44 protein-coding genes (2 of these 44 cut by a window edge) are annotated in these 57671 nt (G+C 45.3%); 30 read left to right on the top strand and 14 right to left on the bottom strand.

Translation table 11 applies throughout. From position 1 onward, the window contains the following. The 3 genes from DXD68_RS05425 to DXD68_RS05415 all read right to left on the bottom strand — a co-directional run. Positions 1–108 carry the beginning of a hypothetical protein gene (locus tag DXD68_RS05425; RefSeq protein WP_122360653.1) on the bottom strand. 612 nt of this gene lie to the left of the window's left edge, so the window shows 108 of its 720 coding nt (coding positions 1–108); its start codon is at positions 106–108; its stop codon lies beyond the left edge, outside the window. Positions 109–350: 242 nt separating this feature from the next. Further along, a complete protein-coding gene (locus DXD68_RS05420; protein ID WP_122360652.1) occupies positions 351–4757 on the bottom strand; it encodes a GLUG motif-containing protein in 4407 nt (1468 codons plus the stop codon). A 464-nt stretch (positions 4758–5221) separates the two neighbouring features. Beyond that, complete coding sequence (locus DXD68_RS05415) at positions 5222–5998, bottom strand: DUF4469 domain-containing protein (RefSeq protein ID WP_122360651.1); 777 nt, start codon at positions 5996–5998, stop codon at positions 5222–5224. Between the two features lie 264 nt (positions 5999–6262). On the opposite strand from DXD68_RS05415, the gene DXD68_RS24690 reads away from it, so the two are divergent. Further along, positions 6263–8458: a tetratricopeptide repeat protein gene (locus tag DXD68_RS24690; protein WP_147382977.1), complete on the top strand. Its 2196-nt coding sequence runs from the start codon at positions 6263–6265 to the stop codon at positions 8456–8458. Here DXD68_RS24690 and ald read toward each other — a convergent pair. The 7 genes from ald to DXD68_RS05375 all read right to left on the bottom strand — a co-directional run bounded on the left by ald (position 8440) and on the right by DXD68_RS05375 (position 18131). Next, a complete protein-coding gene (ald, locus tag DXD68_RS05405; protein WP_122360649.1) occupies positions 8440–9546 on the bottom strand; it encodes an alanine dehydrogenase in 1107 nt (368 codons plus the stop codon). The genes DXD68_RS24690 and ald overlap by 19 nt on opposite strands. A gap of 76 nt (positions 9547–9622) precedes the next feature. Beyond that, positions 9623–10783 carry a glycerate kinase gene (locus DXD68_RS05400; RefSeq protein WP_122360648.1) on the bottom strand — a complete coding sequence of 387 codons (1161 nt, stop codon included), beginning with the start codon at positions 10781–10783 and terminating at the stop codon, positions 9623–9625. 86 nt (positions 10784–10869) lie between these two features. Continuing rightward, entirely contained in the window at positions 10870–14256 is a 3387-nt protein-coding gene (gene secA / locus DXD68_RS05395; RefSeq protein WP_122360647.1) for a preprotein translocase subunit SecA, read from the bottom strand. A gap of 169 nt (positions 14257–14425) precedes the next feature. Beyond that, on the bottom strand, positions 14426–16015 hold the full coding sequence (locus DXD68_RS05390; protein WP_122360646.1) for an alkaline phosphatase family protein: 1590 nt from the start codon (positions 16013–16015) through the stop codon (positions 14426–14428). Between the two features lie 16 nt (positions 16016–16031). Beyond that, entirely contained in the window at positions 16032–17213 is a 1182-nt protein-coding gene (locus DXD68_RS05385; RefSeq protein ID WP_122360645.1) for a DUF4105 domain-containing protein, read from the bottom strand. A 30-nt stretch (positions 17214–17243) separates the two neighbouring features. After that, positions 17244–17483, bottom strand: coding sequence for a GlsB/YeaQ/YmgE family stress response membrane protein (locus tag DXD68_RS05380; RefSeq protein WP_122360644.1), 240 nt, complete (start codon positions 17481–17483; stop codon positions 17244–17246). Positions 17484–17540: 57 nt separating this feature from the next. Beyond that, positions 17541–18131 (bottom strand): HU family DNA-binding protein, encoded by a 591-nt coding sequence (locus DXD68_RS05375; RefSeq protein ID WP_158585858.1) that lies wholly within the window; start codon positions 18129–18131, stop codon positions 17541–17543. A 368-nt stretch (positions 18132–18499) separates the two neighbouring features. On the opposite strand from DXD68_RS05375, the gene DXD68_RS05370 reads away from it, so the two are divergent. The 21 genes from DXD68_RS05370 to DXD68_RS05270 all read left to right on the top strand — a co-directional run bounded on the left by DXD68_RS05370 (position 18500) and on the right by DXD68_RS05270 (position 44367). Further along, positions 18500–19654, top strand: coding sequence for a 6-bladed beta-propeller (locus tag DXD68_RS05370; protein WP_122360642.1), 1155 nt, complete (start codon positions 18500–18502; stop codon positions 19652–19654). Between the two features lie 101 nt (positions 19655–19755). Then, positions 19756–20484: a type III pantothenate kinase gene (locus tag DXD68_RS05365; protein ID WP_233577001.1), complete on the top strand. Its 729-nt coding sequence runs from the start codon at positions 19756–19758 to the stop codon at positions 20482–20484. Continuing rightward, positions 20471–21754 (top strand): hypothetical protein, encoded by a 1284-nt coding sequence (locus tag DXD68_RS05360; protein ID WP_122360640.1) that lies wholly within the window; start codon positions 20471–20473, stop codon positions 21752–21754. Before DXD68_RS05365 ends, DXD68_RS05360 begins: the two co-directional genes overlap by 14 nt. A gap of 30 nt (positions 21755–21784) precedes the next feature. Further along, positions 21785–23149 (top strand): tetratricopeptide repeat protein, encoded by a 1365-nt coding sequence (locus tag DXD68_RS05355; protein ID WP_122360639.1) that lies wholly within the window; start codon positions 21785–21787, stop codon positions 23147–23149. 2 nt (positions 23150–23151) lie between these two features. Then, positions 23152–23817 (top strand): LPS export ABC transporter periplasmic protein LptC, encoded by a 666-nt coding sequence (lptC, locus tag DXD68_RS05350; RefSeq protein WP_122360638.1) that lies wholly within the window; start codon positions 23152–23154, stop codon positions 23815–23817. 7 nt (positions 23818–23824) lie between these two features. Further along, positions 23825–25081 (top strand): hemolysin family protein, encoded by a 1257-nt coding sequence (locus DXD68_RS05345; protein ID WP_122360637.1) that lies wholly within the window; start codon positions 23825–23827, stop codon positions 25079–25081. A 97-nt stretch (positions 25082–25178) separates the two neighbouring features. Continuing rightward, positions 25179–27314, top strand: a complete 2136-nt coding sequence (locus DXD68_RS05340; protein ID WP_122360636.1) for a SurA N-terminal domain-containing protein — start codon at positions 25179–25181, stop codon at positions 27312–27314. A gap of 120 nt (positions 27315–27434) precedes the next feature. Continuing rightward, positions 27435–28466 (top strand): 23S rRNA (adenine(2503)-C(2))-methyltransferase RlmN, encoded by a 1032-nt coding sequence (gene rlmN / locus DXD68_RS05335; protein WP_122361071.1) that lies wholly within the window; start codon positions 27435–27437, stop codon positions 28464–28466. Positions 28467–28522: 56 nt separating this feature from the next. Next, entirely contained in the window at positions 28523–29560 is a 1038-nt protein-coding gene (locus tag DXD68_RS05330) for a DUF4837 family protein (RefSeq protein ID WP_122361070.1), read from the top strand. Between the two features lie 13 nt (positions 29561–29573). Beyond that, positions 29574–30689: a 4-hydroxythreonine-4-phosphate dehydrogenase PdxA gene (pdxA, locus tag DXD68_RS05325; protein ID WP_122360635.1), complete on the top strand. Its 1116-nt coding sequence runs from the start codon at positions 29574–29576 to the stop codon at positions 30687–30689. 178 nt (positions 30690–30867) lie between these two features. Beyond that, a complete protein-coding gene (locus DXD68_RS05320) occupies positions 30868–31335 on the top strand; it encodes an adenylyltransferase/cytidyltransferase family protein (RefSeq protein WP_122360634.1) in 468 nt (155 codons plus the stop codon). A gap of 9 nt (positions 31336–31344) precedes the next feature. Beyond that, a complete protein-coding gene (locus DXD68_RS05315) occupies positions 31345–32073 on the top strand; it encodes an SDR family NAD(P)-dependent oxidoreductase (RefSeq protein ID WP_122360633.1) in 729 nt (242 codons plus the stop codon). A 6-nt stretch (positions 32074–32079) separates the two neighbouring features. Further along, entirely contained in the window at positions 32080–32967 is an 888-nt protein-coding gene (locus DXD68_RS05310; protein ID WP_122360632.1) for a CDP-alcohol phosphatidyltransferase family protein, read from the top strand. Positions 32968–32974: 7 nt separating this feature from the next. Further along, entirely contained in the window at positions 32975–33802 is an 828-nt protein-coding gene (locus DXD68_RS05305; protein ID WP_122360631.1) for a lysophospholipid acyltransferase family protein, read from the top strand. Positions 33803–33902: 100 nt separating this feature from the next. Beyond that, positions 33903–35087: a sigma-54 interaction domain-containing protein gene (locus DXD68_RS05300; RefSeq protein ID WP_122361069.1), complete on the top strand. Its 1185-nt coding sequence runs from the start codon at positions 33903–33905 to the stop codon at positions 35085–35087. Position 35088: 1 nt separating this feature from the next. Continuing rightward, entirely contained in the window at positions 35089–35601 is a 513-nt protein-coding gene (locus DXD68_RS05295; RefSeq protein ID WP_122360630.1) for an LptE family protein, read from the top strand. Positions 35602–35605: 4 nt separating this feature from the next. After that, on the top strand, positions 35606–36376 hold the full coding sequence (locus DXD68_RS05290; RefSeq protein WP_122360629.1) for a hypothetical protein: 771 nt from the start codon (positions 35606–35608) through the stop codon (positions 36374–36376). A 7-nt stretch (positions 36377–36383) separates the two neighbouring features. Further along, positions 36384–36764, top strand: a complete 381-nt coding sequence (gene secG / locus DXD68_RS05285) for a preprotein translocase subunit SecG (RefSeq protein WP_122360628.1) — start codon at positions 36384–36386, stop codon at positions 36762–36764. A 1025-nt stretch (positions 36765–37789) separates the two neighbouring features. Beyond that, a complete protein-coding gene (locus DXD68_RS05280; RefSeq protein ID WP_122360627.1) occupies positions 37790–43579 on the top strand; it encodes an Ig-like domain-containing protein in 5790 nt (1929 codons plus the stop codon). 246 nt (positions 43580–43825) lie between these two features. Continuing rightward, a complete protein-coding gene (locus DXD68_RS05275; RefSeq protein WP_075556547.1) occupies positions 43826–44131 on the top strand; it encodes a DUF4491 family protein in 306 nt (101 codons plus the stop codon). A 35-nt stretch (positions 44132–44166) separates the two neighbouring features. Next, positions 44167–44367, top strand: coding sequence for a hypothetical protein (locus DXD68_RS05270; protein WP_122360626.1), 201 nt, complete (start codon positions 44167–44169; stop codon positions 44365–44367). A gap of 7 nt (positions 44368–44374) precedes the next feature. On the opposite strand, the gene DXD68_RS05265 is transcribed toward DXD68_RS05270, so the two are convergent. Further along, a complete protein-coding gene (locus DXD68_RS05265; protein ID WP_122360625.1) occupies positions 44375–45928 on the bottom strand; it encodes a M28 family metallopeptidase in 1554 nt (517 codons plus the stop codon). A 144-nt stretch (positions 45929–46072) separates the two neighbouring features. Here DXD68_RS05265 and DXD68_RS05260 point away from each other — a divergent pair, with 144 nt between their 5' ends. The 4 genes from DXD68_RS05260 to DXD68_RS05245 are packed head-to-tail and all read left to right on the top strand — an operon-like array spanning position 46073 to position 52001. Next, complete coding sequence (locus DXD68_RS05260; protein WP_122360624.1) at positions 46073–46426, top strand: hypothetical protein; 354 nt, start codon at positions 46073–46075, stop codon at positions 46424–46426. Positions 46427–46472: 46 nt separating this feature from the next. Next, a complete protein-coding gene (locus DXD68_RS05255) occupies positions 46473–47582 on the top strand; it encodes an efflux RND transporter periplasmic adaptor subunit (RefSeq protein ID WP_122360623.1) in 1110 nt (369 codons plus the stop codon). A 5-nt stretch (positions 47583–47587) separates the two neighbouring features. Then, positions 47588–50698 carry an efflux RND transporter permease subunit gene (locus DXD68_RS05250; protein ID WP_122360622.1) on the top strand — a complete coding sequence of 1037 codons (3111 nt, stop codon included), beginning with the start codon at positions 47588–47590 and terminating at the stop codon, positions 50696–50698. Positions 50699–50744: 46 nt separating this feature from the next. Beyond that, positions 50745–52001: a TolC family protein gene (locus DXD68_RS05245; RefSeq protein WP_122360621.1), complete on the top strand. Its 1257-nt coding sequence runs from the start codon at positions 50745–50747 to the stop codon at positions 51999–52001. Positions 52002–52053: 52 nt separating this feature from the next. On the opposite strand, the gene DXD68_RS24805 is transcribed toward DXD68_RS05245, so the two are convergent. Together DXD68_RS24805 and DXD68_RS05235 are read right to left on the bottom strand one after the other, a co-directional pair. Then, positions 52054–52365, bottom strand: a complete 312-nt coding sequence (locus DXD68_RS24805) for a type II toxin-antitoxin system RelE/ParE family toxin (RefSeq protein WP_122360620.1) — start codon at positions 52363–52365, stop codon at positions 52054–52056. Continuing rightward, positions 52362–52613, bottom strand: a complete 252-nt coding sequence (locus tag DXD68_RS05235; RefSeq protein WP_233577000.1) for a hypothetical protein — start codon at positions 52611–52613, stop codon at positions 52362–52364. The genes DXD68_RS24805 and DXD68_RS05235 overlap by 4 nt, the downstream gene beginning before the upstream one ends. Before the next feature lie 99 nt (positions 52614–52712). Between DXD68_RS05235 and DXD68_RS05230 the strand changes: the two genes are divergently transcribed. Genes DXD68_RS05230 through DXD68_RS05215 form a run of 4 tightly spaced genes read left to right on the top strand, consistent with a single transcriptional unit; the run spans position 52713 to position 56032 of the window. After that, a complete protein-coding gene (locus DXD68_RS05230) occupies positions 52713–53489 on the top strand; it encodes an EFR1 family ferrodoxin (protein WP_122360618.1) in 777 nt (258 codons plus the stop codon). An 11-nt stretch (positions 53490–53500) separates the two neighbouring features. Then, positions 53501–54484, top strand: coding sequence for a TlpA disulfide reductase family protein (locus tag DXD68_RS05225; protein ID WP_122360617.1), 984 nt, complete (start codon positions 53501–53503; stop codon positions 54482–54484). A 2-nt stretch (positions 54485–54486) separates the two neighbouring features. Next, positions 54487–55113: a hypothetical protein gene (locus tag DXD68_RS05220; protein ID WP_122360616.1), complete on the top strand. Its 627-nt coding sequence runs from the start codon at positions 54487–54489 to the stop codon at positions 55111–55113. Between the two features lie 49 nt (positions 55114–55162). Then, on the top strand, positions 55163–56032 hold the full coding sequence (locus DXD68_RS05215; RefSeq protein WP_233576999.1) for a TIGR01777 family oxidoreductase: 870 nt from the start codon (positions 55163–55165) through the stop codon (positions 56030–56032). 133 nt (positions 56033–56165) lie between these two features. Here the strand turns inward: DXD68_RS05215 and DXD68_RS05210 are convergent, their stop codons facing one another. Continuing rightward, positions 56166–57671, bottom strand: the end of a protein-coding gene (locus DXD68_RS05210) for a glycoside hydrolase family 2 TIM barrel-domain containing protein (RefSeq protein WP_122360615.1). It continues 1875 nt past the right edge of the window; 1506 of the gene's 3381 nt are visible here — the last part of the coding sequence; its start codon lies off the right edge, out of view; its stop codon occupies positions 56166–56168.

Here is a 57671-nt window from a genome sequence, read left to right as displayed (position 1 = left end):
TTTAGCTTTTAATGCTGCATCACCTTCATCACGCAGTTTATCAGCGTCTTGTGCAAATACATTTCCAATACTCAGGCAGAAAGCCAGTAACAAAACAATTTTCTTCATGGTTGTTAAACGATTTAATTTTTATTATTAGTTGCGCTAAGGTAGTAAGCTCCCTAAAAGTATCAAAGTGATTTTACATTTTTTTTGTATTATAAAGGAAAGGGGCGAAGTCATCACGACTTCACCCCTTTGTACTCTTTGACTTATATGGGCATCCGAAAAAGGTTTGGTAGCACTAGTAACGGATGCCCGTCAAGAGTTTTATATACTGTATAAGTTAGTTGGGCAATTAAAAAGGCCGGCTATCGACCTATTTTAAAGCTCTTGTCGGCTACGATGACGATGCAGGCGCCTTCGGGGGCGTCGATCAGATGCTTGCCGCCGGTGGTAAGGCGGTGCGCTGACAATAGCGTGCCGCTGAAGTTGTATATGCGGACGTCGGCGGGCGAGGGCGTCGTGATGCAGAGGCGGTTGCCGAGACGGCAGACGGCGGGGGCATCGGAGGCGGTTATCGCTTCGTTGGCGACGGCGGTGTTGGGGACGATGCCGTCGATGAGGATGGCGAGGTCGCTGCGGACGTACTTCACGATATAGGCACTGTCGCTCGTGCGGGGCTCGATCGTCTCGCCACGGTCGGTGGTGACGACGGGCGTCGACCGGTCGTAGGCGGCGTCGAGGGTGAGGTAGAAGCGGAAGCTATCCCACGATTCGACCTCGTAGGAGCCTGCCGCCGGGTCGGTCGTTGCGCCTTCCACAGCCGGAATGGTGACGGTGTAGTAGACCGGCGTCGGGGGAACAGGGTCGGGATCGTCGCCATCGTCGTCGTCACCGGAGCTGGCTTTCTCTGTGACTTTCTGGGAATTGGTGTAGAGGGCGGTGGTGACGGTGCGTGCGTCAGAACCCACTTTTACCGTTTCAGTGACTTGGCAACGGTATTCGCCGAGACCAGCATTGTATGTTTGACTGGTTGCACCCTGTATATCCACCCAGGTTCCTTCTTCATTCTTTTTCTCCCATTTATAAGTACTACTATTTTCTGTATAGCCGGGAAGCGATCTGGTAACTATAGCATTGACGGAAGAGGTCGCTATGGCGTTGACGGACGAGGTGGCTGTCAGCGTCGTTGTGCTGTTGGGGGCGACTTCCTCTTCTCCGTCGATCGCTACGCTGAGGGAAACATACTTATTACTGTTTTCGTTTGGAAGCATTGCGCTCCACAGAATTTGGACGGAGGGTATACTGCCTGTTTTATCGATGAAGGTACCGTTGTTCGTGATCGTGCCAATGGCATTGAGACTTGTATTCTCGATAGTCAGACTGCCGTTTTTCCGGATTTCGAAAGCCAAACAGCCATTGTCTGAGGCAGAGATATTACCGATGGTCGTTGTGCCATTGATATCGAGGGTAGGGGTACCACTCACTGTCAGATTGGTGATAGTAGAGACATTGTTCAAGAGTAACTTAGAATCATAGTCTTTTCCCATTTCCAGTGTAGTGATCTCTTTATTTGACAAGACGTTGTTGAAGGTGGATTCCGTGGAGGAAGTACCTGTTTGGTAGGTATTTGGACTTGTAAGGGTGATTTTATCCTGTTTATCCTCCTTCTTGTCATCCTCTTTCATTGCTACTCCGACGTAAATGTATTTATTTGATTTTGACTTATCACTCGAATAAGTGAACTCCTTTACTTCGTCGTTCGTGTTTTCCCGTATTCCGCTGTACTGATCTTCATCTGCGTAAAGGCTGTATGCATCGGGAGATGAAACATAGGCAGCGAAGCTTTTGGCTTTCTCAAGAGAATTATCGAAATCTTCTTTCAAGAAAGAGAAGACGGCCTTTCCATCTTTCTTTACGGTAATAGATTTTTCCGGAGAAGTAGCAAAATCCCACTGGAGTATGTGAGTACCCGTTGATGGCTGAGAGATATCCGATATCGAAGCGAAGGCATTCTCCTTTGTCGACGCCAGAAGCAGGAGACCACCTTCTTTGATTTCTAATTGGTTGGATATATTTGCGAGTGTATCCAGTCCGTGATGTTCTCCGTGAGCATATACTTTACCATTCTCGTTAATTGTAAGTTTACCTCCTTCTTTTCCGAGGTTGATGCCGCAAACATCATTAGGAGCTCGATCATCCGACTGGTGGGTAATATATAATTTTATCGTGCTATTGACGGTGGCGCTACCGATTTTGCCGACAGAGAGACCTGCATAGCCACTCGCTAAACTACTTTTTATTTCTTGCGGTGCATCAAATATCATATCGCCATTGGCAACGATTTGTTCGGCGTTTATGCTGCTTTCGATGTAGCACTTGTTATTCACCATGGGTTGCAGGAGACCTATCTTGTCAACATTCTGGAACTTCAGGTGGAAAGTAGTAACTTCGTCTTTATTCACTGACTCAATTATGACAGAAGGAGTGGCATTGTCAGTCTTATTTTTCAATATGTAATAGCCACCATCGGAAGAGGTAAGATAGATGCTTAGCCCGCTTATATTCTTGTATTTATTCTCCTGATCTTCGTTTTTAGCCAAGTTACTGAAATCGATAATATAGGGATTCGCTTGCGTACCTTTTGCGACGTCGCCTGACATGGCGGTGTAATAGATAAAGTTATTCCCGCTTTCTTCATCGAAATTGAAGACGCTAAGGGGATCGCTTGTAGTGCCGTTTTTCTTACCTTGCTGTGCTTCTTCGCCTATCTTGACAGTGACATCTTTGCCGGATGGGTTGGTGGCGAGTCGGGTGTAGGAGTCGGCGGAGGTAAATTCGGTACTGCCGCCATCCCAGGAGATGGTAATAGCTGAGTTGGGGGCAGCGTCCCATTGCCACTGCATCAGGCCTTTCAAAGTGCCGGAGGTGCCGTCGCCGCCGCCGTTGCTGTTGGTGGTGATGCCGCCGTAGATGTGGAAGCGGTTTGTCGGGTCGAAGGAGCAGGTGGTGCCGGCGGCAACGGAGAGGGCGTTTGAGGTATTCACGCCATTCGTTGCGCCGCCGCCTGTTGTGGCTGCTTTCGCTTTCACGGTTGCTGTGCCTTCGGAGACGAAGGAGATAGAGTTGGTTGCGCTGCTTTTGCTGACGGTGATGGCGGCGGCGTCGCTGCCGGATGTGATAGAAAATTTGTCGGCGAAAGTCAGGACGGCTTCGTAGTCGGCGCTAGAGGAGACGGTAAGGGTGGCAGCGGTGTTCGTGCCTTTGATGCGACCGCTAAAAGAGGTTGCCTCGCCTTCGCCTTGCTTATATTTCCAACCGTTAGCCGGAGTATCCGAAGTATTGGTCGTTGTGGGGGTGCCTTCGCTGGCATCGCTGCCCTCGCTGTAGGTGAGGGTGTAGGCGGTGGTAGTGCCGTTACCGGTGCTGGCGGTGGTGGCAATATCGAGCGGGGCGTCGAGATAGGCGGATTTATCGAGAAGGGGTTGAGGTTTGTCCCCGTTGTTGCTGTCTGAATTGAAACCTTTAAGTATGGGGAGCTTTCCTTCTTTGATTGTCCAGGCACCGTTGTTAGCGTCGGTCGGGAAAAGCGTGCTGAGGTCGAAATCGGTATCGATGTCGGGGCCGTCGATAACCTCTATATATTCTGCAATTCCAGCTCCTTTTACTTTGCCGTTGAGACGGATTTGGGTGGAGGCGTAGTAGTTTGTGGGCATCTGCTGATAGATATTTTTATTAGCAATACGAGCGATGCTGTATGTAGTTTTAGTATCAGCAGTTAAGCCATCTTTATTCAGGGCAACGATGTTGGTAACAGTTCCACTGTTATACTCTCCGATGATACCGCCGCAGTAGTTACTTTTACCTCCTGTCGCCTCTATCTTTCCGGTAGCGTAGACGTTGCTGACACTGCCAGCATTATATCCGATGATGCCGCCGGCACGATTATTATCTCCGCCTTTTGCCGAGACGTTTACAGTCGTATAACAGTTAGTAATGGTCCCGTCATTACGACCTACAAGACCACCAACATGGCAATAATAAAAATTAGATAGATGTTCATTATTACCCTTATCTGCTGTTATGCTTCTACCTTCTTCTCCTATCACAAAGCAGTTTTCTATTGTGCCGCTGTGATTGTAGCCTGCCAGACCGCCGACGTGGCTATCTCCCTTTGTGGAGTAGCCTTTCACTCCTTCTGCAGCTATTTGAATGCCGAGGTTGCGGATGCTGCCGCCGCTGCTGTCGATGTAGCCTCTCAGCTCCCCGAACAGACCGACGAAATGATCTTTTTTCCAATTCCCAGAACCCTTCGTTTTCGTCTCGTCCACCTTCAATCCTTTTACTATCTTGTGGTTGCCGTCGAAGGTTCCTTGGAAAGTTGGATTTTTCTCCTCTAAAGAACTACCTATCGGTGTCCAGTAATGCTCTTTGAGGTCGATGTCGTTATTCAGCGTCACCGTGCAGCCTTTGAAGCCGGCGGCGGAGGGGTAGTTGTCGCCGGCTTCGTCGTCACCTTTTTTCTTGCTGCTGTTCGTCACCATTGCGATCCAGGCGAGGCCTTTGGCGGTTTTGACGGTGTAGGTGGTGTCGGTGGCTTCGTCGGAGGTGATGCTGACATCGGTTTCATTGCCCGTGCTACCGACGGAGACGCCATCGAGCTGGCCTTTCCAGTAGGTCTTCTCGTCGTCATCCGCCCATATTTTCTGCGGGCAGAGGAGGAGGAGGGCGGGGAGGAGGAAAATGATTGTTTGTTTGAGTAGTTTTGCTGTCATAATGCTTGTTTATCTGTTTATGAGAGGCTGTGTAAAACAGGGTTCTGTCTGTTTACACAGCCTCTCGTGGGTTATTAATCGATTTTATGTCGTCCGTTGCCGGAATATTCACCTTTTATCAAAATTGAACCTATTCAGATCGTATTAGGGGACGCAGATGACGCAGAATACACAGACGCTCGCAGATTTTTTATTTTCTTTAAAACAATATATTATCTGCGTTTATCTGCGCTCGTCTGCGTCATCTGCGTTCCTTAATACAAACTGGATATATAACTCAAATCTTTCTAATTCCGATCACGAAGCCCAATAAAAAAAACTGCGGGTTCCGGAAGGAACGGGCAGGTTGGAAAGGATAGAAAGAGCGTTGCTGCGTGAGGGTGCATCACGTTACCGCGTGATACCTCGTCACGCGTACGCGTGATGTGTCGTCACCGCATAGCGTGATGCGCCCTCACGAACTTTCATTCGATAACGGGACGGTCGTCGTCGCCTCCGCCTCCGCTGTTTCCTACCGTTACGGGGTTGGGATACTGGAAGGAGCGGGGTGTTTTGACCATCGTGCCGCTGGAGCTGCCCTGCGTGGTCACCGTGATGCGCCAGTCGCCGTCGGTCACGGTGGCAGGCAGGGTGAACTGGAGGTTGCTCGGCGTGTTGGGGTAGACCTTCGCCGGGGCGATACTGACCGTCTTCGAAGGGTCGGCAGCCGAGGTGAAGAGGATACCTACCGAGGGATCGTCGCCTCTCAACGCCAGTCGCATGCCCTGGATGAGCGCCATCGCGCCGGCGTTGAGATGGTCGGCCTTCTTCTCGGTCGGGTCCATCACCGTCTGGATGACGGGGCCTGTGGCGCCGGCCTGCTCGAAGACGTAGACCGTGCTGCCGGCGATGGCTTTGCGGGGGCTTTCGCCGGGGGTGAGGTTGACCGATACGTTGAGGCGTTCGGCAGGGATGGGGTGGCCCAGGTCTTCACTGAAAACGACTCCCTGGATACCGAGGGAGGAATGGAAGAAGGGGGTGGTGATGTTGCCGCCTTCGGCGGAGATTTCGGAGCATTCGGCGAAGAAGTTGTTCAAGAAAGCCTTGCCGTCGACGTTCTTGGTGGCGATCTCTTTCTTCTTCATGCGTTCGATGACGCCGTCGGTGTCGTACACGCCGCTAACCTGTGGGGTTACGTAATAGTCGTTCGTTACCTCTTTCGTCAATTCGTTCAGGTGGGCGATTGCATTGATTTGTCCCATGATACTTATAGTTTAATGTTAATACTGTCAGCCGGGGTGAGAGGTGGCCTGCGGGACAGGCTGCGGCTCTCAGCGGAACCGTGGCAAATGTATCATTAAACGGGGGAACAGCCGCGAAAGGGCGTGGGACAATTCGTGGGACAAATGCAGGGAAACCCTGTGTTTAATGCTGTTTGTGCACTTGCCGGCGATCGTTTGCACGGAATAACACGGGTTATCTTTGCGGAAAGCTTTATATTTGCGCGAACCAATGAGATGTATGGTATGACAAATCTATCGATGCGGCTTGCCGCTTTTCTTTTACTCCTTGCCTGTCTGCCGGTTGCCGGAGGGTGCGGGCGGCAGACGGCTGACCGGCAGTTGTCCGTCGAAGAATGGATGCAGTCGGATCCCGACTCCTGCATGTGGTATTACACCGGGCTTTACGTCCCGCTGGCGGAACGGAAGCAATACGATTCGCTCGAAAACGTCTATGCCCGCATCCTGCGTGCCATGCCCGACCCTGTGCCGGGCGATCCGGATTCGCTGGCTTATATTGCGGGGTGGGTGGCTACATTCTATTATAATGCGCGGATGCTCCAGGACAAGCTGGAGGGCGGTTCGCGGTTGACCGACAGCCTGGCGGCGTCGGCGAACCCGTTTTATGCCCGCACGCTGCAGCCGGAGCTGATGGCGGTCACGGCTAAGTTTTACGTCGAAGAGGGGCGGATCGACCGGGTGGACAGTCTGGGGCGGCTGTTCGAACGGCTGCCTTATACGAGTGACCCGCGGCGCGACATACGGGCATGGCATTCGATGGCATGGGCGATCGAGTATTGCGACTTGAGTACGGCCCGCGCCATCGCCCTCCAGCAACACGCCGTCGATATTTTCCGGCAGGGGCGGGGCGGCAACGGCGACTGGGAGGTGCTCTCGCAGATGGGCCGGCTGTATGGGAAGAACGGCGATTTCGAACGGGCATCGGAACTGATACAGGAGGCGGTCGACCGGATGACCGCCCGCCCGGATACGCCGGGCGACTGCCTGCTGAATGCGTACAACGACCTGACGGATCTTTACGCGACCCTGGGGCTTTACGACAAGGCGCTGGAGGCGAACCGGCTGGCTGCCGCAGAATCGGTGCGGAAGGACGGCTGGCTGCTCGACGAGGTGTACCGCCGGCGGGCGGCTTGTTTCCTGGAGGCGGGGCGTGCCGACTCGGCCTTGCGGTGGGTGGCGGAAGCGCAACGGGTGTTGCCTGCCGATGGCGATGCGACGTTGCTTCCCGGCTTGCGGGCCGATCGGATGGCGTATTATATGGCGTTGCACCCCGATTCGGCGGGGCGCTGCCTGGAGGAATGCCGGCTGTTGCTGGCGGATACGGTGCGGATGGAGCCGGAATGGAAGCCGGAGGTGCTGGCGCTCTACGGTCGGGCGTTGTTGCAGACACCGGGACGGGCGGCTGAGGGGGTGGCTTGCCTGGAGCGGTCGTACCGCGATTTCAGGGCCGCAGGTCGACCTGCGGAAGCTGTTCGCTTAGCCGAACAGCTTGTTCGTGGCTATATCGGCAGGGGGATGGAGGGGCGGCTCGCCTCTTTTTATCCGGCGTATGCCGCCTTGCGCGACAGCTTGTGGGCGGAACGCAGCCGGCTGGCGGCTATCGGGGCGAATATCCGTTACGAGGCGGGGCGAAAGGAGCAGGAGAACCGGGCGCTGGCGGCGGAGGTGGAGCTGCAGGAACAGGTGTTGGCGAACGGCAGGCTGATGGCCCGGGCGATCATCGGGCTGCTGGCGTTGCTTGCGGGGGGCGCGGTGGTTTATATCCTGCTTTCGCGGAGGTATTACCGGATGAAGGGGAATATGCATCTGTTGCGTATCAACAGCTTGCTTGACGAGCAGCGGGTTTTGAAGGAGCGTAACGAGCGGTTGGCGGAGGATTTGCGGGAACGGGAGGATACAACCGGGTGGCAGGAACCGGCCGACCGGCAGCCGGCAACCGACCAGCAGGAAGCGACCACCCTGCTGCCGGCGACCGGGGGGCGTGAGGAAGAAGCCGGGCTGCCGGACATCGCCGGGGATCTGCTAGACGTCGCCGACGAACGGCTTTCTTTGGCTGCCGAGTTGCGCAGTAAGGAGGGTAGGTTGCGTGAGAGCTTGGGAAGCAAGGTGTTGAAGTCGGAGGAGCTGGTGAAGTTCCGCCGTTCGTTCATGGCGGTCTATCCCAATTATCTGGCAGACCTGCATCAGCGTTGTCCCGATCTGACGCGTACCGACGAACTGATCGCGATGTTGCTGCGCCTGGGTCTGTGCAACGACGACATCGCCCTTGCGCTGAGTGTCACCAAAGGCAGTGTAAACAAAGCCCGCACCCGTATGCGCCGCCGGTTGGGGCTGGTGGATACGGGGGTGGTGCTGGAAGAGTTCTTAAGAGGGATAGGGGAAAAGAAAAGCGATGCCCAGGGTCATAGTACTGCCGGATAGCAGGGCAACCCGAAGGCTTCGGCTACTGCCGGATAGACGATTTTCCCTTCTATGATATTCAGTCCGGGATAAAGGCTTTTGTCTTCCTGGCATGCCTCTTTCCATCCTTTATCAGTCAGTTCCAGTACATAAGGCAGCGTAGCGTTGGTTAGCGCCAATGTGGAGGTTTGAGGAACGGCACCCGGGATATTGGCTACGCAATAGTGAACGATGCCGTCGACGGTATAGACCGGGTCGGCATGTGTTGTCGGATGCGAAGTCTCGAAGCAACCTCCCTGGTCGATGGCAACGTCTACCAGGACACTGCCCGGCTTCATTCGTTGCAACATATCCTTTGTTATCAGATGAGGTGCTTTGGCACCGGGGATCAGAACGGCACCGATCACAAGATCGGTGTATGGAAGCTCTGCCTCGATGTTATGGGTTGAAGAATAAAGTGTTTTTACGTTGGCAGGCATGATCTGCTCCAGGTAACGCAGGCGAGGAAGTGAAATATCGGCTATTGTCACGTCAGCACCGAGACCGGCTGCCATCAATGCTGCACTGTGTCCGACTATACCGCCTCCTAAAACCAATACACGGGCAGGTTTTACACCCGGTACGCCCCCCAGGAGGATACCTTTTCCACCTTGGGGCTTCTCCAGGAAACGGGCACCTTCCTGTATAGACATGCGTCCGGCTACTTCACTCATGGGGATCAGGAGCGGAAGTGTGCCGTCCGGATTTTCCACTGTCTCATAAGCCAGGCAGATGGAGCCGCTGTCCATCATGGCAAGTGTCAGTTTTTCATCTGAGGCAAAATGGAAGTAGGTAAAGACCAGTTGCCCCTTTCGTACCAATGAGTATTCAGCGGCAATCGGCTCTTTTACTTTAACGATCATTTCAGCAATCTGGTAAACGTCGCTTATCGACGGGAGAATCTGTGCTCCGGCTTCTACATAGGCTGAATCAGGAAAACCGCTGTTTTCACCGGCTGTATGTTGTACATACACGGTGTGTCCTCTCTTCACCAATTCTTTAGCTCCGGCAGGCGTAAGCGCTACACGGTTCTCATTGTTTTTGATTTCTTTGGGAATTCCGATGATCATAATGTTAGTCTTTAATAGTTATTATGCTGCAATATACATATAAATCTGACATTATGCTGTAAATGAATGCTTTTTATTACTTATTGACAAAAGGATAGTGGCAAAGATGTAGCATATAACAGATTTGTTCTACTGTTCGGCGGATATTACGGTAGGCGTAGTCGGGCTGCATTGCCTTTTCCAGGGAAATAGGAGCAGGGTGTATAGGGAATATAGCAGACAGACCTGCTTCCCGCAATGCCTTGTCTGCTGTAGTATCCACTTGTCCGGTGATAGCAATGACAGGAATATGCCGTGAAGCTGCAGCGCGGGCAATACCGACCGGCACTTTCCCGAATAAGGTCTGCCGGTCCATTCTCCCTTCGCCGGTAATCAGGAGATCGGCTCCCTGTATAAGTTCGTCGAAACGAAGATAGTCCATGATAAGCTCGATACCGGAAGATATAGTGGCTTGCAGAAATGCAACGCATCCGCCTCCCATGCCGCCGCCGGCTCCTGATCCGGGGAGATAACTAATATCTTTCCCTGTTGTTTCGAAGATAAGTCCGGCAAGATGCTTCATCCCTCTGTCAAGTATCTTGATTTGTTCTTCATCTCCGCCTTTTTGCGGACCGAATATGCAGGCTGCTCCCTGCGGACCATAAAAAGGATTGGTTACGTCGGTTGCTATATGAAATGTACAATCCTGTAATTCCGGCAGTTGATTTTGTGTGTCGATATGGCGGATGGCAGAAAGACTTTTTCCTCCTTTTTCCACTTCTTTTCCCGTATCGTCTGTAAAGCGAACACCTAAAGCCTGCATCATCCCTGTTCCTGCGTCATTTGTGGCACTGCCGCCTACACCGATAATGAAGTTGCGACAGCCCCTCTTTATGGCATCGGCTATCATTTCTCCCGTTCCATAAGTCGTCGTATTCATGATATTTCCCGGTTTCAAGGGAATCAGATTCAGTCCGCTGGCAGCCGACATTTCAATGATGGCCGTTCGTCCGTCTCCCGTCATACCGTAACCGGTATGAATGGGTTGCATTAAAGGGTTGTGCACCGGCAGGGTTATTTTTTTCCCCTGTGTCGCATCTACCAGTGCTTCCACGGTCCCTTCACCGCCATCGGCTATAGGAACTTTGATCACTTCACATTCGGGCAACGTATTGAATATCCCTTCTTCCACTGCCTTTGCGATGGAAGAGGAGGAGAGGCATCCTTTAAAAGAATCGACGGCGATAACTATTTTCATTTTCTATCTGTTTGGATGGGGTAAAGATACAAAAAAGGGCAGCTTAACCAGTAAGCTACCCTTTCTATCTGTTACCTTGTCTGGTTTTATAAACCTTGTCCGTGACAGTTCTTGTATTTCTTGCCGCTTCCGCAAGGACAAAGATCGTTACGGCCTACGCGTTTTTCGGCGCGAATCGGTTCCTGGCGCGGTTGCTGCGGAGCACGTTCTTCCGGATCATTGTTTCCGCTGATATCGGTTTTCTCCGTACGGTAACGGCTCATGTCCTGGCGTTCTTCCGGACCAGCCTGTCTTACTTCGATACGACGGCGTTCTGCAGCGGCAGCTTGTTGAGCAGCCTGCTGTGCTGCTGCCTGGCGTTCTGCCATAGCCTGCTTTTCTTCTTCGGTCGGTTCTTCGCGTACCGGAATCTGTCCGCGCATCAATACGGCAGCAGTCTTACGGTTCATGGTGTCGACCATCGATTTGAACAGATTGTATGATTCCAGCTTGTAGATCAACAATGGATCTTTGTTTTCGTAACTTGCATTCTGAACGGAATGACGCAGTTCGTCCATTTCGCGCAGGTGTTCTTTCCATGCTTCGTCGATCGTATGCAGTACGATGGATTTCTGGAATGCTTTCGTGATCGCTTTACATTCTGTTTCGTATGCTTCTTTCAGATTACATGAAACGTTATACATACGTTTACCGTCCGTGATAGGGATCATGATATTTTCGTACATAGCCCCCTGGTGTTCGTAAACCTGTTTGATAACCGGGTTGGCTACCTGAGTCATGCGTTCCATACGGCGTTTGAACAACTGCAATGCTTCCTCAAACAGTCTGTCGCCCAGTTGAGCTGCTTTCATGTTCTTGAATTCTTCTTCTGTGAACGGACTTTCCATAGCGAACGTCTTGAACAGTTCCAGTTTGAAGCCTTCATAATCGAATCCGTCAGAGTGTTGATCGGCAATAGCGATAGATGTATCGTAGATTGTGTTCAATACATCCAGACCGATACGTTCTCCCATCAGGGCGTGACGGCGACGGGTGTAGATCACGTTACGTTGTGAGTTCATCACGTCGTCATATTCCAGCAAACGTTTACGGATACCGAAGTTGTTTTCTTCCACCTTCTTCTGTGCACGTTCTACTGATTTGCTCAGCATATTGTGTTCCAATACTTCACCTTCCTTGAAGCCCAGTTTGTCCATCAGCCCGGCAATCTTGTCGGAGGCGAACAGACGCATCAGGTTATCTTCCAGTGATACATAGAATACAGAAGAACCCGGGTCACCCTGACGTCCTGCACGACCACGTAACTGGCGGTCTACACGACGGCTCTCGTGGCGTTCCGTACCGATGATAGCCAAACCGCCTGCAGCTTTAACTTCAGCCGATAGCTTGATGTCGGTACCACGACCCGCCATGTTGGTGGCGATAGTCACTGTTCCGCTTTGACCTGCCAATGCTACGATCTCAGCTTCTTTTTGGTGTAACTTCGCATTCAATACGTTATGTTTGATCTTACGCAGGGTAAGCATACGGCTCAATAATTCGGAGATTTCGACTGAAGTCGTACCGACCAGTACCGGACGTCCGGCTTCGACCAAAGCGCTGATTTCTTCGATAACAGCAGCGTATTTTTCACGCTTGGTCTTGTAGATACGGTCGTTCATATCGTTACGGGCGATCGGACGGTTTGTCGGGATCACCACTACATCCAGTTTATAGATGTCCCAAAACTCGCCTGCTTCCGTTTCGGCTGTACCGGTCATACCCGACAGCTTGTGATACATACGGAAATAGTTCTGGAGAGTGATAGTTGCGAATGTCTGTGTGGCAGCTTCCACCTTTACACCTTCCTTGGCTTCGATAGCTTGGTGCAGACCGTCTGAGTAACGACGGCCGTCCATGATACGTCCGGTCTGTTCGTCGACGATCATCACCTTGTTGTCCATCACTACGTATTCATCGTCTTTTTCAAACAATGTGTAGGCTTTCAGCAACTGGTTGATAGTATGTACGCGTTCGCTTTTTACAGAGTAGTTGGCAAGGATCTCGTCTTTCTTTGCCTGCTTTTCTTCTTCTGAGCCCTTGAAGTTTTCCAGCTGTGACAGCTCGGAAGTGATATCCGGCAGAACGAAGAATGTAGGGTCGTCAGAACGGCCGGTCAACAGGTCGATACCTTTATCCGACAGCTCTACGCTGTTGTTCTTTTCGTCGATCACGAAGTACAGTTCATCGGTTGCTTCGTGCATGTGACGCATGTTTTCAGACATGAAGTATTCTTCTGTCTTCAACATCTGAGCTTTTACTCCCTGCTCACTCAGGAATTTGATCAGCGCTTTGTTACGCGGATATCCTTTGAATGAACGATATAATTGGATTGAACCTTCTTCTACTTCTTTCGGATCGCTGCTGGCCATCTTTTTCTTGGCTTCGATCAGCAATTTAGAGCACAGGTCTTTCTGTGCGTTAACCACCACTTCCACGTTCGGACGGAACTGTTCGAACAACTGTTCTTCACCACGGGGGATCGGACCGGAGATGATCAACGGCGTACGGGCATCATCGATCAATACGGAGTCGACCTCATCGACGATGGCATAATTGTGTTTGCGCTGTACCAGGTCGCTCGGGCTGATCGCCATATTGTCACGCAGGTAGTCGAAACCAAATTCGTTGTTTGTACCGAATGTGATGTCGGCGTTATAAGCAGCGCGGCGGGCATCCGAGTTCGGCTGGTGTTTGTCGATACAGTCTACGGAAAGTCCGTGGAACATATAAAGCGGTCCCATCCATTCCGAGTCACGTTTTGACAGGTAGTCGTTCACGGTAACAACATGTACACCGTTACGTGTCAGGGCGTTCAGGAATACCGGCAGGGTAGCGACCAAAGTTTTACCTTCACCGGTTGCCATTTCGGCGATCTTACCTTTATGCAGAACGACACCACCGAACAACTGAACGTCGTAATGTACCATATCCCAGGTAATTTCATTACCACCGGCTTTCCAGTGATTCAGGAAGATGGCTTTATCGTCTTCGATACGAACGAAATCATATTTGGTTGCCAGATTACGGTCGAAGTCATTAGCTGTCACTACAACTTCTTCGTTTTCAGTGAAGCGGCGGGCTGTCTCTTTCATAATAGAGAATGCTTCCGGAAGAGACTCTTCCAGGACCACCTCCATTTTGTCGGTGATCGCCTTTTCTATTTTATCTACTTCTGCCCAGATGGCTTCACGTTCTTCCAGCTCTTTATCGTCGATGCCTTTACGAAGCTCTTCTACCTGCGCCCGTTCAGCAGCTACATAATCCTGAATACGTTGTTTGATTTCATCTGTTTTTGCTCTCAGTTCATCATTCGAGAGCTTTTGGATTGACGGATATACGGCCTTGATCTTATCCACGTATGGAGTAATCTCTTTCAGGTCTCGCTGCGACTTGTTGCCGAACAGCTTCGTCATAATTTCATTAAATCCCATGATATATATTAATTTATTTATTTCGTAAAGTGATTATTTGTTGACGATCGAATTTAATTGATCACCGGAATGATATACTTCTATCAAACTTCGTGCCAAAATAAAAACCTGTCAATCTTTGTTTATTTTATGAGGGAGGTTAACAACAATACCTGTGACCGGCCGGGTCTTATTTTTTGGTCGTCAACTCCCAAAGAGGCAAACTTTGGGATGCATTAGGTGGCCGTATCCTCAGCACATGGGTTACCGTAGGGGCTACCTCTGTGGCTTTTACTTCGCGGTAAATATGTTCCGGCTTGATACCGTTACCAATAAATACAAGCGGAGTAATGACTGCGTTGTTGCGAATTATTTTAACTTTTTCTTTTGGATTGTCGTTGTTGATGATCCAGCCCGGTTGTAATTCAATGATCAGGTCACCACGTTTCAAGTGATGAGTTCCCTGACGGAATTTTACGGTTCCTTCATTCCATGCACCGGTTCTCAGGGCATCATCGGTTGTTACATGCTGAACTCCGCTAAATTCCATCAGGAACTCGGCGGATCTGTTCTGAATCTCCGACAAACTGAGTTTGGCATCTTCAATGGCCTTGCGGTTCAGATATATCTGGTTGTTATAAAATCCTTTAACCCAGCTGCTCTGTTGACCGTAGATGGCCATCAGGTACATGTTGAGCAATGCTACGCAACGTTTCGGGTGAAATTCACCGCCATTAATCAGTAATCCGTCCGCATATTCCTCTTCACTGGTATAATAGCCGGAACCGGTAAATACGACCAATGTGTTGGCGAGACCGACTTTCTTGTCGATGGCATCCAGCAACTGCTCGATATCCTTATCCAGCTGGTAATAGGTATCCTGAATTTCACGGGTATAATCCTTGCTCATGATACCCTTGTAATTACCCGCATAATAAGTAATCGCCAGCATGTCCGGACAACTTCGTGTACCGAATGCCCCGTATTCCAGGAACTGCAATGCCAGTCGGTTGATCTCCTTATTAATGAAAGGTGTTGTTTTCAGCTTCGGAAAACAATCCGTTGTCTTTTCGTTAAAGGTATATTTGAACGGAATTTCATCCAGCACATAAGGAAATGCATTATATTTATCCAGTGGGAGGGACGGTGTCCATACCATCTGATCCAGGCGGGCGGACAATGATTCGACCCCATTGTTATAGCGGTCTACATACCAGGGGATACCTTTATAATAGGTGGTTGTTGCCCATTTCCCATTCATGTCGTCCATCCAGAATGCACCGTTGGCTGCATGTCCTGCGGAAAGGATCGCACTTTCTGCATCGGGAGCGATCGCATAGACATCACTTCTTCCTTTGGATGCGATTTTCAGTTCATCTCCGATCGTGGAGCTGAACATCTTTTTGGGAGAATAGTTTTCACGCGTATAATTTCCCAGATAGTCTTTATCGTATAGGACGGAAACTTCTTTTTCGTTGTCGAAATCGTAAAACTTATCTCCGGTCACTCCGTGGAAACAAGGATTACTTCCGGTAAACAAGGTCGCAAAAGCACTTGCTTGGTTGACATCTGTGAATTCAAATTTGATATTGTTATATACCAACCCCTCGTTCATCAACCGTTTGAAACCGCGTTCACCGAATGTATTGTAGAAATATTCGATATAATCGCCCCTTAACTGATCGACGGTAATACAAACCACAAGTTTGGGAGTACGTTGTTGTGCCTCCAGGTTTGTGACTACCAGGATCGCGATAAGCGACGTTATTATTTTTCTCATTCGATTCTCCATCTGTTCAAATATGTGCCCGCCATCTGTATATACCGTATCCGGAACGTAGCCAAAGCGTGGCTACAAGCGGGATAAAGGCTATATTTAAGTGTTGTGGGATGAAATACCAACCCGCCAACAGCAGCGTAAGCGCCGCAAAGTTAATAAAATGATAATAATATGCAGCCTTTCTGAACTTTTTTACTGCAAACAAAATAACAGCTATCAGGTCGAAAGGTTGTAACCACACGATCGACCAGTTCGGTCGGACGCAGGGATGAGTCGATATGAAACAGAGGAAAAATAATACCGTACCGGCCACTCCTGCAAGGAAAAAGAGGATGCAGTCCACCAAGCGGAAATAGGTTTTTCTCTTCCATTCGACAAATGTGATCGACAGTACCAGCAGGAAAATAATCATGCTGCATAACATAGGGGTGAACCACTCTTTCGTCGTGTTAGTATCGTTGATCAGCTCTTCCGAAAGTCTGTTTGTCTGTTTTATCAGCTTCCGTTCGCTTCCGTCCGGATTGACAATGGTTGCTTTTTCGAATTCATCTTTCAGGTAAGCCGGTAGGAACATCATTTCATGTGGGGTGGCGATCCGGTCGGTCGGACTTCCCAATGCCAGGTCGCATCCGAATGTCAGCCATGAGTTATTTCGCGTACAATAATTGATAAGATCGCGGAATGTCTGCGGTTCGGGCGGATTGTTATATTTAACTTTCCCGTTTACCTGTTCTTCAACGATAGCGACCGGTCGGGTGGCACAATTGTCGAAAAAGAAATTGTACCGGTAAACGGCGTTCTCCGGCTGTGCATTGACGATCAGTGCATTCCATATCTTATTGATCTCTTCCGGGGTGAGGTTTAGTACCTGCTCGGTCACTTCGCTTCCCCGCATCTGATATTCTATTATATAATGTGAGAAATTGTACGCAGCCAGTTTATAATCCGTTTCCCCTTTCGTAAAACGATAGATGAAGTTCGGTTTCGAAAAGTCGAAAATGCCATAGTTGAATACAGTATCGAGCTTATATAAAGAATCTTTCACCCGTATGGCCGTATGTCCGTACAAGGTGTACACTTCATCATCGGATGGAGCTGCCGTCAATATGCTGATCTGCGCTTCGTCGCTTAATCTGTATTGCGCCTTTGCCGGGATCAGGCAAAGGAGCAGAAAAAGCAGAAGCAAGTTCTTTTTCATACGATAAATTTTTATCGCACAAAGGTAAAGCTATTTTTTAAATAGAGAAACGATCCATAATAAAACGATGGCACCGACGGTCGACATGACCAGGCTTCCGATGACTCCGTTCACGCTCAATCCCAGCAGTCCGAATAGCCATCCGCCCAATACACCGCCGATGATACCTACTATCAGGTTTACAATCAACCCGAATCCACTTCCCTTTAATATTTTCCCAGCCAGAAAGCCGGCAAGGATACCAATAATAATCGAACCTATAATTCCCATAATAACCTAATTTAGTGTTGTTATTAATAAACAAGGGATCGGGAACTTATGTTTAAATTATTTCTGACGAAATATGTTTTCATTTAACAAGTAAGAAACATGTGTACTGCCACCGATACGGATCAGTATCTTTTTTTCCAAATACGATTCCAAGTCGGCTTTCGCCCGGTAGTGGGAGCAAGCGTTCAGTTTTGCATAGGTGGGTGTTGTGATGGTTTCATGTTCTTTGAAATATTCCCGCATCCGTTCTTCCCGTTTTTGCAGTGGATAGGTTTGTGGTTGTGACTCTTTTTCAAGTTTTGCAGTGCGTAACTTTTGTTTCAGTTTTTCAGAACACCGGAAGTTTACGCCGTCTACTGTTACCATAAACTTTCCATCCGATTGTTTACGGGTGCGAAGCGCCGGTGAGAAATAACCTAACTCTTCCAGCTCCACGTGATCCCCGTATCTCAGGGAGAATTCGATATACCATACAAATGAATCCAAAACGGCTTTTACATCGGCCGACGAAATGGAGGAACGTTGACAGATAACTTTACAAATATCATCCATCTGCCGGGTCTGGCTGGCTGTCGTGCGGGCATGTATCAGCTTTTCTTCGTTGCCTTTCGGACGCGGTGTTTTGTGTTCTGTGAATCTTATAGCCATGTTTTTAAGTATTAGTTGCTGATGACTTTGTCGGGGCATCAGCATGTTATTCCGGTGATATTTCAAACCATTTGCCTTTCGATAGCTATGGTAAGGCTTTTTGATAGCTATCGTAAGATCTTTCCACAGCTATCGAAAGGCTTTACCATAGCTATCGAAAGGTAAACAGTTTCAGATACAAATATACAATGGATGAGAAGGAATTGTTCTCTGATAAGGATGTTTTTTATTTATATTGAATGGTTGGCGGTATTCTTGTTGTTCAAGTATGAAATGTTATATGGTTAAATATTTTTATCCTTTTATTTACGATATATTCGTAATATTATGTAACTTTCGGACGTTTAAAAGAAAACATTCCTACTTATATGAAGAATCAAAATTTAATTTTAGTTTTTATCCTGTTAGTAGTAGCAGGATGTGAAAAAAATAAACAACAGGCAGATGATCTCATCACTGTTGATGTCACAACAAGCTATCCTAAAAAAGAACTGGTTCTTCAGGATTTTATGGATGTGGAATATATTGCGCTGGAAACCACTGACCAGTTTCTTACGCAAGGTTTGGTACGAGATGTAGGAAAAGAGTACTTATTGGCGACAAATAGAAATAATGATGGGGATATTTTCCTTTTTGACCGAAAAAACGGTAAAGGAGTAAGGAAGATAAACCGGCAGGGGCAAGGAGCGGAAGAATATACAAGGATGAATGACGTTATTCTTGATGAAAGTAATGGGGAAATATTCGTAAAGTCACAGGGAAATAAAATTTTAGTGTATGATCTTTACGGAGGATTCAAGCGGTGTTTGAATCTAGGTCGGGAGGTTTCATCTGTTTTCGATTATGACAAAAATAATTTAATTTGCTATGATATGTCTGATTATCATAGTAAGGGAAAGGATAGAAGCAAATCATACCATATTATTATATCCAAACAAGATGGAAGTGTTACCCGGGAAATTTTTATTCCTTTCAAAACGATTAACACGCCGATTGTGGTTGATGGAGATAAATTTATAGCAAGCTATTCTTATCCAATACGTCTGAGCCACGACGCTTGGACACTGGTGGATACATCTGCCGATACATTGTATCACTATGCACCGGATGGTACATTAATCCCCTTTATTGTAAGAACCCCTTCTGCACATACCATGCAGCCTGAAGTTTTTCTTTATATGGGTATTTCTACCGACCGCTATCATTTTATGCAAACCCTTAAAAATGTATTTAACTTTGAAAAGGGAAACGGATTCTATACGGATGAACTGGTGTACGACAGGGAAGAAAAAGCAATGTTTCAAGTAGCCGTATGCAATGACGACTATGCTGAAAAAAGGACTGTCGCTATGACTGCTAAGTCGATTAATCGCGAAATCGAAAACGCCACTAGTTTAAATGCATCCCGGCTTGTTGAGATTTACAAGAAAGGCCAACTGAAAGATGGCAAATTGAAAGAAATTGTCTCGAAGTTGGATGAAGAAGACAATCCGGTGATTATGTTGGTAAAGCAAAAGAAATAGGAGTATCTGAAAGTTTTTTTGCTGATTATTTTGCAGGTTGTACCTTAGTTATGCCTGTTATTTCACCAATTTTGCTTTTCTTTGCGGAAAATTTCAGTCACGTGAATTTAATTATAGAACAAGGAAACACCTCTTCAAAAGTTGCGGTATACAGCGAGAAGCATATGGAAGCCTCTTTTGTGTACAAGAAATTCGATGTTGATGAATTGGAGTCTCTCTTTGGGAAATACGATTTTGAACATGGAATATTGTCGACTGTGATAGGCCGGAATGAAGAGCTGAATGATTACCTGCGGGGAAAACTTCAGCGGTTCATCTTTTTGGATGAAACGATCCGGTTGCCTATTTCGGTTCAATATGAAACGCCTGAAACTTTGGGAAAAGACCGGCTCGCTGCGGCAGTCGGGGCTAATTACCTGGAACCGGGAAAAGACCTGCTGGTCATCGACGCTGGCACAGCAATCACTTATGAACTGATCGAAGCTTCGGGTACTTATTTGGGAGGAAATATATCTCCGGGGATGACTACACGTTTCAAAGCTTTGAATTCTTATACCAAAAAACTACCTTTGGTGACGGAACAGGAGGAGATCCCTTTGTTGGGAACAAATACTGAGAGTGCTATTCAAGCAGGAGTAGTAAATGGAATAGTCTACGAGATGGATGGATACATCGAGAAGCTACGGATAAAATATCCTAATCTTTTGGTTTTTTTAACAGGCGGTCATTCGTTTTATTTTGAAAGACGGCTAAAAAACTCCATCTTTGCAGACATTAATTTAGTGTTGACAGGATTAAACAGAATCTTAGAGTATAATGTTGAAGATTAATAAGCTACTAATAGCAAGCATTCTTATATTGACACAGTTGTCGCTAGCGGCACAAAATAACACTAACTCGCCATATACCCGCTTCGGTTACGGTGAATTGGCTGATCGCTCATTTGGAGCAGGACGCGCAATGGGTGGCATCGGTTTCGGATTGAGATCGCCGAAACAGATCAACCCGATGAACCCTGCATCTTATAGCTGCATGGATTCGTTGACATTCCTTTTTGACTTTGGTGTTTCAGGGCAATTATCCTGGTTCGACGACGGAGTTAATAAGCAACATAATGTTAATGGAAATGTGGAATACATTGCGTTGCAGTTCCCTATCCATAAACGTATTGCCATGAGTGTGGGAATTTTACCTTATTCTTATGTCGGATATAGCTTTGGCGCTCCGAGAACGACTGAAGGCGGATTCAATTACGTAGAAACATTTAATGGTTCCGGCGGATTAAACGATTTGTATGCTGGTTTGTCTATAGATATATGGAAGAAGCGTCTTTCAGTTGGAGCAAATGTCGGATATCTTTTTGGCAACATCAAGCACGAGCAGACTTCTATTGTCGGTAGCAGTACGGAATACAATACGATCCGGAATCAGAATTTGGAAGTGCGGGATATAAAGCTTGATTTCGGTGTCCAGTATACTCACCCGATCAGCAAAAGAGAAGAGATTACATTGGGATTGGTATTTTCTCCTAAAAATCGTCTGAATTCGACGTATATTAATACAACGTATAAGTCTACCTCTTCCGGTTCAGCTGAAGTGGTTGCGTCGGATACAACGAAAAATATGGCATTTGATATACCGAATTCAATCGGTTTCGGTGCATCGTATGTGAAGAGAGATAAACTGACATTAGCGGCGGACGTACTGTACGAAACATGGGATAAAGCCTTTTATGCGGATGAAAAGAGTAGTTTCAAAAATCGTGTGCGGGTAGCTGCCGGTGGAGAAATTATTCCGAACTATCAGAATCGTAACTTTTTTAGTCGCATAAGATACCGTGCCGGTGCTCATTACAGTAATTCTTATCTGATGATAAATAATACGGATGATGCGGCCTATAAAGGTAATGGATATAATGAATATGGTGTGAGTGTTGGTATGGGATTGCCGTTGATTGATAACCGTTCGTTAGTAAATATATCTTTTGAATACACGAAGATTAATCCTAGTGGAAAAAACATGATTGATGAACAGTATTTCCGTTTTACTGTTAATTATACATTCAATGAAATGTGGTTCTGGAAGAAAAAAGTTGATTAATTTAAATTGCTAACTTAAATTAAAACAGATATGAAAATAAAGGTATTGTTAATTGCAGCTGCATGTTCCATGGGAGCATTCGGCGCGTATGCACAGAAAGGAGTAGATAATGGAACACAGTTTGGATCAGGTGAAGACAGTATCCGTTGTGTAACCAATATCAGCTTGTTCGTTCCTTATGCAAAGGCCGGGAACTTTAAAGATGCATATGATTTTTGGAAAATTGTTTATGACGAATGTCCTGCTGCTACAAAGGATATTTATCTGCATGGTGTAAAGATCATGGCATGGAAGATTGCCAATGAGAAAGATCCGGCTAAGAAGGCTGCTTTGATTGATGACCTGATGGCTGTGTATGACAAACGTGTGAAATACTTCGGTGATGATAAACGTTACGGTAAAGACTGGATCGTTTCTCGTAAAGCCCAGGATTATATCCAGCAGATGGGTGAAAAGGCCGACTACAATAAATTATATAGCTGGCTGGGTGATATCATCAACGAATATGGTGACAATACGGAAGCATTAGGTGTTTCTCTGTATATGTTTGCTTCTTATCAGAAGATGGCTGATGATCCTAATCACAAAGGACAGTATGTAGAAGATTATCTGAAAGCTTCTAAAATATTGGATACTCAGTTACAGGCTGCACAGGCTGCAAACAATGAAAAAGAAGTAAACAACCTGACTACGTTTAAAACAAGTGTGAATGGTGCGTTTGCCAATAGTGGTGCTGCCGACTGCGAAACATTGCAGAACTTGTATGCTCCTAAAGTGGAAGAAAGTAAAAGCGATTTAGCTGCTTTGAAAGAAATCGTTGCATTATTGAGACGTGTACGTTGTCAGGAAATCGATGCATTCTTTGCTGCTGCAGGTTATGCTTATCAGTTGGAACCGAGTGCTGATGCTGCTATCGGTATTGCCAAACAGGCTGTAAAGAACAAGGATTATGATAAGGCTATCAAATATTTTGAAGAAGCCGCCAATATGGAAACAGATCCTTCTTCAAAAGCTGAAGATTATTATATGATGGCTCTGTTGTCTTTCGACCAGAAAGGTTATTCAAAAGCCAGAGAATATGCAAAGAAAGCTATTTCTATCAACGGAAGCTATGGTGCTCCTTATATCCTGATCGGACAGATGTATGCTGCGACAGTTAAGAACGTATTCCCGAATGACGGCGTTTTGGCAAGAGCAGCTTATAACGTAGCGATCGACCAGTGGGAAAAGGCAAAACAGGTTGATGAAAGCTGTAAAGACGAGGCTAACAAGTTGATCGGTACTTACCGTGCTCATTTACCTTCTACAGAAGAAATCTTTATGCATCCGGATCTGGAAAAAGGTAAAGCGTTTACTGTAGGTGGTTGGATCGGTGAGACAACAAGAATCAGATAATTATGACTGAAACGCGTTTTCCTGGTAAAACGAACAAATACGGCATAACAACTATCCTCGCGGTAGTTGTTATGCTTCTTTTATTTATGGCTTCTTGTGGTAAGGAGAATAAAGAGGTGGTCGAGGTTGAGTTCGATCCGGAAAATACGTATACTATGAGAACGACCGACATGACCAGTCTGATCTCAGACTCCGGTATTACCCGTTACCGGGTGAATGCGAAAGAATGGTTGATGTTCGGTAAGGCTAAAGAGCCTTATAATTACTTGCCACAGGGTGTTTATGTGGAAAAGTTTGACTCTCTTTTTAATGTAGAGGCTAGTGTAAAAGCAGATACTGCTTATTATTGGGATAAGAAAGGATTGTATAAGCTGATAGGCCATGTGAGCGTATTGAGCCTGGAAGGAAAGAAACTGGATACTTCGATATTGTTTATTGACCAAAAAGAGGACAAGATTCATACGGATCAATATTTTGAGTTGCAGGAAGGAGAGAAGATCATCACCGGTATTGGTTTCGAGTCTAATCAAAATATGACAAAATATAAGATTTTCAATTCACAGGGTACTTTCCCCGTAAGCGAATCTCCCCGTGATTCGTCAAGAGTAAATGTGACTCCCACAGACTCGACTGTTGTGGATATAACAAAGACAGATTCAATAAAATAGAATTGATGTGAATGCATTAACGTACATATTGATTTCATTAGCTTTTTCCGCTTTTTTTTCAGGCATGGAGATCGCGTTTATTTCTTCCAATAAATTGCGGCATGAACTGGATAAAAAGAATAAAAATATAGCCGGTAAAATATTGGATATCTTTTACCGGAATCCCAACCAGTTTATTTCTACGATGCTGGTGGGTAATAATATCGCATTGGTCGTTTACGGTCTGCAAATGGCAATTATACTGGAACCGTTTATTGCCCGGTTCGTTTCGAATGAGGCTTTGATCGTTCTTATCCAATCGATTATCTCAACACTGTTGATTCTGTTTACAGGTGAGTTTATTCCGAAAACGATATTCAAGCTGAATCCGAATTTCTCCTTGAACTTATTTTCGGTTCCGTTGCTGATCATATACATTATATTATATCCGATATCGAAGTTTTCCGCTTTGATATCCTATCTGATCCTGAAACTGGTGGGAGTGAAGAATATCACCCAGTCGAGCAGGCGTACTTTGGGAAAAGTCGATCTGGACTTTTTTATTCAGCAAAGTATTGAAGATGCACCTTTGAATTCGGACATGGATACCGAAGTGAAAATATTCCAGAATGCGCTCGACTTCTCCAATGTACGTTTGCGTGACTGTATTGTTCCCCGTACGGAGATCGTTGCTTGTGATACGACTGCCGGTATCGACGAACTTCGTTCTAAATTTATCGAGACCGGATTGTCAAAGATTCTGATATATAATGAGAATATCGACGATATCATAGGATATATCCATTCATCGGAGCTCTTCAAGAATCCGGAAGACTGGACACAGAATATCAAGACTGTCTCGATCGTTCCCGAAACAATGGCTGCCAATAAACTGATGAAGGTGCTGATGCAGGAGAAAAAGAGCATGGCGGTTGTTGTGGATGAATTTGGCGGTACTGCCGGGATCGTGACATTGGAAGATTTGGTGGAAGAAATATTCGGAGAGATTGAGGATGAACATGATATGAAATCATATGTAGCCCGTAAGGTTTCGGAGGATGAATACCTCGTATCGGGTCGTATGGAGATCGACACCTTGAATGAGAAGTTTAATCTGGAGCTGCCGGAGTCGGACGATTATGTGACGATCGCCGGCTACATATTGCATTTCTACCAAAAATTTCCTAAATTGAATGAATCAATCGTAATTGATAAATATACTTTCAAAATAATAAAAGTAACGGCAACGAAAATAGAACTTGTGCGAATGAAAGTAGGCAATTGATGAAAAAAAATGGAATAAAAGATGTAACAAATCCTTTTTTTCGTATCTTCGTGCCCTTAAACTGTAAAATATAAACTTTAAAAATAAATAACGATAAATGGCTACGCTGGAAAAAATCAGAAGCAAAGCTGGACTGCTTGTACTCGTTGTGGGTTTGGCATTGTTCGCTTTTATCATTGGAGACTTTTTGAACTCCGGTTCTACTTATTTCAGACAAACTCAGGAGAGAGTTGCTAAGGTTGACGGGGAAGTAATTAAAATTCAGGATTATCAGGGACGTATTGATGAAATGACTGAGATGTATAAAATGCAGTCCGGTCAGAATAATCTTCCCGAGGAATACATGAATCAAATCCGTCAGTCGGTATTCGACGCTATGGTACAGGAAGTCGTACTAGACGAAGCAACAGCTAAATTAGGTATGGGGGTAAGCCCGGAAGAATTGTTCGACATGGTTCAGGGTGAAAACATTTCACCGATGATCCAGCAGATGCAGATGTTTGTTAATCCGCAGACAGGTGCATTCGACAAGACTGCTCTGTTGAACTTTCTTAAAACAATTGATGACGACAATATTGCCAGCTATCCGGCTGATCAGCAGGCACAATTGATTCAGGCTCGTAATTTCTGGTTGTTCTGGGAAAAGAACATCAAACGTCAGCGTTTGGAACAGAAATATACAACCTTGCTGAGCAAAGCAGTTTCAGCTAATGTATTGGATGCGAAAGAAGCATTTGATGCTGCAGCTGAAAATTCGGATATCGTTTATGCTATGCAGTCATATGCAAGTATTCCTGATTCAACGGTTGAAGTAAGCAAGAGCGAAATCGAAAAGCTGTACAACCAGCGTAAAGAGCTTTACAAGCAAAAAGAAGGTAAGGTTATCAAATATATCGCTGTAGACATTCGCCCGAGCCAGGAAGACTATGATAAGGCTAGTGCAGACATCGAATCTTTGAAAGAAGAATTTGCAACATCAGAAAAAGTCGCTGATATTGTGAATGAAAATTCAGAAGTACCTTATATGGATGCATTCTTTACAGAAAATGCATTCGATCCGGAAATGAAACAATTCGCAACAACATCTGAAGTGGGTGCCGTATATGGTCCGGTATTTGACAATGACAAATACAGAATGTTCAAGTTGGTAGACAAAAAGATGGCTCCAGACTCCGTGAAGGTAAGTCATATCATGTTGGCTAACGGTGACGAAGCACGTACAACAGCTTTGGCTGATAGTTTGATGAACGTTTTGAAGAATGGCGGAAACTTTGCTGAACTGGCAAAAGAATTCTCTGCTGACCAGGCTGCTGAAAATGGCGGTGAACTGGGATGGTTTACTGAAATTACAGCCCTGAGAGGTGTAAACGAAGATTTCAAGAACGCTGTATTCTCAACTCCGGTTAATGAAGTAGTGAAAGTTAAATCTTTATATGGAACTCACCTGGTAAAGGTTACAGAAAAAACAGCCAATGTGAACAAGTATAAAGTAGCTGACATTGACATGACTGTATCTCCCAGCTCCAAGACTTATAGCAATATTTATAACGAGTTGAATCAGTTCATTTCTAAAAATAACGATTTGGCAAAATTGGATGATGCTGCTAAAGAAGCGGGTTATAACCTGATCTCAGGTGTAACTGTTACTGCAGATAATCAGACTTTGGGAAGTATCAAGAACTCTCGTCCGGTTATCCGTTGGGCATTCCAGAATGATAAAGGCAAAATCTCTGAAATCTTCGAATGTGACGATAAATTTGTTATTGCAGGTATTGAAGGTACTTTGAAAGAAGGTTACCGTTCTCTTGCTTCTTTAACTCCTACTTTGAGAGCTGAAATTGCAGCTCAGAAGAAAGGTGAAAAGATATCTGCTGATCTGAAAGCAAAGAACCTGACATCTGTAGAGTCTTATGCTGATGCTATGGGATCAAGAGTAGATTCAGTTAAGTTTATCAACTTCGGAACTCGTCGTATCGCCGGTATCGGTGTAGAGCCTAAACTGAATGCAATGGTTTCTGTTGCTGAAGTAGGTCAGGTAAGCGAACCGGTTGCCGGAAACAATGGCGTATATGTATTCAAAGTATATGACAGAAACAAAGATGCTAAAGAATATAATGAAGCGGATGAGATCAAGACGTTAGATGCTTCAAATGCTTATCGTTTCGGATTCCAGGCTATCCAGTCATTGGTTAACAAGGCAGATGTAGAAGATAACCGTATTCGTTTCTTCTAAACAAATAAGATATAAAGGATATACTTGATCCTTTTCAATGAAAGCTGCCGGACTTATTCAAAAAAGTCCGGCAGCTTTTTTTATCTTTGTACTGAATTAATCGTTATAGAACAAAATACAATGCAAGAGAAAAGACGATTGTTAGGCATGACGCTGGACGAACTGAAAGAAGTCGCTGCACAGGTCGGCTTGCCCGGTTATGCAGCGAAGCAGATGGCAGATTGGCTGTATAAGAAGAAAGTGACTGCCATTAAGGAAATGACTAATATTGCCGTAGCCAAACGTACTCTTTTGGAGGAGTCCTTTGAGATAGGCGCGGTTCCTCCGGTCGATTGTATGAAATCGGTGGATGGAACGATCAAATATTTATTTGCCGCAGGTCCCGGCAATTTTGTCGAATCGGTCTATATTCCGACTAACGACCGGGCAACATTATGTGTTTCTTCGCAGGTAGGCTGTAAGATGAATTGTCTGTTCTGTATGACAGGCAAACAAGGATTCACAACCAATCTTACCTCCAATCAGATATTGAATCAGATTCAGTCTCTTCCGGAGTCGGATTCGTTGACCAATCTGGTCTTTATGGGGATGGGAGAACCTTTGGATAACGTTGACGAACTGTTCAAAGCACTTGAAATCCTCACGTCGTCTTATGGATATGGCTGGAGTCCCAAAAGGATAACCGTCTCCACTATTGGGGTTATAAAAGGACTGAAACGTTTTCTGGAAGAGAGTGATTGCCACCTGGCAGTCAGCCTGCATTCTCCTTTCCATGAGGAGCGCTTGTCTTTGATGCCTGTAGAAAAGGCGTATCCGGCGCAGGAAGTCATTGATCTGATTAAACAATATGACTTTTCCCATCAGCGTCGCGTTTCTTTTGAATATATAGTTTTTAAAAATTTAAATGATAGTCCGAAACATGCTAAGGCTTTGATTGGTTTATTAAAAGGAATGGAATGCCGGGTGAACCTGATACGTTTTCATGCTATACCCAATGTCCCGTTGGAAAGTTCGGATTTGGCGAAAATGGAAATATTCCGTGATACCCTGAATAATGCCGGGCTCGTTTGTACGATCCGGGCTTCAAGAGGAGAAGATATATTTGCCGCTTGTGGGATGCTGTCAACGGCAAAAAAGCAACAAAATGGATAGAAGGCAGATCATTTAATGGAAAAGAACTATATTTGTGTAATAAAAAACGAATGGGTATGAAAAAGATTTCTTTACTGATTAGCTTATGTATGTTTCTGGTATTGCTGGGATCATGTAGCTCAGGTCCGGTTGGAAAACGGGCCACTGGCCTCGCTTACGAGGTTGTTGTAGTAATGAAAAAAGCAAACTGGGATGGCCCTTCGGGAAAGGCTATTAAGCAAGAACTGACATCAGATGTCCCAGGTCTTCCTCAATCTGAACCTGCATTAAAAATAACTTATGTAGATCCTTCTCAATTTGACGGGTTGTTGACTTATGTCCGCAATATCCTGATCGTAAACATAGATCCTGCCATTTATACGAAGGCTTCGCTGAGCTATGAAAATGACCGCTGGGCAAAAGGCCAGGTGGTTGTTACCTTGAATGCTCCTTCTCCGGAAGCAATCATCGAATATGCACAGGCACATCCGAGAGCGCTTGTAGACTTCTTTGTAAAAGTCGAAATGAACCGGGCTGTAGCTCAGTTGGAAAAAGATTATAGTACGGTGGTTATGGAGAACCTGAAGGATAAGTACGACCTGATGCTGAATGCTCCGGCTAACATGACTTACTATCGGGATACGACAGACTTTTTCTGGGCATCCAATAATGCCAATACCGGACGTACGGATTTGATTGTATATACTTTCCCTTATACGGACCCGAATACGTTCACTGCCGATTATCTGGTGGCGAAACGTGACTCGGTGCTGAAAGCGAATCTGCCGGGTGCTTTTCCTGATTCATATATGACAACAGAATCCCGGTTTGGCGTTGAGTACACGCCGATCACGGTGAATGGAAAGTATTGCGGTGTGTTGCGTGGTTTGTGGAAGATGGTTGGCGATATGATGGGAGGACCGTTTGTCAGTCATGTCCGTCTCGATGAAAAGAACAACCGCGTAGTTGTTGCCGAAGGGTTTGTCTTTGCTCCTGAAACAGATAAACGTAACTTTATCCGCCGTGCCGAAGCTGCTTTATATACTCTTCGCCTGCCGGGTGAATTTGATAAATCAGTAGAAGAAAAGCTTGACATTCCGGAAAGTAAGAAATAAACAAACATAATACATGGAAGAACGATTGATAAAGGTGGGCATTACCCACGGGGATATAAATGGTATCGGATATGAAGTGATACTTAAAACATTTTCAGATGCCAGGGTTGCTGAACTTTGTACTCCGGTCATATACGGATCGTCGAAGATCGCAGCTTATCACCGGAAAGCGTTGGAGTTGCCTCCTGTGAATATGAATATCATCTCTCAGGCAGAAGATGCCGGAATTAACCGGGTGAATATCATTAACTGTGTGGATGATGAGACAAAAGTAGAATTATCGCAGTCGACATCGATAGCAGGAGAAGCTGCATTCCTGGCATTGGAAGCAGCCGTTACCGATTTGAAAAGGGGAGCGGTGGATGTTTTGCTGACAGCTCCGATCAATAAACATAATATTCAGAATGATCAGTTCCATTTTCCGGGACATACCGAATATCTGGAAGAACGTTTTGGCGGTGTAGGACGGAAAGCATTGATGATCCTGATGAAAGATGGTTTGCGTGTCGCTTTGGTGACCGGGCATATTCCACTTTCTGAAGTCCCTTCAAAAATAACCGTAGAGGATATTGTGTCGAAGCTGCGTATATTCAATCAATCGCTCAAACAGGATTTTGGGATTGTGAAACCTCGTATTGCCGTTCTTTCCTTGAATCCGCATGCAGGCGATGACGGTTTGTTGGGAAAAGAGGAGGAAACGATCATACTGCCGGCTATGGAAGAAGCTGAAAGAAGAGGTGTGATGTCTTTCGGGCCGTATGCGGCAGACGGATTTTTCGGTTCTCAAATGTATGATAAGTTCGACGGAGTACTGGCCATGTACCATGACCAGGGCCTGGCACCCTTCAAAACGCTGGCAATGGATGACGGTGTTAATTATACGGCCGGCCTGTCGATCGTACGAACTTCTCCGGCACATGGGACTGCCTATGACATCGCCGGACAGAATGTTGCATCTGAAGAATCGTTCCGCCAGGCTTTGTATGCTGCTCTCGATATTTACCGTAACCGGTTGATCTATCGTGAGGCGACGGCAAATCCGCTCCGAAAACAATATTTCGATAAGGGCGGCGACAATGAAAAACTGGATCTTACCAAAGATGATGATGCAGAGGTTTGTTCTCAATAAATAATAAAGAAATATCCCTCGGAAAACTCTGTTTCCGGGGGATATTTGTTATAAATAACGACTCTTTATACCTGTTGTTTTTTATAATAAAATGGTCAATATTGCGCTTTTTGACTTCAAACTTTTTTTGATAGGAAAAGTTTGCGTAAGTTTGTGGTTCAAAATTGCAACATGAATTATGTTTAAAGATAAAACGATCGTATATACTTCCGGAACATTCGATATGTTTCATTATAATCATCTCCGGATGATCAATTATGCCCGTAGCCTGGCTGATATCCTGATCGTAGGAGTAAGCACGGACGAACTGGTTTCTTCTTATAAAGCAAATCCTATTATCCCGTTCAACGAGCGTCTTCAGATCATTGAGGCGTTGAAAACTCCGGATATTGTCATACCGCAGCATACACTGGATCATACAGAGATTGTGAAGAAGCTGAATATCGATGCTTTCGTGGTTGGTGACGACTGGTACGGTAAATACGATTATCTGAAAGATTTAGGTGTACAGGTTTTTTATTTCCCATACGGAACCGGCGTTTCTTCATCTAATTTGAAGAAGACGATTCATGATTCTTACGAAGAGAACCTGAAATATCAACGACATGCTAAACCTGCTACTGTAAAGGGGAAAGGGGAGGAATAAAAAGAACTCATGGAAAAATGTGCTTTAATTACCGGTGGTACGAAGGGTATAGGTAAAGCGGTGGCTTTCTGTTTGGGAAAAGCCGGGTATGATCTTGTGCTTACATATGCTTCAGATTCGGAAAAGGCTGAACAGACATGTGATAGTTTGCAACAGCAATTCGGAATCAAAGTCTCTGTACTACAAGCTGATATTACTAAAAAGGAATCCATTGATAAAATAGATGCTTATTTGCGGGAAAAGAATTTACAGTTGGATGCTGTAGTCTTTAATGCGGGACTGACTTGTCGTGATTCGTTTGAGGATTTGTCACTCACGGATTGGGAACGGGTCTTTTTTGCAAATATACATTTCCCGGTATTCTTATTACAACGTGTTGTTCAATTGATCAATAAGGGGGGGAGTGTGGTCTTTACCGGCTCCTTGATGGGTATTCAGCCTCATTCGGTTTCCCTGGCTTATGGGGTGACGAAGAGTGCTGTGCATGCTCTTGTTAAGAATATGGTCAAATTCTTGACTCCTTATGAGTTGCGTGTGAACGCAGTCGCTCCTGGATTTGTCGATACCGAATGGCAGAAGGCCAAACCGGCTGAGATACGAAAAAGTATAGAGAACAAGGTTTCTTTAGGGCGCTTTTGTGATCCGGAAGAGTTGGCCGAAGTGTATAAGATGTTAATTGAAAATAGTTATTTTAATGGCGAAGTGGTCGTTGTAGACGGCGGATATTCGTATAAATAATAGATCATGAGTAATTTGGATAAAGAATACGAAGCATCACTAAAATCGATAGAAACAGAAAATGTAGTGGACCGGGCGTTTTACCGTCCGATCGGTTTTCGTATCGCTCGTATGCTGCGTGGCACGGGGATTACCCCGAATATGGTGACGGTTATTTCTATCTTTGTAGGAGCAGGTGCCGGCTACATGTTTTATCATGACAATCTAGTGTATAATATCTGTGGTATTTTATTATTGGTTTTTGCCAATATACTCGATTGCGTAGACGGCCAGCTGGCTCGTCTGACCGGTATCAAGTCGGCTATCGGACGAATACTTGACGGATTTGCCGGTGATATTTGGTTTGCCTCCATCTATGTCGGTTTTGCTCTCCGTTTATCCCATGAATATGGCACTTACTGGTTTTTCGCTTTAGCCGTTATCTCCGGCTTGTCTCATCTGGTGCAGGCGAATATAACCGATTATTATAAAACATTGCACCTTTATTTCATCAGTAAGGATAAAGGCGCAGAATTTCAGTCTCTGGAACAGGTAATAGCCCGTCATAAAGAGATGAAGCTGGGTATCAACAAAGCATTTTATTTTCTTTACAGAGGATATACTTTACTCCAGGTAAAAGCGACTCCCTCTTTGCAGCATATGTTGCAGAGCCTTCATGCTAAATACGGGGATGATATTCCGGAGAATGTACGGGTCGCTTTTCGTAAACAAAGTCGTGACCTGATGCGTTATATAGATCTGCTGACATTTAACGGGCGTACAATTGTCATGTTCGTTGTCGTGTTGGTAGGCGAAGTGTGGGTTTATTTCCTGTATGAAATAATCGTGTTGAATTTTGTATTGCTGATGTCGATGCGCAAGCACGAAAAAATGTGTGCATCGTTTATTGAATAAATAAAATATGAAAAAGAGCGTAGTAGACATTAATGATTTGCAGGAAGCTGCCCCGTTCTTCAGAAGCCGTGTAGGCACCTTCCTTGGCAAATTACTGATTAAATGGCTAAGTGTTGACAAAGTAAACAAAGTGCATGCCAATAATTGCCATTTGCGTGGAGCAGCGTTTACTACTGCCTTACTGAATGATCCTTTGATCGACATCAAGTATCATCTGCATAATGGGGAAATACTGGATCATTTGCCTGAAGGGGCATTTATAACAATATCCAATCATCCTATCGGTTCGGTCGATGGGATCATACTGATCGATATCATGGCAGCGCGCCGTCCGGACTTTAAGGTGATGGTGAACGAGATCCTGGTAAAGATCGGTGCCATGAAGGATAATTTTGTTTCAGTCTTGCCCGATTCTACCGGTAATGGTCCGAACCCGGCCAATATAAACGGTGTACGTTATTCATTGCAGCGCCTGAAAGAAGGGCATCCGATGGGCTTTTTCCCGGCAGGGGCGATTTCTTTCTACAATAAAGAAGACAAGGTGATCCGTGACCTGCCCTGGACGCACAGCGTGATCCGTCTGATCCGCAAAGGCAATGTTCCGATATATCCCGTTTATTTTGATTTTTTGAATTCCCGCTTCTTTTATTGGCTGGGTGGTATCAGTTGGAAGATACGTACTCTGCGTATTCCAGCCGAAGCTTTCAACAAACGGGGAAAGACAGTCGATGTATATGTCGGTGAGCCCATCTCGCCTGACGAAATAAAGAATTTTACGGATGATACGGCATTGGCAGAATTTTTATTCAACCGTACTTATGGTGCTAAAAAATAAGAAACCGCTGATAGAATCTGCTCTTGATAGCTGGAATTTGAATTAAGATTTGTAATTTTGGCAGACAAACTGAAATAATTACAGATATTCAATAGATATGATGATTAAGGTTGACGTCCAGCAAATAAAACAGCGTTTTGGAATTATAGGAAATAGCCCTGGCCTGAACAGGGCGATCGATGTCGCTCTTCAGGTGGCACCGACTGATTTGTCTGTGCTTATTACAGGAGAAAGTGGTGTCGGTAAAGAAACTTTTCCTCAGATCATACATCAGAACAGTCCGCGTAAACATGGTCAGTATATAGCCGTGAACTGTGGTGCTATCCCGGAAGGAACCATCGACTCCGAGTTGTTCGGACATGAAAAAGGCTCTTTTACAGGGGCATTGGCAGACCGGAAAGGTTATTTTGAAGTAGCCGACGGAGGAACTATTTTTTTGGACGAAGTCGGGGAATTGCCTACTCCGACACAAGCCCGTCTGTTGCGTGTTCTTGAGACCGGTGAATTTATTAAAGTCGGTTCATCAAAAGTACTGAAGACGAATGTGAGGATTGTTGCTGCGACTAATGTGAACCTGGTGCAGGCGGTGGCAGACGGAAAATTCCGTGAAGATCTGTACTATCGTTTGAATACAGTACCTATCCAGATACCTCCTTTGCGTGAACGTCCGGATGACATTATCCTGTTGTTCCGTAAATTTGCCGGAGACTGTGCCGAGAAATATCGTATGCCGCCGATCCGCCTGGATGAAGAAGCTCGCCAGTTGCTGACTTCTTACCGCTGGCCGGGAAACGTCCGCGAATTGAAGAATATTACGGAACGGATTTCAGTGATCGAGGAAGACCGGGATATCACCGCCAGCATACTGCGTTTGTATCTTCCGGATCTGAATGTGGAGAAATATCCGGTCCTGGTCAAACAGCAGGAAAACGACCAAAAATTTTTCAACAGTGAACGCGAGATACTTTACCAGGTCCTCTTCGATATGAAGAAAGATGTCAATGAACTGAAAAAGCTGGTTCATGATATCATGGGAGGGAAGATGCCTATGCCGGTAACCGATGAGACTGCTTATGCACATCCGATCCATCCGGTTCATTCGGCTCCTATCCAGGAAGCGGAAGCGGTGGAAGAAGAAGAGACACTTTCTTTGGAAGAGGTCGAAAAAGATATGATCCGTAAAGCATTGGAGAAACATAACGGACGCAGAAAGAATGCGGCTGCTGATCTGAAAATATCGGAACGTACTCTTTACAGAAAGATTAAAGAATATAATTTGGAATAATATGTTGAGAAAGAATGTGATCTGGCTCTGTCTGCTGATAGGGGTAATAGTTACGGCTTGTTCTATTTCCTATAAGTTCAACGGAGCTTCGATTGACTATACAAAAGTAAAAACAATTACTGTCAAGGATTTTCCGAACCAGGCTCCTTTGGTGTATCCTCCGTTATCGCAGGAGTTTACCGAAGCGTTGAAGGATATTTATATCCGTCAGACCCGTCTCCAGATGGTCAATAACAACGGAGACCTGGAGTTGGAAGGGGAAATTACCGGTTACGAACTGACACCGATGGCTGTCAAGGAAGATGCCTGGTCGTCCCAGACGAAGCTGACGATCACCGTCCGTGTCCGTTATTCCAACCGGACGAATCCGGATGAAGATTTCGAACAGAGTTTCTCTGCTTATCGTGAGTTCGATGCAAGCCGGATGTTGCAGGATGTGCAGGCAGAGTTGTGTACCGAGATCGTCGATGAGTTGACAGATCAGATTTATAATGCAACCGTAGCCAATTGGTAAAATTATGAAAGCTGCAGACTTATATCTATTGATGGAAGATCCCTCTCTGCTGACAAAGGAAACACTTTCCCCGTTACGTCAGATAGTGGATGAATATCCTTATTTTCATATAGCCCGAATGCTTTATCTGAAGAATCTGGCTGTATTGAACGATATACGTTTTGCCGCAGAGTTGAAAAGAATGGCAGTTTATATACCGGACAGAAGAAAATTATTTGCACTGATCGAGGGAGAGCGTTACGGTATGACGTTTAAGGCAGCTACAGGTGAGGAAGGTGCATCGGCAGCAGATTCTTTCTCCTTGATCGAAGCTTTCCTGGCTGATCGTGAGGGGGAAGGGGAGCAACAGGCGACCGATGAAAGTCTATTATTTCAGCCTTCCGTATCATCCGATTATATTTATTGGTCGTTATCCAAAGATGAGACACCGGCTGAAGAAGAACCGTCGGCCAGGCTTCAGCATCATGATCTGATCGATTCTTTCATTAAAAATGATGAACAACGTGCACCGGGTAGCGGTTTGTCGCTGACTTTGCAGCCGGATGCCCCATCTTCTCAGGCTCCGTTAAAAGAACAGGAGAGTGAGCACCCCCGTTCGTTGGACGATGATTCTTATTTTACCGAGACATTGGCTCATATTTATGTTAAACAGAAACGGTATGAGAAGGCATTGCAAATTATTAAAAACTTATATTTGAATTATCCAGAAAAAAATGCTTACTTTGCAGACCAAATTAGATTTTTGGAAAAATTGATTATTAACACTAAAAAATAAAACTAAAATGTACGTATTTATTTCTATTCTAATCCTGATCGCTTCAATACTTTTGATCCTGATAGTATTGATACAGAACTCAAAGGGGGGAGGTCTGGCTTCGGGATTCTCTTCATCTAACCAAATTATGGGTGTACGTAAAACCACAGACTTTTTGGAAAAAGCAACATGGGGCCTGGCTGGTTTTGTTATTGTATGTAGTATCGTTATTACAGCATTTATCCCTAGAGCAACAACTACTACACAATCTGAAATCAAAAAACAGGTAAATGAAGCTGTTACAATCGATCCGAATACGGTAGCTCCTAACTTCGGTACGGCTCAGCCATCGGCAAATGCTCCGGTTGAAGAAGAAACTCCGGCAGAAGAACCTGCACAAGCACAATAAGTTTGATTTTATCAGATATTTAAATGTATATAAAAAAGCATTCCGGAAGGGATGCTTTTTTTTATGGAAAAACACACTCTACAGCCAATATAAAGCGAGAGGCTTCACCTTTCACACTCCTGCAACTTGCTGTCAATCTGTATATTCCTGTGACACCAGACGTTTCACAACACCAAACGCCCAAATCTTAATAAATGTAACACGCAAAGCCGTGCTTTCAAAGCATATATCTTTTGCAATCAAAAGACCGGACTTTTGATTCTAAAACACTGGTCTTAACATTTCAAAACACTGGTCTTTTTCAACCGATCAAAAGACGTTTCACCGTATTATTTTGATACATAATAAGTTGAAAGCCGTGACAGGTGAAGGGTAAAATTGTTTTTATCGTATGCAGATGATGATCCGGTCGCTGCCGCACCTATATTAGATGGCTGCCGCACCTGTTTCAAATAGCTGCCGGAGTTATTTCAAATGGGTCGGCAGCTATTTTTGATGGGAGCCGACCCATTTGGGAATTGCTCCTTTCTTTTCAATGGATGTAGAAAATTGTTTCACTTTTGTTTGCATAACCGGATGCTTCTCTCTACTTTTGCTCCTGCACACTAGTATAGCGATACATGGTTGTGCATCTTATTGATTACGAGAAGCGTTTAAAGATATTATCCTTATAGTGAAACTTCGACACTTTCATAATTGCTGGATAATAGACAACTGAACGCTCACGTACCTTTCCTTGTTATGTACACTCATGCCAGTCATGCGTATAGACAAGATAAAAGGGCGTGGGCTGTTGTTTATATCAGCAATTAGGGCAGTCGAAGGCCTCACTATAAGATATATTCAACAGTTCCTACGCCTTCTTTTATTTTTATAACCATCCACTCCGGGAATTGATGGAGCTCAAGTTGTATTGCCTATGAAATAAGAAGAAACGAAAGAGAAGAACCCTGTTTTATGTAACCTTATTGATTACAACTCAAACGAGTATAGAAAATTTATATTTATTATTAAGATACAAGCAAATGAATAAAATATTACTAACAGTATTTGCCGTTATTCTAAGTGTAACGACAAATAGCGGATGGGCGCAAACATCTCCTATCTATCAATCCTGTACATTAGGAAGTTGGGAAAATGATCGGACAGAACCTCTAAGCTGGGATATCTCAGGCGACTGGATCACATTCTCTACGAAAACTGAACCCCATGACAACTGGTTTTCATGGCATGGAAAGACAGCACAAACCAATATGACCATGACCGACAACTGGGTTGTCGAAACACAGTTGAAGTTAACCGACGAGTTATTAAAACGAAATGGTGTAAGAACATCTTTATGGCTAAATGTCTTCAATGAAAAGGGGGTGAACGCTGATTGGTCGATCCTGCAATTTAATATCGACAACAATACCCATACAAAAGGATGGCAGTACTGGATATCGACAGGTGACGGGGAGTGGAAAGATATCTCTGCCGATAAAAACATACCTGTTGTTGCCGGTACTTATACGATAAAAATAAGCTATCAGGACGGAAAGATCATACAATATATTAATAATGTAGAAGTTAACAGCTATGATGTACCGGACTGCAAAATGTCTTATGTAAAAGGAATTATCTTCAATTCATTCAGCTTTGGAGATAGTTACGCAACTACATGGAAAGTGCCTTCGGCTAAGTTTGTTGCCGGAAAAAGTATGGTATCGACAGACGAGGAATTGAAGAAAGCAGTTGCAGACGAGAGCGTTTCTTCCATCACCCTGGCAAAGGGAAACTATACCGCAGACCTGACTATCGACAGAGCGATCGACATTGTTGGAGCAGGAAGCGGGGAAAATGGAACAACAATTACCGGTGTTATGAATATAACAGCAACCAATGGAGCAAAAGTAAATCTGTCGGAATTGCATCTAACCCCTAATAATATCAACAATAAAGCAATAACGGTGGGTACTGCATCTGGAACAGAAACTCCAGTTGTTACTGCAACAAATTGTGTGATAGACAAGGCTCAAAGAGGATTTAATATATTAAGCGTTGGTGCGCAAGTCTATGCAAAGAGTACAAATATAGATGTAACTTACTATGCAATCAGTCTTTGTAATGAAAAACAAAAGATAAGTATTGAGGGTGGTACTATACAGGGATGGGCGGCCATTATGACAACAGCTAACGGAGGGTTAAGTAGCCCAAAAGGGGACATTGCCTCTACTGGAACAGAAATAGTTGTTAATAATGCTACATTGATAAGTAAGATACTTTCTAATGAAAACTATGGAGTAATAGTTTTGCAGGAAAAATACAATGGCATTAGTGCTACAATTACAAACAGTACGCTAACAGCGATTGGTGACAATCAAATTAACCCTCAATATTCAGCAATATTGGATATCCGTTCCTATAATAACGTAGTAACCGTCACCAATTCGGAACTCAATTGTACAAATGGAGCGAACGAAGCAGGAGGAGCAGTAGTTTCTTTAGGATGGAGCCATGCTGATTTTGGTAGAGAGTATGAGGAAAGTGTACATTTCTCTCAGGTAAAAGACTATTCCATACCGACTACTAATACGGTCACTATCGGTAATGATTGTCGGATTGCGATGAAAGAAGGAGAAAAACTTGTTGTAACTTCCAGAACAACTCCAAATCAAGAGAAGGACAAATTGACAATCAAAGGTGAAATATATACCGTATCTAAAGGGAATGTATATCGTCAATATCAGGAAGGATACGTCGGTAGTAAGTGGGTGACAGTCGATGACGAAGGATCGCCTATGGCAACCGATGCCGAATCGCTGAAAGAACAGATAGAAAAAGCCACTCCCAATGCGACAATCAATTTATTGCCGGTTACATACAAATTAGAATCACCTTTGCAGATAACAAAAGCGATTAAGTTGACTTCTGTCAATGCCAATCAAAAGGCTACTCTCAAAGGTAACATTACAATTGAAGCAGATGGCGTAATACTGAATAACTTAAATATTGAAACCGAAAGTACCGGTACCAAATACTGGCAAAAGAATGCAATCAGTGTAATCTCCCAAAAGGTAACTATCACAAACTGTGACTTCAAAGGTAGCGTTCAAGCCGGACATGGTAACGAGTGGGTAGTAAATGGTATTGTCTTGTTCCCTACTAGTGCAAGTCCTACATATACTGTTTCCGGTAATACTTTCACGATGTTCAAAGGGACAACATCGGATAAGAAATGGACTGCTACAGCTATTATCATGGCTGACGGGTATACATTAGATAAAAAAGAAAATGGTCAAGTTGTTCTACCTGTTGTTAGCAACTTTAACGAAACGGCTATTGCTAACGCAAACACTTATACCGACTGCTTTGCCGATTATATCCATATGACGAACAGTAAATATGTATATAGCCGTACCCAAAGTGCCGATGGTGTTGCCGATGCATGGCTTTCGATGGATAAAGGGACGATCGAGGCTCCGGCTGTAACCAATAGCGATGTATTGACAGCTCTTAATAATACAACTAAACCGGCCCTTACCGATAAAGCAATTGCGATCAGATGTAGCGATGCCTGGTTGGTGACTAATGAAAGCCTGGCAGGAAACGACCTTCCGGTATTGATTATCACAAAGTCAGAGGATACTTATGAAGTTGTAAAAAAGACGGTAGCTCCGACAATCGAGAACTCTACCTTGAAAGCTTCTACCATCGAAGCCGGACAGACGCTTTCTGCTTCTGTTCTGAGCGGAGGTAAGGCAATGGTGGATGGAAAAGAGATTGCCGGTACTTTTGCCTGGGAAGATCCGAAGACTGTTGTTGCCGAAGGTGAGCAAACTTATCCAGTGGTCTTTACTCCTAATGACTTGTCTACTTATAGTGCAGCAAAGACTACACATACTTTCTCCGGGAATAATGCAATTAAGCAGTATTATACAGTTACTGCCGGCAAATGTGAGAACGGCCGTGTGGAAATAAAAGAGGCGAATGCTGCCAACCGCTATCTAAAAGGTAGTACGCTGACTCTTCTGTATCATCCGGATGCTAATTATAAAACGAAAGCCGGTGCTGAAACAACCCTGAGTGTAACTGAAGATAAAGTGGTTACTACTACTTTTGATGCAATTATGCATACGGTTACGATTGTGGCCGGTGAAAACGGTAGTGTATCGGTAAACGGGAAAACGTATACCGGAAACTCGAATACTATTTCCATGCAACAAGGTTCCGAACTGGGCGTACAGGCAATACCGGCTACCGATTATGTCGGTTCGCTGACTTGCTCTGATAGCAAAGTGATAAGCAATGGAGTTGTTACGGTAGACAAACCTTTTACAATCAATGCTTCATTTACGGCAAAGCCTAAAGATCAGTTTGTTGTATCGGTTCCTGCTGTTCAGAATGGTAAGATACTATTGTATGATAAGGACGGTAATGCGATCGATGCTGGTTCATCGGTTGTTTCCGGTACGGTAGTCAGTGTGTTGGCTGTTCCGGATCTGGGGTATGAGCTGACAGAAGGTAGTTTAAAGAATAATGATACTTCAATTAGCGGTGGTAAAATAACAGTAACTGCTGCTGCTTCTATTACGGCTACTTTCAAAAAAGAAACATTTGCTGTGACAAAGACAGAACAGAATGCAACTATCACAATCACAGGTTATGAAAATTTGAAGCAGGTACCGTATGGTACAGAACTTACAGCCAACGTTACGCCTAAGGATAATTACAAGCTACTTTCTTTAGTCGTAAACGGCAAGGAGATTGCTAATGGTGGAACCTTTACTGTAACAGCTATTACAGAAGTTAAAGCCGTTATGCGTAAATTGGCAACGATCGTTATCGATAATACACCGCAGACGTTTGTTTATGATGGAAATAAGAAAGAATTTGTCGTAAAGACAATTCCGGCAGGTATCGGTGGATTTACTGTGAAATATGAAGGTACTCCTCAAGAGGTAGACAACCATATCCAAAAGGCTTATAAAGTTATCATTACCCGTCCGGCTGATGATGTATATGCGGAAGTAACAGCAGAACAGGGTACAATCGAAAATGGCCTTGTTATCCTGGCTGCTGAAATGAAAGGGGTTGCTATACCGACGGCCTCTGGAGGTAGCTTAAATACTAATCCAAATGCGGATTTAGGGAGTTATGCCTGGGAAGGTGGAAGTGTAGGAGATCAGGAACCCATCCACGATGCTATCTTTACCCCGACAAGCGGAAACTACAAAAAGGCAACATTCTCCATTCTTACCGGCAAAGGTACGACTCCGAAAGTAGTAACTCTTGACTGGAATGGTTTGCAAACCCGCAGTACAACTCCGAATGTAACATTCTCAGTAAACGGCGGTTCATTAATAGCCCTGAATGGTAGCGCCTCGCTTTCTTCCGGTAGTACTTTGTATGCAGGACAAAAGATCCGTTTGGTAGCTACCCCGGATGCTACACATGCTGCTAAAGTAAGCTGGTCTGTCACTGGTGGTACGCTTAGCGACAAAACTGCTACGGAAGCAACACTGACTTTGGCTGAGAATACTGTTGTTACTGCTACTTTTGCTACTAAGTCTTCTCCGGTATTTCCAGGATTGGAGGGTTTAGACAAGGTTGTTTACGACGGAACGATTTACGGAACAGGAACACCTGGTATAAAAAGTGGTAATGATGCGGTAACAGATAACTGGTCAATAACCTTCAAACAAGGCAGTGTTGCCACTTCTACTCCGATCAATGCCGGCACATACGATATTTATGTAAGCCGTCCGGCAGATGTAATTTATAGTGCAGTGATCGATCAAAAGGTCGGTTCCTTCACGATTGCTCAAAAACAGGTTACAGCCAGTGTTACTGCTGCAACTTCAGTCTTGAAAGGACAATCTTTAGCACAGTCCGTTCTTTCCGGAACGGCTGATGTAGACGGTTCGTTCGTATGGATCGACCCGACTGTTCTGATGACAAAAACAGGTGATCAGAAAGCTAAATTTGTTCCAGCCAATGCCAATTATAAGGAAAGCGGAGAGTTGACAGCGAATGTAACAGTCAACGAAGCTACCGGTGTAACCTTACGTACCTTGAATGTCACTATAACAAATCCGGAAAAGGGTACTGTTACTATGACGTTGAACGGCAGAGAGGTTGTAGCTGGTGCCAGTGTTACTAAAGATGATAAGCTGATTGTTACTTATACAGCGACAGCAGCTAATTATAAGGCATCGGCAACCATTGGCGGAAGTGATTACAAGAGCGGGGCAGAATATATAGTACCTGAAAGTGGTAATGTGGAAGTTGCAGTTTCCTTTACCTGGAATAATCCGGGTACCGGCACTGATCCTGAGCCAGGTACTCCCACAGTAGATGTAACAGGAATTACCTTGGAGCCGACTAGCCAAACATTGAGCGTAAATGAAACGTTAGCCCTGAAAGCAACTGTTGCCCCTGTTGATGCAACAGACAAGGGTATTAGCTGGAGCAGCAGTGCCCCGGATATTGTTTCCGTAGATACAAAAGGAAATCTAAAAGCACTGAAAGCCGGAACTGCAACGATTACGGCAACAACTAATGACGGTGGCTTTACTGCTACCTGCAAAATTACCGTATCTGTTCCGACAGGAATCGAAGATATCCTGAGCGGAACCCGCGTCTATGCACAGGATGGTTCTATCGTTCTGGAACCAGCGATAACTGTACAGGTACTTGTTTCTGATATGACCGGCCGTGTGATCTGGCAAGGTAAACTGTCTGAAAAGAAACAGATGGCTGTTTCGGCAGGTGTTTATATTGTCAGATTAAGTAACGTTAACGGAGTACAAACACAAAAGGTTATCGTTCAGTAACGGTTTTTTGCTCCTTCCGAAAGGAAGCTGACTAATACGAAAGGCTGTATCAAAAGGACTTTGGTTCCGGCTGATCCAGCCTTTTTCTTGATATTTAGTTCTTTTGTGATGCGGTAATCTGTTAGCTGATCTTTTTGTATCTGTATGTTTTATGTCCGGATAGATATATTTTATGAGGAATCACGGTTGATTTTTGTATCTTTGTTGGGACAGATCAAACTGTTTTATATTAAATAATACAATAGTATGGATATGATAAATTTCGACGGTCTATTAATCGGGATCGCTACTTTTCTAATAATCGGGTTGTTCCACCCGGTAGTTGTGAAGGCTGAATATTATTGGGGGACTAAGTGTTGGTGGATCTTCCTCGTTTTGGGGATTGTCGGAACGGTTGCTTCCTTACTGATCGAGAGTGTTTTTGTCTCTGCTATCTGTGGAGTTTTCGCTTTCTCTTCGTTTTGGACGATCAAAGAAGTATTCGAACAGGAAGAGCGTGTACTGAAAGGTTGGTTTCCGAAAAATCCGAAAAGACAATATCCGGAAAAATAATTGTACCTTTGTGGCTGTAATTAAATAGTACAGCTATGAAGAAGAAAAAGAAAGTCTCTCCGTTGGACGAGTACATCAAGGCGAACCGTAAAGGGAGCCGTGAAGCGGAACTGGAGAATCACGGACGTCCGGTAAGTCATAACCGGGTGCATGTATCGAAAAAAGTTTACAACCGTAAAAGAGATAAGGCAGATGCCCAGGGGCGTCTGCCTTACTTGATTAACAGGGTTGCTTGATTTTCTTTTATTCTTCTTTTATATATAATCCTTCGCGTGACAATTGATGGTCGAGGTTAGCTACTCCCAGTCCGACGATAGCCATAACGGTCGCAGCATGTTCCTGGTATTCAGGAATACTTTTAGTGTATAAGTCACGTTCCGTATGCCATATTTCGTCGTAACTGAAGTTATATCCTTTGATATCCTTTTCCATAAAGCCAATGGTCGGAACACCTTCGATGGCGAAGACTGAAGCATCCGTACCACCTGGTGTTTTCGGCTGTTTGCGGGGAGCTGCTTCTTTGACTTCGAACGGATATTCCGGATCGATTTTTTGGATAGGTTCGCATATCTTTACAAAATCATCGTACATTGCTTTAGGTACACTGATCCCGACCGGAGGAGTAGGACCGCCATCACGGTTGAAAAGGTTGGATATCTTTTCCAGTTTCTTCGGATTCCCTTTCACCCAGGCTGTAGCACCCAGCAGACCAAATTCTTCACCGGCAAAGGCACAGAATAGCATGGTACGTTTGGGTTTGGCTCCGGATGTTGCGATCAGGCGGGCTGCTTCCATAACGGGGGTAACGCCTGAACCGTCATCCACACCACCTGTTCCTACATCGAAAGAGTCGAGATGGCCGCTTAACATGACATATTCTCCGGGATATTTGTTCCCTTTGATGGAACCTATTACATTGTAATATTTTACCGGTCCTAGACGGAAATGGTTACGTATATCGAATTCGAGCATGAAAGAACGGCGTTCTTCTACCATCTGCTTAATGGTGGCATATTGATGTTCATCCAGCTTAATATCGGGAACTGTCGGGAGTTTTTCTATTGTCATTTCCTGATCGAATACGACGTTCTTATCATAAAGTGCACGAAGTGGAACAGGGGCCGATTGAATAAAGCCTAAGACACCAGCTTCGCACATCTCCTTGTAGAACAATGCCGGTACATCTTCTTTAAGAGGCAGCAACGGGGTATTCTTCTTATTTACCCAGTTGTCGGTCATTATTTCACGGTTCTTTTTGGCTATTTCATTATTCTCGGCGATAATCGCGGCGCGGCTGGAATCGGCCGAAGCAGAGTGGGCTATCGGCCATCCGACATTCGTCCCGTTGACTAATATCCACGCTCCTTTCAGCTGATCTCTCATCCGGTCGAACTCATCCTGTGTAAGCGGTTCGAGCAGCACGTGTCCCCGTTGAAGACCTTTTGTGCCGGAGGTATAAGAAGGGGTAACGAAATGGAGGTCCATACCGTTTTCACCGAGCAGTTTGCCGAACCACGGTCCTCGGTTGAATCCGACCGGTAATGTGCCAGCTTCCTGTAGTTCGACTTCTAGTCCCCATTCTTTAAATTTGGAGGCGACCCATTCGGTGGCATTATCATAGGCATCGGAACCGATCGGGCGTCCGCCGAAACGGTTGGTCAGAATATCCAGATGGCTCATGACCCGGTTGTCCGTTCGTCCGGTTTCTATGATTTTGTTTACTGCAGCCTCCTGCGCCGGGAGGAATGAAATGGTCATGCAGGCCATGGTTGCAAAGAGAAGAATAGTCCTTTTCATATCAGTGTTTGTTTAAGTATTGCAAATTAATGGATAAAATCAACGTGTACCAAATGAAATACGGGAAATAATGACAGAATCGTTACTGTTTTGTAAAAGTATTACCAAAATAAATAAATACCTTTGTTGCCAAATCGGGAGCATGTGAAATCTATCTGTAGTGCCATAGCGAAATACTTGTTGGTCGTACTCTTTATAAGTTATTATGTAGGGGGCACTGCGTTTACTCATACCCATTATTTCCCGACCTATTCGATCACCCATTCCCATCCTTTCCTGCCGGGAGCAGACGGTTTGCCTCATCATACGCATAGCTCGACCGCTTTCAATACGATTCAGGAACTGGATGATATTATGCTGGAAGCTGCAGCCCTCTGTTTTGTTTTGGCGGCAGCTTGGGTACTCCTTTCCGTGTTTATTCAACAACACAAGTATATAACTCCTGTACGTCTTGTACGTAACACCAGTCTCCGTGCTCCGCCTTTCCGTATTAAATAATTTATCAGCAACGAAAAACAGAATTATTTAATACAAGAAAATCAATATGAAACAATTACTATTACTATTGCTTCCGGCAATGGTATTATGTTCCTGTAACCATAATAAACAGGACGATGAGGTTGCTATTGCTGTAACTTTGCATGGCGACACGATACAAATAGGGGATAAATCACCTATCTTATCCCGGTTGAAAACCGATGTTGTAAAGAAAGAATCTTACCGCCTGGAGTTTACCACTTCCGGTGTCGTGAAGGCTATTCCGTCCAATTATGCGGAGATCGCTTCTCCTTTTGCCGGACGTATATCCAAATCATTCGTACGCCTGGGACAGAAAGTAATACCCGGAAGTCCGGTTTTTGAGATAAGTTCGCCGGATTTCTTTGAAACAGGGAAGGTATATTACCAGGCCAAGCAAGAGATGGAACTGGCTCTGAAAAGCCTGAAACGTGAAAAGGACCTGTTGCAGAACAAAGTCGGCGTACAGAAAGAATTGGAAGAGGCGGAAGTCAATTACGAACTGAAGAAGAAAGATTATGAGAATGCGGTAGCCGCCCTGAAGGTATTCCAAATAGAGCCGGACGAACTGGTGCTGGGACAACCTCTGATCGTTCGTTCACCGATAGCTGGTGAGATCGTGACCGATCGTATCGTGATCGGCCAGTATATCAAGGAAGATGCCGAACCGGTGGCGGTGATAACTAACCTGAGTAAAGTATGGGTCGCTGCCCATGTGAAAGAAAAGGATATGGGGATGATACAGGCACTCGACAGTGTTGAAGTCCGTTTGCTGGCTATGCCTGACCAGCCGTTTTCAGGAAAGATCTATCATGTCAGTGAAATGTTGGATGAAGACACCCGTTCGGTAGAGGTTTTGATCGAATGTGATAACAGTTCGCGTCTGATGAAACCGGCTATGTATGGAACGGTCAAATTGTGCGACCGCAGTACGGAGGTAATCCGTATCCCGACTTCGGCTATTCTGCAGGAAGAGGAGAGTGCTTATGTTTTGCTTGCTTTGGGTAATAATTGTTACCGGAAGCAGAAAGTTTCTACTTCTGTTACGGAAGACGGCAAGACGGTGATTCTTTCCGGACTGACACCCGGAGATACGATTGTAAGTACGGGAGCTTTTTATTTACTTGACGCCCGGTAGATCCTATGAAAAAGATAATTTATATGGCGATACATCGGCGAGGGCTGATGTTCGTACTATTCCTGTTTCTTGCCGTTGTAGGATATTACTCATGGACGAACCTGGCGATCGACGCCTATCCGGATATTGCCGATACTACCGTACAAGTTGTAACACAGGTTCCCGGACTGGCTGCCGAAGAGATCGAGCAACAGATCAGTATCCCTATCGAAAGGGCAATGAACGGTATGCCGGGCCTGAATGTGATGCGAAGTAAGAATACCTTCGGACTGTCTACTGTCGTGCTGGTGTTCGACGACGGTATCGACGATTACTGGGCACGCCAGCGTGTGCAGGAACGTCTGGTCGATGTGGAACTGCCTTACGATGCGGTTCCGGGATTGAACCCGCTGACTTCACCTACCGGTGAGATTTTCCGGTATGTACTGGAAAGCGACCGGCTGGACTTGCGTGAGCTGACCGACCTGCATAAGTGGGTGATCATTCCCCGTCTGAAACAAGTGACGGGGGTTGCCGATGTCAGTAACTACGGCGGTATTACTACACAGTACCAGATAGAGGTGAATCCGCATAAGATGGAACAATATAATGTGACATTGGGCGATATCACCGAGAAGATCGAAAAGAATAACGTAAATGCCGGCGGCAGCATGTTGAGCCGGGGTGACCTAAGTTACGTGATCCGTGGTATCGGTTTGGTAAAAGACTTGACAGACCTGGGGCGTATTGTTATCAAAACCGAGAATGGTATACCTGTCTATCTCGACGATCTGGGAACATTGAAGTACGGGAGTCTGGAACGCAAGGGCGTATTAGGTTTCTTCGATGGTGTGCGTGATCATTCGGATGGTGTGGAAGGTATTGTTCAGATGCTTCGCGGCGAGAATCCGTCTAAGGTGCTGGAAGGTGTGCATCTGGCTGTGGACGAACTGAATAATGAGGCCCTACCTGAAGGAACCCGCCTGCATGTCTTTATGGATCGTACGAATTTGGTTGATATGACCTTGCATACCGTATCCCATACACTATTTGAGGGAATGGTGCTGGTGGTGTTGGTTCTGATCCTGTTTTTAGGGAATTGGCGTGGCGCTTTATTGGTAGCACTTACCATTCCGTTATCTTTGTTGATCGCCTTTATCCTGATGCACCTGACGGATATTCCTGCCAACTTGCTTTCGTTGGGTGCTATCGATTTCGGTATTTTGGTGGACGGAGCGATCGTGATGATGGAAACTATCCTGAAGAAGCGCGAACGGCATCCGGACGAGATACTGACTGAAGATTCCATCCTGCGCCGTACGACAGAAGTTGCCCGTCCGATCTTTTTCTCTACATTAATTATCATAACGGCTTATCTTCCCCTGTTTGCTTTCGAACATATCGAAAAGAAACTGTTTACGCCGATGGCTTACACCGTAGGATATGCTTTGTTGGGTGCTCTGGCTGTCGCTTTGTTCCTGATACCGGGACTGGCTTTTTATGCTTATCGCAAACCGCGTAAGATATATCATAACCGCTGGCTGGAGAAGTTGGGAGAGATCTATCACAGACAGATCGTCGCTTTGCTGGATAAACCTAAGCGGGTATTACTGCCGTTATTGGTTATACTGGTTGCTGCCGGTGTCTTGAGTTATACGGTTGGAAAAGACTTCCTGCCGCCGCTTGACGAAGGAGCTATCTGGATTCAAGTGCAGTTACCTCCGGGTATTTCGATCGAGAAGTCGAAAGAGATGGGAGCGGAGTTGCGTAAAGCGGTGAAACAGTTTGATGAAGTCTCTTATGTAATGACCCAGGTAGGTCGTGATGATGAGGGAGCAGAGGCTTTCTCTCTGTCTCATATCGAATGCGGAGTAGGTCTGAAACCCTACGACACCTGGAAGTTCGGCAAGACAAAGGCAGACCTGATCGAGGAAATGTCGGAGACGTTGTCGACCATGCCCGGCTATACCGTCAGCTTCTCGCAACCGATCATCGACATGGTAATGGACCAGATAGCCGGTGCCCATAGCGACCTGGCAATCAAAGTCTATGGCGATGATATCACTGATACCCGCCATATAGCCGACAAAGTGGTAAATGTACTGCGTGCGATTCCCGGAGCTGCCGACGTAGCTATCGATCAGGAACCGCCGTTACCTCAGTTGCAAATAGTCGCCGACCGTGACCGTATCGCGCAATACGGACTGAACTTTTCCGATGTAGCCGATATGATCGAGCTGGCGATCGGAGGAAAGGCTATCTCACAGATATTTGTCGGAAGCAAAAGTTACGACGTGATCTGCCGTTTCGACGATGCCAGTCGTGATACGCCCGAAAGTATCGGTAATCTGTTGCTTACTAACGGGGCAGGAGCGAAGATACCGCTTTCGCAGGTGGCAGAGGTGAAAATGACAACCGGTGCCAGTACCATTTCCCGTGAAATGAACAAACGCCATCTGACTATCCATATCAACCTGCGTGGCGTTGACCTGACCGAGTTTCTGAATAAGGCGAACCGGCTGATCGATAAGGAGGTTGCCTATAACCATGATACCGTTCATCTGCAATGGGCAGGGCAGTTCGAGAATCAGAACCGTGCCTATAAACGTCTGGCGGCAGTCGTGCCTCTGGCTTTGGGTATCATGCTGTTGCTGTTGTTTGCCGCCTGTGGAAAGTTCCGTCAGGCAGCTTTGATGATGTGCGTGGTTCCTTTGGCTCTTTTCGGCGGCATGTTGGCGTTGAATGTGCGGGGGATGACGCTGAATGTGTCTTCTGCCGTCGGTTTTATTGCGTTGATCGGTGTGGCGATTCAGAATGGTGTGATTATGATCTCCCATATCAATAACCTGCGTAGCCGCGACCGGGGTTTCAAGCAGTCCATTATTACCGGGGCGAAACACCGTTTCCGTCCGATCCTGATGACGGCAACGGTAGCTGTATTGGGATTGTTGCCGGCTTCCTTGAGTACGGGGATCGGTTCGGATGTGCAACGTCCGTTGGCAACGGTGATTGTCTATGGGCTGCTGTTTGCGACCGTTATTACGCTTTATGTACTTCCTGCTTTGTATTATCTGGTGGAAAAGCACTATTTGGATGAAGATACGCCACCTGTTAAACCGGAGGATACGACTGTTTAGGCAGGGAGGAAAGAATTAGAAAGTACAGATAAAAAGAATAAAAGATATGCGACAATATATTACTATGTGCCTGCTTGCCGGAAGTTTGGCAGGGAGTGCCCAGCAGATGGTTCCCCTCTCTTACCGCAATTATATGGAGAAGGTGACGGAAGGGAACCTGGAGTATGCAGCCGAACGTCTGAATATGGATGTTTCCGAAGCGGAGGTCGTTGCTTCGAAAGTCTTCAATGACCCGAACCTTTCCGTATCGTATTTCAATAACGAAAACGGAAGCTTGCAGATGGGAGAAGGAGTAGAGGTAGAACTGAGCAAAACGTTTTCTTTCGGGAAACGGGGAGCGAATATAGCCCTTGCCCGGAGTGAAAGTGAATTGACGAAGGCGCTCCTTGCCGATTACTTCCGCAACCTGCGTGCCGATGCTACGGTCTCTTACCTGGAGGCGTTGAAACAATATGACTTGTATAAGGTGAAACAGAATGCTTATGAGAATATCCGCCAGTTGGCGGAAAGTGACAGTGTTCGTTTCACTTTAGGGAAGATTATGGAGATCGATGCTACGCAAAGCCGTCTGGAGGCCGGTATCCTGAAGAATGAATTATTGCAGGCGGAAACAGATTTGCATAACGCTTTCTCTAATCTGAACCTGCTGACCGGTTCGGTTGCCCGGGATACCTTATATATTCCGGAGGCTTCGCTGCATCTGTCATCCCGCGATTTTGTGCTTGCCGACCTGATCTCTACTGCTTCCATCAACCGTGCCGATCTGGTGGCTGCTCTGAAGAATAAGGAAGTAGCTGCCCGTGCTCTGAAAGTGACACGGCGGGAACGGAATACGGATGTAGACCTTTCCATCGCTGTAAGCAAGAATGCCCGGGTACATAATGAAGAAGCTCCGGCTCCTCCCTTTACGGGGGTGACGGCGGGGATCGCTATTCCCCTGAAGTTTTCCAACTTTAATAAAGGGGCGGTGCGTGCAGCCCGTTTCCGTGAACAGCAGGCGGAAACGCAGTATCAGCAGGCTTTATTACAGGTACAGACGGAAGTGATGCAGGCTTACCGCAGTTATCAGTCATTGACGGTGCAGGTCAGCCATTATGAGAATGGCATGCTTCATGCGGCCCAGGAAGTGATCGACGGGAAGATCTATAGCTATAACCGGGGAGAAGTCTCCCTGCTGGAGGTCCTGGATGCCCAACGGACGTATGATGATGTGCAGGCACAATATATAGAGACTTTGTTCAATTATTGTACAGCGCTTGTGGAGTTAGAGAAGAGTGCCGGGGTTTGGGATGTGGAGATGTAATAGGAAAAGCACAGTAAATAATCTGTATAAAGGATGTTTACTGTGCTTCTATCTATAAGGCTTGGGACAGTTTATCCGGATTTTGTCTGCAATCGAATATGGCAGCAATTCTGATATAATTATCCTTTTCCAGGCAATATACGATTTTATAATTACCTTCAATAAGCGAACGATATCCATGAGGATTAGTAAGTAATAAAGGTTCCTTAAATCCTAACAGGGGTTGTTCTTTCAGTCTTTTACTGCTTAGTCTGATTGCATCAGAAATTTTTTTTGCAGTACGTACTCCGTATCGCGTCTTATAAAAGTTGAATATTTCTGTGATTTGTTCTTTTGCGATAGGGTCCCATCTAAGCTTTTTCATTTAAGCGAATCCAAGTAGTTATCCATATCCTCTTCTTCGATAAACTTCCCGTGGCGGTAGTTCTCTTCAGATTCAGCAACAATCGATCTCATTTCATCAAGAGTCGGTGCCCAAGGGTACGGTTTACTTTTAGATGTAAGCTTCCTTTGCTGTAAAGTTTTTGCATAATTCTCCAACTCTGTAAACTCCTCTTCACTCATCGAGAGGATGAACTCGGTGAAACATTGTTTCCGTAAATTTAATTCCATTGTAGTCATAATATTTCTTATTTGGTTTACTAGCATGACAAATATAAGGTATTAATTCTGAATTATATTTACATTTGTGACCAAATAAGAAATACACGTATGATATTTTACTTTTCAGGAACCGGGAACTCCCGTTGGGTTGCGAATGCTTTGGGCATCGCTTTGGGAGAGCCTGTTGTTTCGATAGCAGAGGAGTTAAAAACAGGTAAAAAGGAATTTGTCTGTCCGCTCAGGGAAGACGAGAAAGTGCTGTTCGTTTACCCGGTGCATTCCTGGGGACCAGCTGTTCCTGTAACTCGCTTTATCTCTGGTTTGAAGCTGACCGGATACGATAAACAACCGGTTTATTCTATCTCAACCTGTGGCGACGAATGTGGCTATACGGATGATATAATGCGGAAAGTACTGAAAAAGAAAGGTCTTATACTGACCGATAGTTACTCTGTCATTATGCCGAACAATTATATCCTGTTACCGGGTTTCGATGTCGATAGCAAAGAGGTGGAACAAGAGAAACTGAAAGACGCCCCTTCGACTGTCGATACTATTGTAGCCGCTATTCGGGATGGTAAAAACGTTAATTTATACAAGAAAGGAAGCCTGCCGGGGCTGAAAAGCTACTGGATATATCCTCTTTTTACTAACTTTGCCATAGGGAAGAATTCTTTTCGGGTGACGGATGACTGTATCTCATGCGGCCTGTGTGAGCGGGTTTGTCCGACCGAAACGATTACGCTGACCGGCGGGAGACCTGTCTGGTCTGATACCTGTATACAATGTGTCGCTTGTATCCATCGTTGTCCGGTTCGTGCCATCGAATATGGTAAGATAACCCTGAAGAAAGGAAGATATCATCATCCCGATACTAAACAATAAACAAAGCAAAAATGAAACAATTTGTAATGATGGCTATGGCGTTGTTCCTGTTGGCAAGCTGTCAGGAAACGCCCAAAGGTTATGTAATAAACGGAGTAGTGGAGAATATGCCTGACGGCAAGATCTATCTGAAATCTTTCCGCAATAAAATGTTCTTTGACGTGGATACCGCCGAGATTAAGGATGGGAAATTTACGTTCAAAGGTGAAGTAGACCAGCCTCTGTTGTATGGTCTGGCTACCGAGGATATGAATTATCCGGTACAACTCTTTGTTGAGAACGCTACTATGGACGTAACGATCGGTAATGACGGCGAGACAATTATCGTGCAGAATTCTCCTGTTAATGTGATTTTCCAGGAGAACCAGAGTAAGGTCTTTGAGAACGGGTTCGATATCGATAGCCTGATCAGCAAATATCCTGACTCACCGGCTGCAGCTTTCTATCTGTACCGGTATTTTACGTATCAGCTACCGCTGGATCAGTTGAAGGCTACTCGTTCCAAAATCTCTCCGGCTTTGGCTGACTGTCCTTATGTGAAGGATCTGGATGGCATCATCGGTCAATTGGAAAACGTACAGATCGGTAAGACGGCACCTGAGTTCTCTTTACCGGATACGGCTGGAGTGGCTGTTTCCTTGTCCGACTTCCGTGGTAAATATGTTCTGTTGGATTTCTGGGCATCCTGGTGTCCTCCTTGCCGTCGCGAGAATCCGAATGTCGTGAAAGCATTCCAGGATTACAAGGATAAGAACTTCACGATCATCGGTATTTCCCTGGATAATAATAAAGATAAATGGCTGAAGGCCATTGCTGATGATAACCTGACCTGGACGCATGTATCCGACCTGAAATACTGGGATTCGGAAATACCGGCCTTGTATGGTGTCCGTGGCATTCCGGCTAATGTCTTGCTGGATCCTGACGGTGTGATCATTGCCAAGAATATCACAGGTGAAGAATTGCATAATACTTTAAAAGACGTAATCAAATAAGCATGAAACGAAATCTGCTTATATCCTTTTTCTGCCTTCTCTGCCTGTGGGTTTCCGCTGCGGAGAAGGTTGATTTTGATAAAGCCGTCCGTACGGCTGTCGAGCGGCAGATGCAGTTTTATCCGAAATCTACCTTGAAAGACCTGTATAAGAATTTCTTTCAGGATAAGTTCGGTCCCGGACATATTATCAGCGATACGACTGCTGCCGGAAATTATTTGCGCCGTGAAATGGCTTCTTATACGGAAACAGAAGGTGAACTGGCAGAGCCGACGGGTTGGGAAGGTAATTTCTACCGGGTAAACCTGTCCGTCATAAAGAACGGGCAAATTCCTTACCAAACCTTTTTTGATGCTTTTGTCCGTAGCGTGAACGGAATCCGTCCTGTAACCGTTGCCGAATGGCAAAAAGAATGGAACCGGATTGAAGCAATTATCCGTTCGATGGAGCTAACTTTGCCGGACTATGAAAGTGACAGGAAAGAGATCGACGACCGTTTGAACCGGGGTGAATATGTCGGTCATCACAGTAAAGTGTTCGAAGAGACTTACTCTCCGCATTACCGTATCATCAGTAAAGATATTTTTGAACAAGAATTACAACCTTTAATACAATTGTCATCCAGGTAGTTACAACAAACAAACCTCTCTTCTTGTTTTATTATTGAATAATAAATTGATGAAGAAGGAGATGAGAATTGCAATCAGCGGTAATTCAGGTTTTATAGGACGGCATCTGACGGAGTTTTTATCTGCCGGAGGAAATGTTGTTGTCCCTTTGAAACATTCGATGTTCCGTTCGAGGTCGGATGAGAAGCTGAGGCAAGCGTTGGCAGGATGTAATGTCGTGATCAATTTGGCGGGAGCTACTATCAATCAGCGCTGGACCCGGAAAGCCAAGCGTAAAATACTGAACAGCCGTATTCATACGACCCGGCGACTGGTCTCGATCATTAATGAGATGGAGGTGAAGCCGGAAGTATTCATCTCTGCTTCTGCCGTAGGCGTTTATCCGGATAAGGGTATTTATTCCGAGAGCAGTACGTCGGAGGGAACAGGTTTCCTGGCTGATGTATGCATCCGTTGGGAAGATGAGGCACAGAAGCTGTCGAGAGATATCCGGCTGGTCATTGCACGTTTCGGGGTTGTTCTGGCAAAAGACGGAGGGGCGTTGCCTAAAATGTTGTTGCCGTTCCGCTTCTTTGTCGGTGGAAAGATCGCTTCCGGAAAACAGGGATTCTCCTGGATACATATAGAAGATGTATTGCATGCCATCCAGTTTATTATCGATCATAAGGATTTATCAGGAGTCGTGAATCTCGTTGCTCCCCAGCCTTTGACGAACCGGGCTTTTACAAAAGCTACCGCTGAGGTGATGCATCGGCCGGCATGGCTGACTATTCCCCGGAAAGTTTTCCAATATGTATATGGGGAAGGCGCGGAGGTGATCACCAAAGGACAACAGGCTTATCCTGCCCGGCTACTTTCTGCCGGATATATATTTCGTTATTCGGATATACGCTTGGCTTTACATAGCTTCATGATGTAATCTTAAACTTTTGTTGTTTGAATGTATCTTGTTTCTTCATTGACGAGGCTTTGCTTTACATTGTTGATGCGGTAAATAAAAAAGCGATCCCCGTTCATTTGGAGATCGCTTTCTTTTATGTATTGGCACTTATTTATTTGTAGCTATAGCCAGCTTTCTTTTGTGCACTGTTTGCGTTTGCTGCCGGAATGATAGTGAAGCCCCACTTGTATTCTTTGTCGGCAGGTAATGTATATTCAGGTTCCGGACGCGAATACCAGCTGTCGTAACCGGCCAGACCCTGTTGTTTCAGGTCGACACATACCTCTACGAAGTTACGCGGAGTAATATCGTTGATGTGTGTCTGGCGGGGTTTGTCGTACGGGCCGAGGTTCGGACGGTTATCGATCTCTTCTTGTGTGAAGTTGTTCCACTGGTACGGACGGTGAGTCGCCTTTCCGGCATCGAAATCTTCCACAGAGTTACGCATTGCATTGAATTCCATTTCATCGTCGGCAACGATCAACAGGTTCTTGCCTTTGCCGCCTAAAGTGATCCAGCGGGTATCGCAATGGTGACCGTTTTCTTGCGGACGAACGTAGGGGAAATACTGATCTTCAGCCGTACTCTTATACTGTCCGATCATGTAACCGGCTTTACGGTCCCAATAGTTTTCCAGCGGACCACGTCCGAAGTATTCCAGCTGATCCATTGTAACCGGTAGACGGAAACGAACACCGATACGGGGAACGACCATCTTGTCACGGTCACTTACCTTATCACGGCCCGGGGAGAATGTAGCAGTGGCTGTTGCTTCAGAAATTTCAATCTTCTTTCCATCCAGATAAGTCGGAGTGAAATGAGTAGCCACGTTCATAACACCATCAGGGTAGATCTTGTAAGTGATCAGGAACTGGTTGCCGGCCGGTAATTTATAATCGACGTTTACGATTGCATTACCGTCGACGATCTCGGCAGAAGCATTCGTTACGTTGAAGTTGCGGCTGGATAGTTCCCATATTTCCAAACGTTTCGGGTCACCGCTTCCGTAATCGTTGTCGTTAGGAGCGCGCCAAAAATTCGGTTGGATACCGAAACCTTCGTTGAAGTATTCTGTTCCGCCTACTTTATAAGAAGTAACGACACCTGCTTTTTTATCGAATACGAAGTTGACCTTAGAAGAAGTTACTTTTACATTATCTCCTTCTTCAGATACAGTCAGTTTAGGACCACCTGCCTTATAAGCTACCTTTTCGGCTTCGATAGGCAAACGGAACTGATCCTGTGCGATATCGTAACCGGCCGGAATAACACCTTCCTGTTTGGTAGAAGTAACGACAAAGTCAACCAGATAATCGGTACCGGCCTGTGGTTTCAAATCGGCTACAGGAACAGTGATTTCCTGTGAAGCCTGCGGAGCCAGGTCGAGTGAAACTTTATTACTCTTGATTACTTTGTTGTTTGCCTTTACGGTATAGGTGATCATATAATCTTTCAGGTTGGTGAAGTAGAAACGGTTTGTGATCTTGAATACGCCGTTTGCTGCATCAACAGCTTCGAAACCGACATTCTGATGCGTAAATTTCACTTCTGCTATTGCCGGATGCGGGGTACGGTCCGGATTGACGAGGCCGTTGCAAAGGAAGTTTCCGTCGCTGGG

Source organism: Parabacteroides sp. TM07-1AC (genome assembly GCF_003480915.1).
Classification (GTDB): Bacteria; Bacteroidota; Bacteroidia; order Bacteroidales; family Tannerellaceae; genus Parabacteroides; species Parabacteroides chongii.
This window is presented reverse-complemented; position numbering and strand designations above follow the sequence as displayed.

What these genes read in the sequence shown, in the direction of transcription:
- DXD68_RS05250 (WP_122360622.1), top strand. Translation starts at nt 47,588, where the DNA reads ATGAAAAAGATAATTTATATGGCGATACATCGGCGAGGGCTGATGTTC.
- DXD68_RS05300 (WP_122361069.1), top strand. Translation starts at nt 33,903, where the DNA reads ATGATTAAGGTTGACGTCCAGCAAATAAAACAGCGTTTTGGAATTATA.
- DXD68_RS05330 (WP_122361070.1), top strand. Translation starts at nt 28,523, where the DNA reads ATGAAAAAGATTTCTTTACTGATTAGCTTATGTATGTTTCTGGTATTG.
- DXD68_RS05315 (WP_122360633.1), top strand. Translation starts at nt 31,345, where the DNA reads ATGGAAAAATGTGCTTTAATTACCGGTGGTACGAAGGGTATAGGTAAA.
- DXD68_RS05245 (WP_122360621.1), top strand. Translation starts at nt 50,745, where the DNA reads ATGCGACAATATATTACTATGTGCCTGCTTGCCGGAAGTTTGGCAGGG.
- ald (WP_122360649.1), bottom strand. Translation starts at nt 9,546, where the DNA reads ATGATCATCGGAATTCCCAAAGAAATCAAAAACAATGAGAACCGTGTA.
- DXD68_RS05400 (WP_122360648.1), bottom strand. Translation starts at nt 10,783, where the DNA reads ATGAAAATAGTTATCGCCGTCGATTCTTTTAAAGGATGCCTCTCCTCC.
- DXD68_RS05380 (WP_122360644.1), bottom strand. Translation starts at nt 17,483, where the DNA reads ATGGGAATTATAGGTTCGATTATTATTGGTATCCTTGCCGGCTTTCTG.
- secG (WP_122360628.1), top strand. Translation starts at nt 36,384, where the DNA reads ATGTACGTATTTATTTCTATTCTAATCCTGATCGCTTCAATACTTTTG.
- DXD68_RS05420 (WP_122360652.1), bottom strand. Translation starts at nt 4,757, where the DNA reads ATGACAGCAAAACTACTCAAACAAACAATCATTTTCCTCCTCCCCGCC.
- lptC (WP_122360638.1), top strand. Translation starts at nt 23,152, where the DNA reads ATGACTGAAACGCGTTTTCCTGGTAAAACGAACAAATACGGCATAACA.
- DXD68_RS05230 (WP_122360618.1), top strand. Translation starts at nt 52,713, where the DNA reads ATGATATTTTACTTTTCAGGAACCGGGAACTCCCGTTGGGTTGCGAAT.
- DXD68_RS05225 (WP_122360617.1), top strand. Translation starts at nt 53,501, where the DNA reads ATGAAACAATTTGTAATGATGGCTATGGCGTTGTTCCTGTTGGCAAGC.
- DXD68_RS05215 (WP_233576999.1), top strand. Translation starts at nt 55,163, where the DNA reads ATGAAGAAGGAGATGAGAATTGCAATCAGCGGTAATTCAGGTTTTATA.
- DXD68_RS24805 (WP_122360620.1), bottom strand. Translation starts at nt 52,365, where the DNA reads ATGAAAAAGCTTAGATGGGACCCTATCGCAAAAGAACAAATCACAGAA.
- rlmN (WP_122361071.1), top strand. Translation starts at nt 27,435, where the DNA reads ATGCAAGAGAAAAGACGATTGTTAGGCATGACGCTGGACGAACTGAAA.
- DXD68_RS05375 (WP_158585858.1), bottom strand. Translation starts at nt 18,131, where the DNA reads ATGGCTATAAGATTCACAGAACACAAAACACCGCGTCCGAAAGGCAAC.
- DXD68_RS05355 (WP_122360639.1), top strand. Translation starts at nt 21,785, where the DNA reads ATGAAAATAAAGGTATTGTTAATTGCAGCTGCATGTTCCATGGGAGCA.
- DXD68_RS05320 (WP_122360634.1), top strand. Translation starts at nt 30,868, where the DNA reads ATGTTTAAAGATAAAACGATCGTATATACTTCCGGAACATTCGATATG.
- DXD68_RS05415 (WP_122360651.1), bottom strand. Translation starts at nt 5,998, where the DNA reads ATGGGACAAATCAATGCAATCGCCCACCTGAACGAATTGACGAAAGAG.
- DXD68_RS05305 (WP_122360631.1), top strand. Translation starts at nt 32,975, where the DNA reads ATGAAAAAGAGCGTAGTAGACATTAATGATTTGCAGGAAGCTGCCCCG.
- DXD68_RS05360 (WP_122360640.1), top strand. Translation starts at nt 20,471, where the DNA reads ATGTTGAAGATTAATAAGCTACTAATAGCAAGCATTCTTATATTGACA.
- DXD68_RS05220 (WP_122360616.1), top strand. Translation starts at nt 54,487, where the DNA reads ATGAAACGAAATCTGCTTATATCCTTTTTCTGCCTTCTCTGCCTGTGG.
- DXD68_RS05290 (WP_122360629.1), top strand. Translation starts at nt 35,606, where the DNA reads ATGAAAGCTGCAGACTTATATCTATTGATGGAAGATCCCTCTCTGCTG.
- DXD68_RS05310 (WP_122360632.1), top strand. Translation starts at nt 32,080, where the DNA reads ATGAGTAATTTGGATAAAGAATACGAAGCATCACTAAAATCGATAGAA.
- DXD68_RS05265 (WP_122360625.1), bottom strand. Translation starts at nt 45,928, where the DNA reads ATGAAAAGGACTATTCTTCTCTTTGCAACCATGGCCTGCATGACCATT.
- DXD68_RS05370 (WP_122360642.1), top strand. Translation starts at nt 18,500, where the DNA reads ATGAAGAATCAAAATTTAATTTTAGTTTTTATCCTGTTAGTAGTAGCA.
- DXD68_RS05295 (WP_122360630.1), top strand. Translation starts at nt 35,089, where the DNA reads ATGTTGAGAAAGAATGTGATCTGGCTCTGTCTGCTGATAGGGGTAATA.
- DXD68_RS05280 (WP_122360627.1), top strand. Translation starts at nt 37,790, where the DNA reads ATGAATAAAATATTACTAACAGTATTTGCCGTTATTCTAAGTGTAACG.
- DXD68_RS05270 (WP_122360626.1), top strand. Translation starts at nt 44,167, where the DNA reads ATGAAGAAGAAAAAGAAAGTCTCTCCGTTGGACGAGTACATCAAGGCG.
- DXD68_RS05385 (WP_122360645.1), bottom strand. Translation starts at nt 17,213, where the DNA reads ATGAAAAAGAACTTGCTTCTGCTTTTTCTGCTCCTTTGCCTGATCCCG.
- DXD68_RS24690 (WP_147382977.1), top strand. Translation starts at nt 6,263, where the DNA reads ATGACAAATCTATCGATGCGGCTTGCCGCTTTTCTTTTACTCCTTGCC.
- DXD68_RS05235 (WP_233577000.1), bottom strand. Translation starts at nt 52,613, where the DNA reads ATGGAATTAAATTTACGGAAACAATGTTTCACCGAGTTCATCCTCTCG.
- secA (WP_122360647.1), bottom strand. Translation starts at nt 14,256, where the DNA reads ATGGGATTTAATGAAATTATGACGAAGCTGTTCGGCAACAAGTCGCAG.
- pdxA (WP_122360635.1), top strand. Translation starts at nt 29,574, where the DNA reads ATGGAAGAACGATTGATAAAGGTGGGCATTACCCACGGGGATATAAAT.
- DXD68_RS05275 (WP_075556547.1), top strand. Translation starts at nt 43,826, where the DNA reads ATGGATATGATAAATTTCGACGGTCTATTAATCGGGATCGCTACTTTT.
- DXD68_RS05340 (WP_122360636.1), top strand. Translation starts at nt 25,179, where the DNA reads ATGGCTACGCTGGAAAAAATCAGAAGCAAAGCTGGACTGCTTGTACTC.
- DXD68_RS05390 (WP_122360646.1), bottom strand. Translation starts at nt 16,015, where the DNA reads ATGAGAAAAATAATAACGTCGCTTATCGCGATCCTGGTAGTCACAAAC.
- DXD68_RS05255 (WP_122360623.1), top strand. Translation starts at nt 46,473, where the DNA reads ATGAAACAATTACTATTACTATTGCTTCCGGCAATGGTATTATGTTCC.